Genomic DNA, 56,310 nt, shown 5'->3' on the forward strand with positions numbered 1-56,310 from the left:
GCTGCCTTTGAACGCGCTGTCGGTCCTGGCGCATTGAGCATGAGCAGTTCTCCCGACGCCATCGCCGTCGCGCCGGTGGTGGCGATGCGCCGCAGCACCTTCGACCGCGAGCGCTGGCTGACGGGCGCCGCCGTGCTGCTGGTCGTGCTGCTGCTGGTGGTGATCGTCGCGCTGCCCGTCGGCGCACTGGTCGGCCAGAGCTTCTTCGATCGAGAGGGCGCCTTCGTCGGCCTTGCCAACTTCGCGCGCTACCTCGAGAACCCGGCGCTGGTGCAGTCGGCATTCAACAGCGTGGGGCTCGCGGCGATCAGCGCGGTGATCTGCACCGCCATCGCCTACGTTTATGCCTACGGGCTTACGCTGTCCTGCATGCCGGCCAAGGGCGTGCTGCGCGCGGTGGCGCTGATGCCGCTGCTCGCGCCTTCGCTGCTTCCCGCGATCAGCCTCGTCTACCTGTTCGGCAACCAGGGCCTGTTCAAGGGGCTGCTGGGCGATGTGTCGATCTACGGCCCGCTGGGCATCGTGCTCGGCTCGGTGTTCTGGACGCTGCCGCATGCGCTGCTGATCCTCACCACCGCCATGGCCACTTCCGACGGCCGGCTCTACGAGGCCGCGCAGACGCTGGGCGCCTCGCGCTGGCGCATCTTCCGCACGGTGACGCTGCCTTCCTCACGTTACGGCCTCATCGTGGCCGCGATGGTGGTGTTCGTGCTGGTCGTCACCGACTTCGGCGTGCCGAAGGTGGTGGGCGGCCAGACCGGCGTGCTCGCCACCGACATCTACAAGCAGGTGGTCGGGCAGCAGAACTTCCAGATGGGCGCGGTGGTCGGTCTCGTGCTGCTGATTCCCGCCGTGCTGTCCTTCCTCGTCGAGCGCCATGTGCGCGGCAGGCAGGCAGCGGCGCTGTCGGCACGCGCCACGCCCTACCACCCCGAACCCGTGAAGACGCGCGACCGCGTGCTGCTGGCGTTCTGCGTGCTCACGGCCCTCGCCATCCTCGTGATGATCGGCATGGCGGTGTTCGCGTCGCTGGCCACCTACTGGCCCTACAACCTCGTGCCGTCGTTCAAGAACTACGACTTCAGCAACATGGACGGCGGCGGCTGGGGCAGCTACTTCAACTCGCTGCGCATGGCCGTGTGCGCGGCGGTGGCGGGCGCGCTCGTCACCTTCGTATCAGCCTACTTCGTCGAGAAGCCGCGCCACTTCGGGCTGCTGCGCGAGCTGCTCAACCTGCTGGCCAACCTGCCGCTGGCGGTGCCGGGGCTGGTGCTGGGCGTGGGCTACATCTTCTTCTTCATCTCGCCCTCGAACCCGCTGCGCGCCATCTACGGCAGCATGACCATCCTCGTCATCTGCACGGTGGCGCATTTCTTCTCGGTGGCGCATCTCACCTCGCTCACCGCGCTGCGCCAGCTCGACCGCGAGTACGAGCTGGTGTCGGAATCGATGGGCGTGCCGTTCTGGCACACGCTGTGGCGCGTGCACCTGCCGGTGGCGCTGCCCACCGTGCTCAATGTGGGCGGCTATTTCTTCGTGAACGCGATGACCACCGTGTCTGCCGTCGTGTTCCTCTACTCGCCGCAGACCACCCTCGCCGCCATCGCCGTGCTCAACATGGACGACGCCGGCGATGTGGCGCCCGCTGCCGCCATGGCTTCGCTGATCATGCTCACCGCCGCCATCGGCCGGGGCCTGTTCGCGCTGGCGGGGCATTGGGCACTCAAGCGCACACAGACCTGGAGACATCGTTGACAAGCGCAACCCCGCAAGCAAGCAATCCTGACAGTTTCGACCTCATCGTGGTCGGCGCCGGCATCGTCGGCCTGGCCCATGCTTACACCGCCGTGCAGCGCGGCCTCAAGGTCTGCGTGATCGAGCGCGACGCGGCCGCCATCGGCGCGTCGATCCGCAACTTCGGCTTCATCACCATCACCGGCCAGGCGCCGGGCGACATGTGGCGCCGCGCCATGCATGCACGCGGCGTGTGGAACGAGGTGGCACCGCAGGCCGGCATCGAGGTCGTGCACCGCAACCTGTGGCTCGCGGCTTATCGCCCGGAGGCGCACGACGTGCTCGAAGCCTTCATGCGCACGCCGATGGGCAAGGGCTGCGAACTGCTCGATGCCGCTGACGCGCAGGCCAGGGAGCCCGCGCTGAGCCTTGCAGATGCGCGCTCGGTGCTCTTCAGCCCGCATGAGCTGCGCGTCGAATCGCGCACCGCCATCGGCTTGCTCACGAAGTGGCTGGCCGAGGCGCACGGCGTGACCTTCCGCTTCGGCGAAACCGTGCACGAGGTGGAAACGCCGCGCGTGCGCACCTCGCGCGGCACGCTGCACGCGGAGCGCGTGGTGGTCTGCACCAACACCGACCTGCACGGCCTTTTTGCCGATCGCATCGCCGCGCACGACCTCACGCTGTGCCGCCTGCAGATGCTGCGCGTGAAGCCCGAGGCAGGGTTCCGCCTGCCGGGCTCGGTGATGATGGACCTGAGCCTCGCGCGCTACGAGGGCTACAGCACGCTGCCCGAAGCCGCCGCGCTGCGCGCGCGCCTGGAGCAGGAAGAGGCCGCGTCGCTCGCGCACGGCATCCACCTGATCGTGGTGCAGAGCGCCGACGGCTCGCTGGTGGTCGGAGATTCGCACCACTACGCCGACGCGCCCGAGCCCTTCGCGATGGAGGAGGTCGACCAGCTCATCCTGCGCCACCTGCGCAGCACGTTGAACCTCGAATCCGCGCAGATCGTCGAGCGCTGGACGGGCGTGTACCCTTCGTCGAAGACCACGCCCTGCGTGATCGACGCGCCCGACGACGCCACGCGGCTGGTGCTGGTCACCAGCGGCAGCGGCGCGAGCACCGGCTTCGGCATCGCGCACGACGTCTTCAATGCATGGTGACCTCCGGACCGCCGCAACCTTTTCAGCCAGCCACTCACACTCCGCCGCCATGAACGCCCACAACCACTCGCAACTCAAGGCCGTCGTCTTCGACTGGGCCGGCACCATCCTCGACTTCGGCTCCTGCGCGCCCATGGGCGCCTTCGTGAAGCTGTTCGAGCAGTTCGGCGTCGACATCACCATCGCCGAGGCGCGCGGCCCGATGGGCATGGCCAAGTGGGATCACATCAAGGCGCTGGGCACGCTGCCGCGCATCGCCGCGCAATGGGAAGCGAAGCACGGCCACGCCTTCAACGACGCCGACGTCGACAGGCTCTACGAGGTGTTCACGCCGATGAACGCGGCCAGCGTGCGCGACCATGCCGACTTCATTCCCGGCGCGCTCGCGGCGGTGAAGGCGGCGCGCGAGCGCGGCCTGAAGATCGGCTCCACCACCGGCTACAACCGCCCGATCATGGAAGTGGTCGTGCCCATCGCCGCGGCCGGCGGCTACTCGCCCGACAACCTCGTGTGCGCCGGCGACCTGGCCGAAGGCCGCCCGTCGCCGCTCATGATGTACCGCTGCTTCGCCGACCTCGGCGTGTGGCCGCCGCACACCGTGGTGAAGGTCGACGACACCGGCGTCGGCCTGCAGGAAGGCCTCAACGCCGGCACCTGGGCCGTGGGCCTCGCGGTCAGCGGCAACGCCAACGGCCTCACGCTGGCCGAGTGGCAGGCGCTCGACGAAGCGCAGCAGCAGGAGCGCCGCGCGCGCGCCACCGCCGACCTCGAAGCAGCCGGCGCGCACTACGTGATCGACAGCGTGGCTGATCTGCCGCAGGTGCTGGAAGACATCGAGCGCCGCCTGCAGGCTGGAGAGCGGCCCGCCGCTACTGCCGCCTGAGCGACGAAGAGAAAGCGGCAGCGTCCGACTTGACGCGCCGCCTCGCGGGCCTAGCATGGCTCGCATGCGAAGCACAGCCTTTGTCCTTCTCTTCTGCCTCGGCCTGCTGACGGCCGCGTGCGACGAAAAGCCGACGAAGCCCGGCGTGCCGGTGCCCAAGGCTTCGACGAGCATCGTCGCCGCGCCTGCGTTGGTCGCGCATCGTTGAGCGCAAGCCGCTCCTGACGGTGGTCCGGCACCACCGGGCTCCTCGCTTGTCTCGCGTTTCCGCGCCAGGGGGTATCCTCGCCGCGGAGAAAACAATGACGACAAACGAGACAACCACCCACCAGCACCAGCCCGATTCACGCTACGCTATGGTGCGCCTCGGCCTCACGCTGCTGATCATGACGGTCGGCAGCAGCGGCATGTACGTGGTGTCGGTGATGCTGCCGGCGGTGCAGGCAGAGTTCGGCGTGGCGCGCGCCGATGCCTCGCTGCCCTACACGCTGCTGATGCTGGGCTTCGGCTTCGGCGGCGTGCTGATGGGCAAGCTGGCGGACCGCATCGGCGTGATGAAGCCGCTGCTGATGGGGGCGGTCTTCCTGGGCGCGGGCTATGTCGCCACGGGCTTTTCCAGTGGCATCGTCAGCTTCACCATCGCGCAGGCATTGCTGGTCGGCCTGCTCGGCAGCTCGGTGGCCTTCGCGCCGCTGGTGGCCGACACCTCGCTTTGGTTCGTCAAGCGGCGCGGCATTGCGGTCGCAGTGTGCGCGAGCGGCAACTACCTGGCGGGCGCTGTATGGCCGCCGATCGCGCAGCACTTCGTCGAAACGGTGGGCTGGCGCCAGACCTACATCGGCATGGGCATCTTCTGCGGCGTGACGATGGCGCTGCTGGCCATGTTCTTTCGCGCACGGCCACCTGCGCTGGTCGTGGCGGCACCGGCCAACGCGGCAGCGGGCACCGTGGCTGCGCGCGACATGACGCGCCCCTTCGGCCTGAGCATGGGCACGGCGCAGGGCCTGCTGTGCGTGGCCGGCGTGGCCTGCTGCGTTGCCATGGCGATGCCGCAGGTGCACATCGTGGCCTACTGCGGCGACCTGGGCTACGGACCGGCGCAGGGCGCGATCATGCTGTCGCTGATGCTGGGCTTCGGCATCGTGAGCCGGCTGGTGTCGGGCGCCATCTGCGACCGCATCGGCGGGCTGCGCACGCTGTTGCTGGGCGGCGTGCTGCAGTGCGTGGCGCTGCTGCTGTTCCTGCCTTTCGACGGGCTGGTGCCGCTCTACGTGATCTCGGCGCTGTTCGGGCTGTTTCAGGGCGGCATCGTGCCGTCGTACGCGATCATCGTGCGCGAGCACTTCCCGCCGAAGGAAGCGGGCGGACGCGTGGGCACGGTGCTGATGTTCACGCTCTTCGGCATGGCGCTGGGCGGCTGGATGTCGGGCAAGGTGTTCGACCTCACGGGCAGCTACCACGCGGCCTTCATCAACGGCATCGGCTGGAACCTGGTGAACGTGAGCATCGCGTCCTTCCTGCTGTTCAGGACGCTTCGGCGATCAGGCGGCCGAGTGTTTGCATTGCCTGCTCGCTGACCGCGTCCCATGGGTGGCCGTAGTTCAGCCTGAGGCAGTTGGAGAAGGCGCGCGTGGCCGAGAAGATCGGACCCGGCGCGACGCTGATGCCGAGTTCCAGCGCCTTGCGGTGGATCTCCAGCGCGTTCGCCGGAGCCGGCAGCTCGACCCACAGGAAGTACCCGCCCAGCGGCCGCGTCGCGCGCGTGCCCGGCGGAAAGTAGTGCCCCACGGCCTGCGCGAAGCTGGCCTGCTGCACTGCCAACGTCTGGCGCAACTTGCGCAGGTGCTTGTCGAGCCCGCCCTTCTCGAGATAGCCCGCGAGCGCGAGCTGCGCCGGCGCCGAGGTGCTCAGCGTGCTCGACAGCTTCTGTCGCGCGACCTTGCGCGCGAAGCGGCCGGCCGAGGTCTAGCCGATGCGATAGCCCGGCGCCAGGCACTTCGAGAACGAGGAGCAGTGCAGCACCAGCCCCTGCGTGTCGAAGGCCTTGGCCGGCGGGGGGCGCCGCTCGCCGAAGTAGAGCTCGGCGTACACGTCGTCCTCGATCAGCGGCAACTGGTGCCGTGCCAGCAGCTCCACCAGCGCCTTCTTCTTCGCATCGGACATCAGGCTGCCGAGCGGGTTCTGGAAGGTGGTCATCAACCAGCATGCGGTGGGCTTGTGCGCCGCGATGGCCTGCTCCAATGCTTCGAGATCGATGCCTTCGCCCGGGTGCGTCGGCACCTCGACGGCGCGCAGGCCCATGCGCTCCAGTGCCTGCAGCGCCGCGTAGAAGGTGGGCGACTCGACGATCACCGCGTCGCCCGGCCGCGTGACTGCCGAGAGGCAGAGGTTGAGCGCTTCCAGCGCGCCGTTGGTGACGACGATCTCCTCCGCCGGCACCGTCATCCCGTCGGCCAGGTAGCGCAGCGCGATCTGCCGGCGCAGCGCCGCGCTGCCGGGCGTGAGGTCGTCCACCGTGCTCCACGGGTCGAGCGACCTGGCGCTTGCGGCCATGAACTGCCCGAGCCGTGCCAGCGGAAACAGCAGCGGGCTCGGAAAGGCCGAGCCGAAGGGCACGACCTTGCGCGACATGCTGGCTTCGAGGATGTCGAACACCTGGTCGCTCACGTCGAGCGATTTCGGGCTGTCGTCGGGGCGCGAAGTGAGCGTGGATTCGGGTGGCGCATCGCGCAGGCCGCCGCCCGTGACGTAGTAGCCCGAGCGGTCGCGGGCCCGCACCAGGCCGCGCGCTTCGAGCAGGTAGTAGGCCTCGAACACCGTCGACGCGCTGACCCCTCGGCTCTGGCCGGTGTGGCGCACCGAAGGCAGGCGGTCGCCGGTCTTGAGGGTGCCGTTGCGGATCGAGGCCTCGATGTCGGCGGCCAGGGCTTCGTATCGCTTCATCGCGGAGTGTTCTTCATTCGGGGGCACTTTATCTGCACCGGTCAATTGGAGCGAATCTGCATCTGTTTTTTCCGGCCGGCCTGGGCCACACTCGACCCATGTCGAATCTCTTGCGCGCGCTGCGCGCCGTTCTCTGGAGTTTCATCGGGCTGGGAGGCCGCCGGGCCGACGCCGAGAGGCGGACGGCGCAGGTCGGCATCCTGCCGCTGATCGGCGTGGCCCTCGTGATGGTGCTGCTGCTGATCGCGGGGCTGATCACGCTGGCGCACTACGTTGCCGGCACATGAAGAAGCGCGCGCTCAGGCTCCTCGCGCTCGGGCTGCTGCTTGCCGTGCAGGGCATGGCGAACGCGGCCACGCCCGCCACCGTACCCGACACCATCGAGCAGCGCGTGGCCGCCTGTATCGCCTGCCACGGCCGCGAGGGCGCGACCACCAACGCAGGCTACTTTCCGCGGCTGGCGGGCAAGCCGGCCGGCTACCTGTTCAACCAGCTGGTGAGCTTTCGCGACGGCCGTCGCTTCAACAGCGACATGGCGTACATGGTGCAGCACCTGTCGGACGCCTACCTGCGTGAGATGGCCGATTACTTCGCGGGGCTGCAGCTGCCGTATCCGCCCATTTCCCCCAACAGCGATGCCACGCCCGAGCAGCTCCAACGCGGCCGCCAGCTGGTGCGCGAAGGCGACGCCGCGCGCGGCATCCCCGCCTGCGTGCAGTGCCACGGCGCGGCGCTGACCGGCGTACAGCCGGCCATCCCGGGGCTGCTGGGCCTGCCGCGGCTGTACGTGTCGTCGCAGCTCGGCGCCTGGCTCACGAAGGAGCGGCACGCGCCGGCGCCCGATTGCATGGCCGACATCGGCCGGCGCATGACCACCGCCGACATCAACGCCGTCGCGAGCTGGCTCGCCGTGCAGCCGATGCCGGTCGACACGAAACCCGCGGCCTCGCTGCCCGCGCCGCTGCCCATGACCTGCGGCGGCATGCCGAAGTGACGGAGCCGCGCCCATCATGAAACTGCGACACCTCGCCTGGACGCTGCTCGCGCTCGTCGTGCTCGGCGCCGCTGCCGCCGGCGGCATCGTGGCGATGAACCTGCGCGGCGAAGACCCGTTGCCCGCGCAGGCCGAAGCCTTCCAGTCCACGCCGCAACTCGTCGAGCGCGGGCGCTACCTCGCGCTGGCCGGCAACTGCGCGGGCTGCCACACCACGCGCGGCGGCGAGCCCTACGCGGGCGGCATGCCGATCGACACGCCCTTCGGCACCGTCTATTCGAGCAATCTCACGCCCGACGACAAGGCCGGCATCGGCAGCTGGAGCAGCGCGCATTTCTGGCGCGCGATGCACAACGGCCGCAGCAAGGACGGGCGGCTGCTGTATCCGGCGTTCCCATACCCCAGCTTCACGCAGGTGACGCGCGAGGACTCCGACGCGATCTACGCCTACCTGCGCAGCGTGCCGCCGGCGCCGGAGCCCAACAGGGCGCACCGGCTGCGCTTTCCCTACGACACGCAGGCGGCGCTGGCCGTGTGGCGCGCGCTCTCTTTCAAGCCCGAGCCCTTCGTCGCCAATGCCGGCAAGCCCGCCGAATGGAACCGGGGCGCCTACCTGGTCAACGGCCTCGGCCATTGCATCGCCTGCCACGGCAGCCGCAACTCGCTGGGCGCGACCGAGACGAAGCTGGGGCTGTCGGGCGGCCTCATCGCCGTCGAGAACTGGTATGCGCCATCGCTCACCGATCCGCATGAAGCCGGCGTGGCCGACTGGCCCGCTGCCGATGTGGTGGCTCTGCTCAAGAACGGCACTGCGCCACGCGGATCGGTCATGGGGCCGATGGCCGACGTGGTGTTCCGCAGCACGCAGTACCTGAGCGAGGCCGACCTGACAGCGATGGCGAACTACCTCAAGGATCTGCCTGACGCGCCGAAGGCCGAAGCCCCGGCCGTCGCAGCAGCGAAGGCCCCGATCCGCCGCGACGCCGGCTCCATGGCGCGCGGCGCGAAGATCTACGACCAGCGCTGCGCCTACTGCCATGGCGACCAGGGGCAGGGCGCGGCGGGCGCCTATCCGCCGTTGGCGGGCAATCGCGCCGTGAACATGGCGCGGCCCACCAACCTGATCCAGGTGATCTCGCACGGCGGCTTCCTGCCTTCGACTTCGGGCAACCCACGCCCCTACGGCATGCCGCCCTTCGGCCAGACGCTGGACGCGGCCGAGGTAGCAGCCGTGCTCACCTACGTGCGCGGCTCCTGGGGCAACGACAGCGCGCCGGTCACGCAGCTCGACACGATGCGGCGCTGATCGACCGATCGATCAGATGTTCGTGCTGGAGGGAATCCGGCTCGGCAGCAGATGTTCGTAGGGCCGCGCACGCGTGGCGTTCCGCTGGCCGATGGTGGCCTCGATGCCGGCGAGCGCATTGCGGAAGCGCTCCAGCGGCCCGCCTTGCCCCGCGATGGCAGGGTCCAGCAGCACCGGCAGGTGCGGGAACACGTTGTCCTTGTATTCGCCCAGCGGCCGGTAGTACACGCCGCCGAGGATGTGGAACAGCAGGATCTGCTCCTGCGCCGCCAGCCGCGAGGGCAGCATCTGCGACCAGCTCGCCTCGTTCTGCCCGGTGCTGCTCGTCGGCGCCGGCGTGCCTTCGGTGCCCGCGCTGAAGGGCGCATAGGTCATCACCGAATACTGCGGGAAGTTCACCGCCGCGTGCTGCGCGCTGGCGTTGAAGATGATGGCAGTGAGCACGTCGATCAGCTGCGCGCGCGTGGTGATCGCGCGGAAGCCGTGCACCTTGCCGCTGGTGGCCAGCTCGGTGGCCCAGGCCTTGAGCTCGTAGTCGCCGGTCACGTCGGCGTCGCTCAGGTAGTAGGTGCCGACGTAGTCGCCCACCCACTGCGCGATCGCGTTCCACACCAGCAGTGCGTCGTCGCGGTACGGGTAGTCGGGCAGCGCGGTCGCATCGTCCACGCCGCGCGTGCGCAGGTCGTTGGGCAGCATCATGCGGTCGTAGAAGTCGTAGGCCAGCCGGTCGCGGCCGCACTGCTGCTGCAGCGTCTCGATGGGCGCGGCGAGGATCACGTCGCCCGTGGTCAGCGGCGCCATGATGATCAGCGTCGCGGCCTCGTTGATGAACATCGCGCCTTCCAGGTGCGGCGACAGCAGCCGGCTCAGCGGATGCGCGGTCGCAAGCTGGCGCTGCGTGGCCATCGCGAAGGCTTCCGACAACAGGTGCGTGCGACCCAGGTGCACGAACATCTCGTGGTAGTTGAAGTCGGCCACCTGCACCACGGTCTTGGCCGATTGCCAGGCCCAGTACGCCTCTGCGTTGGCCGTGTCGTCCACGCGCAGGAGGATCGCGTTCGCGGCCGGGTCCTGCCCGCATTGAATGGCGACCGGTACCAGCGAGCGGCCGGTCTTCGGCCGCGCGAACAGCGCGATGGGCGCGTGGATGTAGCCCGTGCCCGTGAGCGGCTTGATCTGCGGGCCGGCGGGCGCCATGTCGCCCAGGCCTTCGTAGTCGAGGATGTAGAGCCGGCCCGAGGCGGCAGCGTCGGCGAGGCTGTCGCCCGCGCCCATCACCTGCCGGTATTGCGCGTCGCCCAGCGGGAACTTCGCCGGCAGCGCGCTCGCGCGCTGGATCAGCATCGGGTTGGGCCCCGACACGCGCATGGCGGCGAACAGGTCGTTGTCGTGCAGCAGTTGCGCGATGGCGGGCTTCTCGATGGTGACGAAGAGGGCGTCGTATTGAGCCACCGTCTTCGGACCGTTCAGTGCGCCCAACGGGCCCTGCGACAGCAGGTCGTGGTGGATCTGCTTGAGCTGCGTGGCGATGTCGCCCGCCGTGCCGGTGAGCGTGCCCAGCAGCGCCAGCACCGCGGCCGGCAGCGTCGACAGCCCGCCGTTGGCGGCCAGCAGCTGGTCGAAGCTGGCCTGCAGGCTCGCGAGCCGCGTGCGCAGGTTGTCGAGCGACTGCAGGCTGCCCGAGGCCAGCGCGCTGGTGGCGAACGAAGCCGCGAAATTGGTGACGGCTTCCAGCGCCTTCGCGATCGTCTTGAGCTGGTGCTCCAGCGCCGGCAGCTCGGTCGCGGGCACCACAGCGCCCATCGGCACGCCGGCCAGGTTGATGTGCGATTCGGTCCAGAGATAGGTCGCCTGCCGCCCCACCAGCTCGAGCCGCCGCAGCGTGGCGCTGATCGGATCGATCTTCTGCGGCAGCGTGGGCTTGAGCACCGGCAGCGCGGCCGAGGCGGTGGAAGTCTTGCCGGCCAGCAGGCTCAGGCCGCCCGCCGAGGCGGACCATTTGAGGATGTCTCTGCGCTTCATCGGGGAGTTCCCTGTCGTTATGAATCTTGGGAAGGCCGACGGGGTGGTCGGCCACAAAATCGAACGCTCGTTCTATTTGTGGCCGGATTCTGCGGAGGGGCTCCGGCGTTGGCAATCAGGGTTGCTGCCTACCTCGAAGGTGCACAGCAACCGCGCCGGAAGCGGGTCAGGATGCAGTCAGGCGGCGGTATGCGGATGACGCGCGGCTTCGTACAGCGTGTGCGCCAGGTCACGGTGCCTTGCCAGCAGCGGCGACAGCTCGAGCCCGGTGAATTCGCCATTGCGGATGCGGACCGTGCCACCGATCACGCTCAGCGACACCGATGCCGGCGTGCAGAACACCAGCGCAGCCACCGGGTCGTGCCCCGCGCCCGCGTGCGCGACGCCGCGCATGTCGAAGGCCACGATGTCCGCCGACATGCCGGGCGCGATTGAGCCGATGTCGTCGCGGCCCAGCACTTGTGCACCGCCCAGCGTGGCGATTTCGAGTGCCTCGCGCGCAGTCATCGCGGCCGGGCCGTAGCCCACGCGCTGCAGCAGCATCGCCTGCCGCGCCTCTCCCAGCATGTGCGCGCCGTCGTTCGACGCGCTGCCGTCCACGCCCAGCCCCACGGGCACGCCCGCGCGGCGCATCGTACCGATGGGCGCGATGCCCGAGGCCAGCCGCATGTTGGAGCAGGGGCAGTGCGCAACGCCGGTGCCGGTGCGGCCGAAGAGCGCGATACCAGCTTCGTCGAGCTTCACGCAGTGCGCGTGCCACACGTCGCGGCCGACCCAGCCCAGGTCTTCGGCGTACTCGGCCGGCGTCATGCCGAACTTCTCGCGTGAATAGGCCACGTCGTTGTCGTTCTCGGCCAGGTGCGTGTGCAGCGACACGCCGCGCTCGCGCGCGAGTTCGGCCGACAGGCGCATCAGGTCGCGCGACACCGAGAACGGCGAGCAGGGCGCGAGCACGATGCGGCGCATCGAATGGCGCGAAGCGTCGTGCCAGCGGTCGATGAGCCGTTCGCTGTCGCGCAGGATCGCTTCCTCGGTCTCCACCACCTCGTCGGGCGGCAGGCCGCCGGCGCTGCGGCCCACGCTCATGCTGCCGCGCGCCGCGTGGAAGCGCATTCCCATTGCGTCGGCCGCCTCGATGGAGTCGTCGAGCCGCGAGCCGTTGGGAAACAGGTAGAGATGGTCGCTGGTGGTGGTGCAGCCAGAGAGCATCAGCTCGGCCATCGCGGTCTGCGTCGATACGCGGATCATCTCGGGCGTGAGGCGCGCCCACAGCAGGTACAGGTTGGTGAGCCAGCCGAAGAGCTCGGCGTCCTGCGCTTCGGGCACCGCGCGCGTGAGGCTCTGGTACATGTGGTGGTGCGTGTTGACCAGGCCGGGCATCACGACGTGGCCGTGCATGTCGATGGCCTCGGCGCGGCCTTCGCGCAGGGCGTCGAGATACACCGCCGGCAACTGCGCGGTCTCGCCGACCCAGGCGATGGCGGGCCCTTGCATCACCACCGCGCCGTCGCGGATCTCGCGTCGCGCCGCGTCCATGGTGACCAGCACGTCGGCGTGCCGGACGATGCGCAGCGGGGAGGGCGTGGTGGCGGTGGAAGTGTTCATGATGTCATTCGGTCCCATGCGAGGTGCGCGCCGCCAGTGTGAAGGATCGCTCCCTCGACAGCACGCCGTTGTAGAAAAGATTGAGCAGCACCGCGGCGCAGGTGCCGAGCACGATGCCGCTGTGCGTCAGCGGATGCGTCCAGGCCGGAAAGTGCTGGAAGAAGTTCGGCGACAGCGTGGGGATCAGCCCCAGGCCGATGGAGATCGCGATCACGTACAGCGCATGGCGGTTCTGCGAATGGTCGATCTCGCCGAGGATGCGCACGCCCGTGGCCGCCACCATGCCGAACATCACGATGCCCGCGCCGCCGAGCACGAACTGCGGCACCGAGGCCACGATATGCGCGATTTTCGGGAAGAGCGCGAGCGCGATGAGCAGCACGCCGCCGCCGGCCGCCACGTAGCGCGAGCGCACGCCGGTCACCGTCACCAGCCCCACGTTCTGCGAGAACGAGGTGTACGGGAATGTGTTGAACACGCCACCGATCACCGTGCCCAGGCCGTCGGCGCGCAGGCCGCGCGTCAGCGCATCGGTGCCCACCTTGCGGCCTGTGATCTCGCCGAGCGCGAGGAACATGCCGGTGGATTCGACCAGCGTGATCAGCATCACGATGCACATCGAGGCGATGGCCGTGAGCTCGAAGCGCGGCATGCCGAAGTGAAAGGGCGTGGTCACCGCGACCCAGCTTGCCTCGGCCAGCCCGTCGAAGTGCATGCGCCCGAGCGTCAGCGACAGGCCGACGCCGAAGACGATGCCCAGCAGCACCGCGATGTTGGCGACCAGGCCTTTGCCGAAGCGCGTGATCGCGATGATCACCAGCAGCACGGCCGCCGCGATCGCCAGGTTCACCGGCTCGCCGTAGGCGGGATTGGCCACCGCATGCGCCACGCCGTCGACCATGCGGGTCGCGGTGGGCTGCCCGCCCGCGGCCCAGTTGATGGCCACGCCCATGAGCGACACGCCGATCAGCGTGATGACCGTGCCCGTCACCAGCGGAGGAAACACGCCCAGCACCCGCCCCATCAATGGCGCAACCAGCATGCCGAACACCCCCGCCACGATGGTGGCGCCGTAGATCGCGGGCAGGCCCAGCGAGGGGTCGATGCCGATGGCGATCATCGGGCCGACCGCCGCGAAGGTCACGCCCATCATCACCGGCATGCGAATGCCGAAGCGCCAGAAGCCGATGGCCTGCACCAGCGTGGCGATGCCCGCGGCGAACAGGTCTGCGTTGATGAGGAAGGCGATGTCGGCCTTGGAGAGGCCGAGCGCGCCGCCCACGATGAGCGGCACCGCCACCGTGCCCGCGTACATCACGAGCACGTGCTGCAGGCTCAGCGCACCGCAGCGGCCGAGGGGAAGCTTCTGGTCGACCCCTTCGCCGTCTCCTGCGGGGGTCTTTTTATCGTTCGAAAGCATGTGGACCTTTCTTTCCTGCCGATGAACCGGCGCGGCAGTCTAGGAGCGATGCATTCGCACGCGCAAAGTCAATAAATGACCCGCCCTGTGCACAAAAAGTGGACGACCTCCGGCGACGAAATCAGGACGCCAGCAGCTCGTCGAGGCAGGCCACCAGGTGGTTCGCGAACAGCTCGGCCGCGGGGCTCGGAGGCTGCGAGGCGCGGGTCTCGAGCGTGAGTGTCTGGGCGCGCAGCGCGGCGTCGCGCAACGGAACGAAGACCAGCGAGCCCTCCTGCCGATCCTCGTCGACGTCGAGCCGGTTGAGCAGCGTGATGCCGCCGCCCTGGCGCACCAGCCGGCGCATGAGCGCGGTGGATGTGGTTTCGACGACCGGCGAGGCGCTGACCCCCGAGAGCCCGAAGGCCGCATCGAGGATGGGCCGGATCGACAGCGAAGGCGCCGGCAGGATCAGCGGATAGCCGACGCACTCGGCCAGCACCGTCGTCGCATGCGCGGTCAGCGGATGGCCGGGCGGCACCACCGCGCCGATCGGCCACTCGCTGGCGAACAGCGTGCGAAAGCCGGCGGTGCCGGGCACGTCGTAGGCCAGCGCCAGGTCGGCATCACCCTCGCTCACGCTGCGCAGCACCGCCGCGATCGGCAGGCCGAGCAGCTTGAGCTGGATGCCGGGGTGCGCCTCGCGAAAGCGCTGCACCACGGCGGGAAGGAAGGAGTCGGCCAGGCCCGCCGTGGTGGCTAGCGTGACCTCGCCCTGGCGCAGCCCGCGCACGGCCTCGATACGCTGGCGCACCAGGTCGAACTCGTGCAGCGTGCCGCGCGCGTGGGCCAGCACGATCTCGCCCACGGGCGTGAGCTTCAGCGTGTTGTGGATGCGCTCGAAGAGCGGGGCACCCAGCTCCTCCTCGAGATTCAGGATCTGCCGGTTGACCGCCGTGGGCACCACATGCAGCTGCTCGGCCGCCTTGCGGATCGAGCCCGCGCGAACCACCTCGACGAAATAGCGAATGACCTTGGCGTGCATGTTTCCCCCGCGCCGCTGGGGGCGCGGGGCGAATCATGCATGCGGGTTCAGAGGTCGGGCAAGCCCATGGCCGGGTCGCTCACCGTGTGCTTGCCGGTTTCGACGCGGCCGGCGAAGCGGCGGTAGTAGGCGGGGTCGGCGTCGCAGGTGACCGCGAAGTCGTACCACTGGCCGCTGGCTGCGAGATCCCAGGGCTGGTCTGCGTTGGCGCCGCCGTTCACGGTCGCGGTCCAGGGGCCGTCGCTGCGGTAGGCCTTGGCGGTGATCGTGAACCTGCACGCGGCCTTGCCGTCGTTGCGCATGTTCAGGTAGACGTTGCCGTTGGTGATGTCGTAGCACACGCGCACCTCGGGCTGCGCCGCACCACCCGCGCGCAGGGTGTTGAGGTTGCCCTTGAAATGGCGGTGGAAGCCGTTGGGGCCGAGCACCCACAGGTCGTAGGCACCGGCGTCGTCGGCCATCGCGGCCCAACTGTCGTCGAGTGCCTTGCCGGCCTCGAGCATGTAGCGGCGCGGCAGGCGGTCGAGATGCAGCCTGTCGTAGACGTGGAACACGGCGGCGGCCTTGCCGGTGTTGAGGAAGAGCAGCTTGAGCTTTCCTCCGACCGCATCGGCGAGGGCGCTGGTGTGCAGCTCGTAGGGCAGCGCGCGCGAGGGCCGCGTGCCGGTGGGCTGGCGCGGCAACTGCGGATCGGGCGGCAGCGGCACCTGCGTCAGCGCTTCCTGGTCGAGGCGCAGCTTGTCGGCCTCGGTCCTGTTCCTGCGGCCGGTGAGCGTGGGCAGAGTCTCGCTGTTGGGCGTGGCGAAGTTGAAGGCGCTCGTGAGGTCGCCGCACACCGCACGGCGGAATGGCGAGATGTTCGGTTCCTTCACGCCGAATCGCGCCTCGATGAAGCGCAGCACCGAGGTGTGGTCGAACACCTGCGAGTTGACCCAGCCACCGCGGCTCCACGGCGAAAGCACGTACAGCGGCACGCGCGGACCGGGGCCGAACACGCGACCGTCGGGCGCGGGCTGCGAGGTGCTGCCTTCCGGCGGCGGTTGCGTGAAGTACTCGTGCGCCATGTCGGCATCGACGAGCGTGGTCTTGCCGGCCTTCGACTTGTCGGGGTTGACCGAAGGCGCGGAAGGCGAGGGCACGTGGTCGAAGTAGCCGTCGTTCTCGTCGAAGTTGACCAGCAGCACGGTCTTGCTCCAGACCTCGGGCACGGCCGTGAGCGCGTCCAGGATTTCCTGCAGGAACCAGGCGCCCTGTACAGGGCTCGACGGGCCCGGGTGCTCGCAATAGACGGAGGGCGCGTTGATCCAGCTCACCTGCGGCAGGCGGCCGGCCTTGATGTCGCGCCTGAAGGCGTCGAGGTATTCCTCCGGCTTGCTGCCCGGCAGGGTGTTGGCGATGCCCTTGTAGAGCGGGTTGCCCGGGTTGTCGCTGGCGGCGTCGTAGGCGTGATAGGGCGCTGCCTGGCCGCTGTCGGAATAGGGCACGTTGGGCTCGCCGCCGCTGGAGACGGGAAAGGGCGAAGCCCGGTTGGCACGCCTGAACTGGCGGAAGGCGCCGAGCATGTTGTCGCCCCATTCGTCGGGCATGTTCTGGTAGCAGATCCAGCTCACGCCGGCGTCTTCGAGCCGCTCGGCGTAGGTCTTCCACGTGTAGCCGGTGTTCACCGCCGATGCGCGCCCGTCGAGCCAGTCCCATTCGTTGGTGACGTAGGCCACGCCCTGGGCGGTCGGCCCGTTGGTGCCGGTCAGGTGGAAGGAGCGATTGGCGTCGGTGCCGGTGTGCATCGCGCAGTGGTAGCTGTCGCACAGCGTGAAGGCGTTGGCCAGCGAGAACTGGAACGGCACCTCGGCTTCCTTGAAGTAGCCCATGGCCGCGCTCGTCTTGTGGCGCGCCCATTGGGAGATGCGGCCGTTATCCCAGGCGTCCTGGCTGTCGCCCCAGGAGTGCGGCGTGCCGCTCACACGCTGCGCGTTGCCCTTGGTCTGGTCGAGGTGGTAGGGCAGCACGATCTTGCCGTCGGCATCGCCCTGCTGCCACACGTTGCGCCCGCCCGGCAGCGGAACGGTGAAGCGGTCGCCGAAGCCGCGAACGCCCGGCAGCATGCCGAAGTAGTGGTCGAAGGAGCGGTTCTCCTGCATCAGGATGACGATGTGCTCGACGTCCTTGATCGTGCCGGTCTTGTTGTTGGCCGGAATGGCGAGCGCGCGGCGGATGCTCGGCGGAAACGCACTGAGTGCGAGGGCTGCGGCGCCGGTGGTGGCGGTGCCCGTGAGGAACTTGCGGCGTGAATTCATGGGGAAGGCTTCTTGTCGTGTTTCTTCGGGCGCTCAGGGTGCGCAGCGTTTCTCGGGCTTGACGCCGGTGTCCGGCGGGGGCGTCGTGGTGGGCGGAGTGACCGTGCCGGGCAGGCCGGCGAAACCGCCGCCACCACCGCTTCCGCCGCAGGCGGAAAGTACACAGGCAACGAAGAACAGCGCGCAGGCGTGACGCGCGCGCGAGGTGACGAGTCGCATGGGGAGATCCTCTCTCGGTGTTGTGCCGCAGAGGCTAGAAAGGCTCAATGACGTCGGGATGAATTCCGCGATGTCAGGGATGTAAGCGCGCGTTGCACGCGCTCGTGCGCCGGCTCAGGACTCGTTGCTGATCCCGCTGCTCACATGCCCCGCAGGCACATGCCGCGAGGCCGCATCCACATGCCCCGTCTGGTCGTCGAAGAAGAAATCAGGCTCGAACTCGCGCAGGAACTCGCCCTTGGGCAGGCCGCCGAGGAACATGGCCTCGTCGACGCGGATGTTCCACTTCATCAGCGTGCGGATGGCGCGCTCGTGCGCCGGCGCGCTGCGCGCGGTGACCAGCGCGGTGCGGATGCGCATCTGTGCGTTGCCGGCCATCTGCAGGCGGTGCAATGCCATCAGCAGCGGCTTGAACGGGCCTTCGGGCAGGGGCAGGTCGGCCTTGCTGGTTTCGTGCGCCTGGAAAGCGTCGAGGCCCTCGGCCTGGAACACACGCTCGGCCTCGTCGGAGAACAGCACCGCGTCGCCGTCGAAAGCGATGCGCACTTCGTTCGGCCATGCGTCGCTGGCCTTCACCGATTCGACCAGCACGCGAGCCGCCGGAAAGCCGGCGTTGAGCGCTTCGCGCACGTCCTGCGCGTTGACCGACAGGAACAGGTGCGCGCGCAGCGGGCGCAGGTAGCCGAAGGGCGGGCGGCCCTGGGTGAAAACGCCGCGCTGAAGCCGGATGTCGGCAGCCGCGCTCGACTTGAAGATGCGCATGCCCGAGACCGGGTCGTTGCGCGAGAGGATCACCACCTCCACGCGCTGCACGCCGTCGTCGTTGAAGCGCAGCAGCTTGCGGATCAGCGAATAGGCGATGCCGGGCGCGGCCGGCACGTCGATGCGGTCGAGCTGCAGCTTCATGTAGCCCTCGTTGTCGCCGGCCTCGAAGACCTTGTTTTCTTCTTCGAGGTTGAACAGGGCGCGCGAGGAGATCGCGACCACGAGCTTGTCTTCGAGGGTTACGGGCATGTTGCGTGCGTCCTGCTCTGCGGGCCGACCGTCGTCACTTGACGAACTGGTTCAGCTGGATGATAGGCAGCATCACGGCCAGCACGATCAGCATCACCACGCCGCCCATCGCCACGATCAGGAGCGGCTCGAGGATGGTGGCGAGGTGCATCGCGCGGCGCTGCACTTCGGCGCCGAGCTGGTTGGCGGCGCGCTGCAGCATCAGCGGCAGCGTGCCGGTCTGCTCGCCGAGCCGGGCGAACATCGACACCAGCCCGGGAAAGCGTTTCTTCTGCGCCAGCGCCGAAGCCAGCGGCGCACCCTCGCGCACCAGCACCAGCGCGTCGAGCGCGTCGGCGCGCATCGCGCGGTTGCCCAGCGTCTCGGAAGCAGCCTGCAGCGCGCGCAGGATCGGAACGCCGGCCGTGGCCAGCATGGCGAGCGTGCTCGCGAAGCGTGCCGCGTTGTAGCCGCGCGAGAGCTTGCCCACCAGCGGCAGCTTGAGCCAGGCCGCGTCGAACTTCAGGCGCAGCGCTTCCTGCGCCAGCGCGAGCCGCGTGCCGATGGCGGCGAGCACCACGCCGGCCAGCATCCACCAGCCGTAGTTGCGCACGCCGGCGCTCAGCGAAAGCATCACGGTGGTGAGGAAGGGCAGCGAGCGCTTGGTGCCCGCGAACACCTGCGCCACCTGCGGCACCACGTAGCTCACGAGGAAGATCACGATCACGATCGCAACCAGCGTGACGATGGCCGGGTACAGCGCCGCACCGATCAGCTTCTGCTGCAGCGCCTGCCGTTCCTCGAGGTCGTCGGCGAGGCGGTCGAGCACGAGGCCCAGGTTGCCGCTCTGCTCGCCGGCGCCGATCACGGCGGTGTAGATGGGCGAGAACTCGCGCGGATGCGCCGACAGCGCACGCGCGAACGGCGAGCCCGCGTTGACTTCGGCGCGCAGCGAGGCGACTAGGTTGCGCTGCTGCTCGGATTCGGCTTCGTCGGTGAGGGCGGTGAGCGCGCGTTCCAGCGGCAGGCCCGACGAGACGAGGCCCGCGAGCTGTCGCGTCCATACAGCTAGGCCGGTCGAATTGAAGACGCGCTTGCCGCCGCCGAGCCATCGTCCGAGGCCGCTGCGCTGGCCTGCACCGCCGGCGTGCTCGCTGCCCACCGGCTTGACTGACAGCGGAATGAGCGCCTGCGCCCGCAGCAGGCTGCGCGCACTGCGGGCGGTGTCGGCTTCCAGCACGCCTTCGCGCGACTGGCCGCTGGCGTCGATGGCTTCGAATGCGTAGGCGGGCATCTCTTTTTTTCTTGCTCGCTACTCGCGGGTGACGCGCAGCAGCTCGGCGCGCGAGGTGATGCCGGCCTGCACCAGTCGCTCGCCGTCCTCGCGCATGGAGCGCAGGCCGCCGCGTTCGCCGGCCTCGAAGAGCTGGCTTTCCGCAGCCTTGCCGTGGATGAGCGCCTGCACTTCGTCGTCCGCCACCAGCAGTTCGAAGATGCCAGTGCGGCCCTGGTAGCCGGTCTGGCCGCAGGCTTCGCAGCCCGCGCCGCCGCACGAGGTGCAGACCTTGCGCACGAGGCGCTGGGCGAGCACGCCCAGCAGCGACGAGCTCAGCAGGAAGGGCTCGACGCCCATGTCGGTCAGGCGCGTGACGGCGCTGACCGAATCGTTCGTGTGCAGCGTGGCCAGCACCAGGTGGCCGGTCAGCGAGGCCTGGATGGCGATCTGCGCGGTTTCGAAGTCGCGGATTTCGCCGATCATGATCACATCCGGGTCCTGCCGCAGGATGGCGCGCAGGGCCTTGGCGAAGGTGAGTTCGATCTTCGCGTTGATCTGCGTCTGGCCCACGCCTGGCAGCTCGTACTCGATGGGGTCTTCCACCGTCATGATGTTGCTGCGGCTTGCGTCGAGCCGGGCCAGCGCGGCGTACAGCGTGGTGGTCTTGCCCGAGCCGGTCGGGCCGGTCACGAGGATGATGCCGTGCGGCTGCGCGATGAGCTTCTCGAAGCGCTCCAGCGTGTCGCCCTGCATGCCCACCGATTCGAGCGTGAGCTTCGATTCGCTCTTGTCCAGCAGGCGCAGCACGGCGCGTTCGCCGTGCGCGCTCGGCAGCGTCGACACCCGCACGTCGACCGCGCGCGTGCCGATGCGCAGCGAGATGCGCCCGTCCTGCGGCAGCCGCTTCTCGGAGATGTCGAGGTCGGCCATGATCTTCAGGCGCGAGATCAGTGCCGCGTGCAGCGCGCGGTTGGGCTGCACCACCTCGCGCAGCGTGCCGTCGATGCGAAAGCGCACGGACGAAGTGCGCTCGTAGGGTTCGATGTGGATGTCGCTCGCGCCGTCGCGCGCGGCCTGCGTGAGCAGCGCGTTCAGCATGCGGATGATGGGCGCGTCGCCCGCGCTTTCCAGCAGGTCTTCGACCGCCGGCAGCTCCTGCATCATGCGCGAGAGGTCGGCGTCGCTCTGGACCTCGCTCACCACCGCCGCCGCGCTCGACTCGCCCTGCGCGTAGGCCGCGCTGATGCGCTGCGCCAGCGGGCCGTCGGCCAGCACCTCGAAGGCCTGCACGCCATATTTGCGCGAAACCTCGCCGACCGCGCTGCGCGCCGGGTTGGGCGACATCCACAGCGTGTAGCGGCCGTCGTCGGTCTCCTCGAGCAACAGCTGCTGGCTGCGTGCGAAGGCGTAGGGCAGGGGATAGCGCATGGACATCAGGTCAGTATCAAGGCATTTCCCGCGAGCTCACCGGGTCGGCGGTGGGGGGCAGGGCGCCGCGCAGCGGGCTCGGCGCCAGCTTGCGGGTGTCCGCCGCGGGCTGCGACGGCGGGATCAGCTGGGTGCCTTCGAGGCGCGAGCCGCCGCGCGAGACGGTCGCGGCCGACGAATTCGACGACGTGGGGGCCGTCGTGCGTGCCGGAGGCGCCAGCTCGGGCAGGATGTTCGAGCCGTCCACGCCGCGCAGCATCACGTTCGAGGTGTCGGGCTGCGAGCGCTGCTGCATGCCGCGGATCTCGTCGTAGCGGTCGTACGAGAAGGCCTCGGTGGCAGCGGCATCGCGCATCACCGCGGGGCGCAGGAACATCATGAGGTTGATCTTCTCGCGTGTGCGGGCCTGGCTCTTGAACAGGTTGCCGAGCACGGGAATGTCGCCCGCGAGCGGCACCTTCTCGATCGTGTTGCCGTAGGTGTCCGACAGCAGGCCGCCGAGCATGACGAGGCCGCCGTCTTCCACCAGCACGCTCGATTCGATCGAGCGCTTGTTGGTGGTGGGGCCGTTCTGGTTGTTGGCGGTGTTCTGGTCGACCGTGGACGTCTCCTGGAAGATCGTCAGCTTCACGGTGCCGTTCTCGTTGATGGTCGGGCGCACGCGCAGCGTGAGGCCGACGTCCTTGCGCTCGACGGTGGTGAACGGGTTGACGCCGACCGAGCCCGAGGTGCTGGCGTACTGGCCGGTGACGAAGGGCACGTTCTGGCCGATCACGATCTTGGCCTCTTCGTTGTCCAGCGTCAGCAGGTTGGGCTTGGACAGCACGTTGGCGTCCTTGTCGCTGTCGAAGAAGCTGGCGATCGCACCCAGGATGTACTGGCCGCCGACCTTGCCGGCGATGCCGAGGTTCATGCCGGGCGTGATCGCGCCGGCCAGGCCGGAGGCATTGCGCGTGGCCAGTGCCTGGGTCAGCGTCAGCAGGTTGGCGCCGGCCACCGATGAGTTGGTGCCGAGCACAGCGTTGTTGCCCAGCGCGCTCTGCCACTGCACGCCGAACTTCGCGGCGGCCGTGTCGCTCACCTCGACGATCAGCGCCTCGATCATGACCTGGGCGCGCCGGCCGTCGAGCCTGTCGATCACCGCGCGCATCTGGCGGTACTGCGGTTCGGGCGCGGTGATGATCAGCGAGTTGGTCGACGGGTCGGCCTGGATCTGGCCGCCCGTGGAAGGCTGGTTGGCGTTGTTGAGCGGAGCGCTGGCGGCGGCCGAGGCGCCGGACTGGCTGCCGCTGTTCAGGTTCACCTGCATGGCCTGCGGCGCGCTCTGCTGCGGCGCCGCGCTGCCGGTGGCGCCAGGCGTGCCCGGCGTGGTGCTCACCTGGTTCGCGGCCATCGCAGCGCGCAGCGTGGCCGCCAGGCGCACTGCGTCGGCGTTCTTCAGGTAGACCACGTAGATGTTGCCGGCCGCGCCGTTGCTGCTTTCGGCGGCGGGGCGGTCGAGCTTGTCGACCAGCGTGCGCACCAGCGCCACGCGCGCCGGGTTGGCCGCGCGCAGGATCAGCGAGTTGCTGCGCGGGTCGGCCATCAGGGTGGTGCGGAACGACGCATCGGCCGCGCCCGGGGCCGCCGCCGTGCCGGGAGCGCCGGAGCCGCCGCCGTCGACCAGCCGCTGCACCAGCGGCACCATGTCGGTGGCGACCGAGTGCTTGAGCTGGATGACCTCGATGTCGGAGGCGTTCGGCACGTCGAGCGACGCGATGATGCGCGCCAGCCGGCGCATGTTGTCCGCGTAGTCGGTGATCACGAGCGAGTTGTTGCCCGGGTTCACGTTGATGGTGTTGTTCGGCGGGATCAGCGGGCGCAGCACCGGCAGCAGGTTGTTCGGCGACTCGTAGTTGAGGCGGAAGATCTGCGTGACGATCTGGTTGCTGCCGCTGGACGCCGTGGCGCTGATGGAGGTGTTGACGGTGCTGCTCTGCAGCTTGGCGTCGGCCTCGGGCACCACCTTGTAGAGACCGTCGGCCTCCACCACCGCGAAGCCCTGCAGGCGCAGCGCCGAAGCGAACTGGTTGAAGGCGGCCGCCGGCTGGATGGCGCGGTCGGTCACCAGGTTCATCGTGCCCTTCACGCGCGGGTCGACCACCACGTCGCGGCCGGTGACCACAGCCATGGTGCGGGCCACGGCCTCGATGTCGGCGTTGGAGAAGTTCAGCGTGATCGGCTCGCCGCGGCGTGGCGCGTCGCCGGTCTGCGCGAACGCGAGCGGCGCGCCCTGCAGGAACGTGGCGGCGATCAGCACGCGCACGGCGAGTGCGACGGTGCCGGTCGAAAACAGTGGCTTCATCATGAGGATCAACCCAGGGTGATGATCGAACGCGCGTTGTCGCGCCGCCCGATGATGTTCAACAAATTGGAAAGAGCGTCTTCGCGGCCGGGCGCGGCACTGGCTTCGCCGTTGAAACGGAAGGAGGTGCCGTTCCAGCTGCCGCTGCCGTTCAGCTCGAGGCTGCCCTCGCGCGTGCTCAGCAGCAGCGTGGGGCGGCTTCCGCCTTCGAGCGTGAGCCGGTAGCTGCCCATCGGCCGCAGGGTCGACAGGCTGGAGGAAACATCGGTGGCGTCGAGCGTGGCCTGGCCGGCGATGCGCAGCGCCGGGCCGTCCCACTGCATCGAGAAGGCCTTGGTTGTGAGGTCGAGCGCGCCTTCGAGCTTGAGCGTGTTCCACGGCGCGCCCAGGCCCGTGAGCAGGGTGGCGGGCCAGCGCGAGCGGCTGTCCTGCCAGGCGAGTTGCATGCCGCCCGCGCGCGGGCTGGCCTTGAGTTCGAGCGGCTGCGCGGCGCAGCATTGCAGGTCGAGGCTGGCGGAGATGCCGCTGAAGCCGGGGCGCATGCGCCAGTGCACCAGGCCGGGCAGCGACACCGCCTGCGTACCGCCCGCGCCGCTGGCGAGGACCACCGCGGCCGTGCCGTTCCAGACGGTGCCGCGCGGGTTGGCCAGCACCAGGCGGCCCTGGCTCCAGCTCGACAGCGCCGCCGACAGCCAGCGCGCCGGCGCGAACAGCACCACCGCCAGCAGCAGGCCGATGGCGGCGCCGAGCAGCGCCCAGCGCCAGCCGCGGCGCGGTCGGGCTTCGGGGATGGGTGTGCGGCTCAGCATTCGGGGCGCTTGTTGCTGCTCATCGCGCCGCGGGCAGCGCCATGACGACGGTGCCGTCCCAGCGGACGGGCGGCGTCTTCGGTGCGTCCTTGGCTGCGGGCGACGATGGCGGCGGCGATGCCGAGGTCGAGGCCGGTGCGCGGGTCAGGTGGACTTCTCGCGGCACCGCGTGCGCATTGCCGCGTGCCTGGCCGAGCCATTGCGCGACGGTGGAGGCGGGTGCCCCGCGCAGCGAGACTGTGGCGGCGCCGTCGCCGCCGGATGCCATGAGTTGCGCATTGCTGGTGCCCAGGCCTTCGCGAACCGAGGTCTCGAGCGCGCGCAGCGCGTCGTCGCGGTTCAGGCGGGGCTGCGACTGCAGCGCCTTCGCGCGGGCCTGCAGGGTGGCCATCTGCTGCAGCTGCGCGTCGAGCCGCGCATGCTCGGCAGGCGCAGCCGACAGCGTGCGCAGCGCGGGAGCGAGCGCTATCCACCACAGCAGCGCCAGCGCCACGAGCGCGGCGGCGGCGTAGACCATGCGGCGCTCGCGCGCTTCCAGGGTGGCCCAGCGGGCCTTGAGCTGTTCGCTGAAGTTCATCGGTTGGCCTCGGCCTGTACCAGCAGGAGGTCGCCCTCGGTGCGCACGTTGTAGCCGCGCGGCGCCATCGCGCCGGTGATCTGCGAGACCTCCGACGGCTGCAGTCCGAGCCCGCGCAGGCGCAGCTGGCCTGCGTTGTAGTCGACGGCGCTCGGCACCTTGCCGGGAGGGAGGACTGCGGCGAGCGCGCCGACCATGGGTTCGAAGTCGCTGTTCGCCACGTCGCCCACGGCCTGCTGCAGCGAGGCGACCTCGCGCTGCATCTGCAGTGGCGCGTCGACCACGACCCTCACCGAGGGGAAGGTCGCCGTCAGCATCGCCTTGGCGGCCTGGCGCTTCGATTCGAGCGCGTTGCGTTCCTTCCAGGCCCAGGCGTTCAGGCCGATGAGCTGGGTGAGCAGCAGGGCGACCACGCCCCAGCGCGCTGCGCGCCACTCGGGCGCGTAGCGCAGCGTCTGCACCACCGATGCGAATTTCTTGCCGGCGCGCGCGCGGCCGGTCACCGCGAGATCGAACTGGGCGAGTTCCCAGGGCGTGCGCGCGGCCTGCAGCCAGCGCTGCGGCGACTGCACGATGGGCACGCGGCGCTGCAGCAGGTGCTCGGCGGCTTCGGCGACGGCGGGTTCGGTTGTGATCACCGCGGTGTCGAGCGGAAGGCCGTCCGACAGCGCCACGCCCGCGCCGGCCAGCGGCAGCGAGACCACGCCGTCGGCGTCGCACACCGTAAGCCGAGGTGCCTCGGGCTCGCCGGTGACCAGCAGCATCGGCGGACCGTCGGCCGGCTGCGGCGCGAATTCGGGGACGATGCGCACCACGCGACGGCCGGCGGCCTCGAGCCCCTGCACCAAGCTGCGCAGCCAGATGCGGTTGCAGGCCGCGACCCACACGGGTGCGCCGGCCTTGGCATCGGGCTCGAGCGCGAAGTGCAGGGCTTCGGGTTCGTCGAGCAGGTGTTCCTCCAGCAGGCCGTCGAGCACTGCACGCAGCTTCGACGCACTGCCCATGCTGCCCTTGGGCAGCGTCACTCGGTGCCACGAGAGAGCCGCGGAAGGAATGCCGAGCATGACCTCCGCGCTCGAGGGCAGCAGCGCCAGCAACGCACGGCCCTGGTTGCGCAATGCAATGCCGTCGTCGCCTGCCTGGGCCCAGTCGTACTCGCCCGCGGCATCGGCCGGAGGGAGGGGAGCAATGAGCAGCAGGGGAGTCATGTGGATCTTGGAAAAGCCGGTGATTGTAGGTGCGCGTCTGACATGGTGGCGCTCTGTTTTTCATAGCGTATCACGCTGATGTGACGCGCTCTAGAAGGCTTTTTGGCTACAAATAATGCATCGAAATCAGGGTTTGACCGGAGTGTTCGTTGCGCCGGCGCCGCGTGTGCGCCAGATCGTCGTCACCGTGACACCGCTTCGCTGTAGCAACGAGCGTTCCTCCACGTAGGTGCGATCGAGCCGCAGCTTGCCGTAGACCTCGAAGAACTGGGTGCCCACGCCGTGCTGGGCTGCGTTGAATGGGGCGGTGCCGCTGGGCAGCGCGGCATTGGCGGCGGCGATGTCCTTGAAGAAGGTGCGCGAGCGGCGGTCCACCAACTGGCGCGCGCTCGCGATGTTGAGCGACTCCATGCTCGCGCTGATGGCCTCGGCGCTCGCGGTGTTGAGGTTGAGCGTGGTCTTCACCGGCAGGATCGTCACGTACGGCTCGAGCGCCGAGGCGGTGGACGGTGAGAGGCCCAGCCACACCAGCTGCGAAACCTGCTGCGGCAGCAGCGGCGCGGCACCGGAGTCGCCCCCACCGTCACCACCACCGCTGCCGTCGGTCGAGGTGCCCGTGGCAAGGGCCGCCGCGAGGCGCGTGGTCATCAGGCTGAGTTCCGACGCGGGCAGGCCCAGCAGGTTGAACAGCCGGGTGAAGGTGGCAACGCCCGCGGGCGACGGCTTGCCGTTGTCGACCAGCGCGAGCACGTTGAGCTTGGATTGCGCATCGACGATGCGGCCCGAGAGGAAGGCGTCGGGCAGTCCTTCGAGGTTGTCGCTGGCCACGTTCTTCTCGGCCGAGAGAAAGCTGTTGAGCCGCGCTTCCTCCAGCGGAACGGCCCAGGGCTCGCCCAGGTGGTCGGGGCCGCCGGCGCGGCCGTCCTCCCCGAGGATGAGGCGCGACCAGTCGAGCGCGCCGATCAGCACCCAGGCGGCCTGCACGCGTGCGCGCTCGGCGCCTTCGACCTCGGCCGAGCGCCATTGCTGCCACAGCGCCGCGGCGGCGAAGGTGGCCACGAGCATCACGGTCAGCATCGCGGCGAGCAGGGCGGCGCCCGACTGGCGCCCTCCTTGCCGCTGCTTCTTGCTGTGCGCTGTCATGACGTCTTCGGCGCCCCCACGGTCGGCTTGACCCAGTCGCGCGTGAGCGTGCCCGAGAGGCCTTCGCCCGGCGGCAGCGTGATGACGAGGCGCACGCCGTCGGGCATGGCGACGATGGGGCCCGAGGGGTTGTTGGGGTTGGGCTGGGTCACGGGCAGCTGGCTGGCCGGCACCCAGCTGTTGTCGCGGAAGAAGAAGATCTGCCAGCTGTTGGCCGGCACCAGAGCCACGTCGCTGTAGCCGCCGTTCGAGCCCGCGCCGCCGTCCTGCGCCCAGGCGGCCGCGAGGTTCCAGGCCTGCTGCCATTCGCCGCGCGTGGTGAACGGCAGCGATTGCCAGCGCCGCCAGCGCACGCCGTCGGGGCCGGACTTCAGCGTCCATGCCACCACCTGCACCGACGGCGCCGTGTCGTCGCTGCCGCGGCGCGTGAGCCGCAGCACTCGGCCGTCCCAGTCGACGGGGCGGGTCTGCGCGAGCGTGGTCACTGCGTCGAGGTCGGCGCCCCATTGCGCGAGCGTGGCCTGCAGAGTGAGCACTGCATCGGCGCGCTGCTGGTTGTGCGTGGTGGCGCGCGACATGCTCTCGAGCCCCCGCCAGCTCACGAGCGAGAGCAGCGCCATCACCGCGATGGCGACGAGCAGCTCGATCAGCGTGAAGCCGCGATTGGCGCGGACGCCAGCGTGTTGCCGCATCGATCAGTACCTCCCCACCACGGTGGAGATGCGCAGGATCGGCCAGTCGGCCTCGTCGCGCACCTGCACGTCGACGCGCCGGAAGTTCGGGTTGAGCGTCGGGATGGTCGAGGTGGTCACGTTGAACGAGACGCCGGCCTGCAGGCAGATGGATCCGGAGTCGCCCACCGCCGGCATCTGCCTCGAGAGGCGGGCCTTGGCGAGTTCGTTCTCGGCGCACAGGTCGGCCAGCACGAGGTCGGACTGGCGCTGCGCGTTGCGCGTGAGCGACATGGTGGCCTGGGAGCCCGCGGCCAGCGCGATCGCGACGATGCCGAGCGCGATCAGCACTTCGATCAGCGTGAAGCCGCCGATGCGCGAGGGCGAAGCAGGAGGGCGTCGTCGTGCGCTCATGTCACTGGACCGCCGAAACGGTGAAGGGGCGCACCCCGTCGGTCGAGACGCGCAGCGCCCGCGCGGGCGGTCCGGCGGAATGGAGCATGACCTGCTGCGCCGCGATGATGGGGTCGGGCCCGAGCTGCAGCGCGGGAACCAGCGTGCCGTTGGCGAGCGAGGCCTGCGCGGTGATGCCCTCGGCGGCCCAGCCATCGGGCAGCGAGCCGGGCAGGAGGCCGTCGAACCTGAAGCTGCCCTCGACCGGCCGCCACCTCACCACGATGCCGCTGGCGCGCGACTGGGCGCGGGCCGATTCGAGCAGGGCCGCGAGGCGGTCGGCCTCGCGGTCGAGATTGGCGGCGCTGGTGTCGCGTATGGCGAAGCTCACGGCGGCGGTGGCGATCGCGATGATGGCGATCACCACGATCAGCTCCAGCAGCGTGAAGCCGCCGGCCCGGTGGTGGCTCTGGGAGCGTGGCTGCGGGTTGTCGGGCGGCGAGCCCTTGCCGCTATTGCCAGCTGCCGATGTCGGCATTCTTGCCCTCGCCGCCGCTCTGGCCGTCGGCGCCGAACGAGAACACGTCGATCTCGCCCTTGATGCCAGGGTTCATGTACTGGTACGGATGGCCCCAGGGGTCGTTGGGCAGCTTCTCGACGTAGGCCTTCCAGTTGGGCGCGGCCGGGCCGGCGGTGGGGCGCGTGAGCAGCGCCTGCAGGCCCTGCTCGGCGGTGGGATAGCGCTGGTTGTCCAGGCGGTAGAGCTTGAGCGCCTGCATCAGGTTGTTGATGTCGGTCCGGGCTGCCGTCACGCGGGCGTCGTCGGCGCGCTCGATCACGTTCGGCACGATGAGCGCCGCCAGCACGCCGATGATGACCAGCACCACCATCAGTTCGATCAGCGTGAAGCCGCGTTGGGCGGTACGGGTAGCGGCACGGAGGAATTTGTTCATAGCTTGTGCGGACATGATTCGGAAGGCGCGCTGCATGATAATCCGCGGCCATGACAAGTCCTTACTCCGCAGCCCGCTGGCATGCCCCACTTGCAACGACGGGGCTTTGGGCGCTGGCGGCCGGTGCCGCGGTGTTCTGGGCGCTTCGCCTGGCCTCGCCGACCGACGTGGTCGCGGCGGCTGCGACGATGCCCCGGCCTTCGGTGGCGGCGGACTCGGACTCGGTGGCGCGGCTGCTGGGCGTGCTGCCCGCCTCCCGCACGGCACCCGTCGCCCCGGAGGCGGCCAGCCGCTTCGCGCTGTCGGGCGTGGTGGCGGACCCTTCGAAGCAGGGTGCCGCACTGATTTCCATCGATGGCAAGCCGCCGCGGCCTTTCCGTGTCGGCTCGACGATCGGCGAGAGCTATGTGCTGCAGTCGGTGGGCCTGCGCTCGGCGACGATCGGCATGCAGGCCGACGGACCGGCGGCGTTCACGCTGCAGCTGCCGGTGCGCGCGCCGATCAGCGTGTCGAGCCCGGCGATGCCGATGGCCGTTCCGGCCGGGCCCTTGCCAGCGACGATGCCGGCCGTGGCTGCTCCGCCGCAAATGCCTCCGCAGCAGATGCAGCCACCGCAGTCCGGTAGCCTGTTGCAGCAATCGACGACGACGGAGCCTCCGCCGCAACAAGCTGCCGCCCAGTAGGCAGCAGTCTCCCGATGAAGGATGGAAGCCGGCCTTGCGCCGGCTTCTGCTTTTTCAGGCCTGCAGGAAGAGCCGGTACGCCGGGTTGGCGGTCTCCTCCACGTAGGGATAGCCCAGCGTCTTGAGGAAGGCGTCGAACTCGGCGGATTCGGCGGCCGGTACCTGCAGGCCGACGAGGATGCGGCCGTAGTCGGCGCCCTGGTTGCGGTAGTGGAACAGGCTGATGTTCCAGCTCGGCTGCATCAGGCTCAGGAACTTGAGCAGCGCGCCCGGCCGCTCGGGGAACACGAAGCGCAGCAGGCGTTCGTCGTGCGCGAGGCCGGTGCGGCCGCCCACGAGGTGGCGCAGATGCTCCTTCGCGAGTTCATCGTGCGTGAGGTCGAGCGCATCGAACCCGTGCTCGTTGAAAGTCCGCGCTATGACGGCCGATTCGCCGCGCGTCGAGGTCGTGAGGCCGACGAACACGTGGGCCTTCGCCGCATCGCTGATGCGGTAGTTGAACTCGGTCACGTTGCGCAGTGCGCCGCCGCCGGTGCCTGGAGCTTCAGAGTCGCTCGCGGGCATCTCTCCGATCAGTTCGCAGAAGCGGCGGAAGCTGCCGCGCTCTTCAGGGATGGTGACGGCGAACAGCGCCTCGCGCTCCTCGCCGACCTCGGCGCGTTCGGCGACGAAACGCAGCCGGTCGAAGTTCATGTTCGCGCCGCACAGGATCGCCGCGTAGGTCTCGCCATGACGACCGTGTTGGGCGACGTATTCCTTGATGGCAGCAACCGCCAGCGCACCGGCGGGTTCGACGATGCTGCGCGTGTCCACGAAGATGTCCTTGATGGCGGCGCAAACGGCGTCGGTGTCGACGGCGATGTAGTCGTCGACCAGGTCGCTCGCGATGCGGAAGGTTTCCTCGCCGACGAGCTTGACTGCAGTGCCGTCCGAGAACAGGCCGACGTCGGGGAGGTTCACGCGCTGATGCGCCGCGACCGATTGCATCATCGCGTCGGAGTCGTTCATCTGCACGCCGATCACCTTGACCTCGGGGCGCACGGCCTTGATGTAGTTGGCGACGCCGGAGATCAGGCCGCCTCCGCCGATCGCGACGAACACCGCGTCGAGCGGGCCTTGATGCTGTCGCAGGATTTCCATGGCGATGGTTCCCTGGCCTGCGATGACATCGGGATCGTCGAAAGGATGAACGAAGGTCAGGTTCTGCTTCGTCTGCAATTCGAGTGCGTGCAGATAGGCGTCCGAATAGCTGTCGCCATGCAGCACGATTTCTCCGCCGAAACCACGCACCGCATCGATTTTCAGTTTGGGTGTTGTCACCGGCATCACGATCACGGCGCGAGTGCCCAGCTTGCGCGCGCCCAATGCAACGCCTTGCGCGTGATTGCCTGCAGACGCGCAAATCACGCCGCTCGCCAATTGCGCGGGACTCAAATGCGCCATCTTGTTATAGGCACCGCGAAGCTTGAAGCTGAAGACCGGTTGCTGGTCTTCGCGCTTCAATAGAACGGTGCTGCCGAGCCGTTCGCTAAGGGCGCGTGCCTTCTCGAGTGCGGACTCGACAGCAACGTCGTAGACCCGGGCGTTAAGTATTTTTCTGAGATAGTCGGCGGGCGTCAGCGCTGTTTTAAGAGGTGCGTTTTGCACGATTTTTTCCAAGGGAGTTTTCATTTGCTAACTGCCGATGATAAGAGGCATCGAGATTGCATGCGAGATATGACATGGACACAAATGTCATAAACCTCTTCAACAAAGCCCCAGCTGCAAATGATTCGGGATTTTTTGGACGCACCTATCCCGCGATTCATCCGACCGCCGATCAAATTACAAATGAGCAGAATCTGTTATCAATTTCTGTCAGGGACCTTTCGAAGAGGCTGATGCAAGCGGAGGCCGCGCGCGTTCAGCGAAAGGAAATTGGGCGTGCCACATGGCAGGTGATGGGCAACAGATTGCGTGCGCACATCGTTCCGTTGCTGGGCGATGTGCCGGCGCAGTCGTTTGCAACGGCCGACGCGCAACGCTTGATTGATCACCTCGGGGAGCAGGGCTTCACGAGTACGACGATTGCCCAGTACCTGGTGCTGTTGCGCAAGGTCGTGATGCATGGCGTGCACATCGGTGTGCTCCGCGATGCGCCTGCGTTTCCGAAGGTCAAGGTACGCAGCCAGCCGCGCGGCAGCTTCAGCGTTGCGGAGTACCGCGCGATCATCAGGACCGCGCGCAGCTTGCGCGGACACTCGCATCCGGTGCTCGATCAACTCGGAGCTGGCGAGCGTTTCTGGATTGCGCGCGAGCTGCTCGTGATGCCAGACGAACTGCCCTGGCTTGTCCGATGGATGGTCAACACTTTCGTGCGTCCGAGCGACATCAAGTTCATGAAGCACAAGCACATCGAGGTCGTGCGCGGCAAGCACGTCTATCTGCGGATGAACCTGCCGGAGACCAAGCGGCACAGTCAGCCCATCGTGAGCCTGTGCCCGGCTGTGCGGGTCTATGAATGTCTGCTCGCCTATCGAGAAGAGCACGGATACGGTGGAGCGGAAGACTACGTCTTCATGCCGCAGCTGAAGAACCGCGAACACGCGCTCGCGGTGCTCAACTTCTTCTTTCACTGGGTGCTCGAGAAGGCAGGGCTCGAAAAAGGACCACTGGGTCAATCGAGGACGCTGTATTGCTTGCGCCATACCGCGATCACGCTGCGGCTTCTGTACGGGCAAGGGATAGACATGCTGACCTTGGCGCGCAATGCACGTACGAGCGTCAACATGGTCGAGCGTTTCTACGCATCGGTGTTGAGCGGAGAAATGAATGTGGGGTTGCTGCAGAGCCGGCGTAGCCGGGCGAGCTGAAGGGCGGAAAGAGAAAAAAGCCGCCCGGCATTGGCCGGGCGACTTGAGGCTTTGTTGCCGCGTCGAACTGGCGAGAGCCAGCATCGGGGTCAAACAGAAAGCGTGAAAGGCACGACGATCAGAAGGCGTGGCGAATGCCGAAGTCGTAGCCCGTCGAGGTCTTCGGCGTGAACACGCCTTCCGAGGCCTTGTAGAAACCCGGGCCGCCTACCGTCAGTGCTGCGCCGTTCTTGTTGCTGACGCGAGCGATCGTTGCGTAGAGGGCCGTGCGCTTGGACAGGTTGTGCACGTAGCCCAGGGCCAGCTTGTTGGCTCTCGGATCCGCTGCTCGCGGCGTGAAGAGGACGGCGGGTCGGTTGTAGTCGTACTTGACGGCCGAGTAGGAAGCACGAATGAGCCCTGCGCCGACGGGTACGGTTACGCCGAGCAGGTAGCCGTTCAGATCCACGTCGGGGCGAGCTCCGGTGACGGGCGTGACCTCGTAGTCGCGCGAGTTCTTGGCGCGCGACAGTTCGCCGAACAGCTTCACAGGACCGAAGTCGTACGAAGCGCCCAGGTTGAAGGTCTTCACCGAGTCGGTGGTGCCTGCGTAGTACTGATCGGCAACCGTGCTGTTGCCGTAAGACACCGCCACGTCCAGAGGGCCGTTCGCATAGCCGAAGCGCCCACCGATGTAGCGGCCCGCGCGGCTCTTCGAAGTTGCGCTGTCCTTGGGAGTGAAGCCGCCATTGCTGTACTTGTCGTTCTCGTGGAACGCGTACATCACCTGGCCATAGAAGCCGCCGAGGTTCGATGGCAGGAAATAGCCGATCGAGTTGCTGGCGCGGGCATAGTTCTGGTTCCCGCCGAAGCCGCCGGTGTCCTTGGCTCCGTAGGTGTCTGCGTTGAAGCCGTTGGCCGTATTGATCAGGTTGGCGCCGACGCCGTTGGTGCCGAACGGGTCGAACACGGTGTCGTTCCAGAACGTCGGCGTGTAGTCGCGACCCAGTCGGATTTCGCCGAAGCCACCCGAGAGGCTCACGGTTGAGCGACGTACGAAGCTTGCAACGCCGGTGGCGCCGTCGTCGTTGGTGATGGGGGCTTCGAGCCAGAAGCTGGCTGCGAGGCCGCCACCCAGGTCTTCCGTGCCGCGGAAGCCCAGGCGGCTGGAGTTGTAGCCGGAGTTGACCAGCGCGGTGCGGCGAACCTTCACGCTGCCCTGGTTCGTATAGGTGGGAGCGCCGAAGCTGTTGCGCAGGACGGTAGGCTTCAGGTCGCGCGAGCTGGACGAGTAACCGCTGATCGACGCGTCGACCACACCAAACAGCGTGACGGACGACTGAGCCGAGGCAACGCCGGCAACAGCCAGGGCAGCCAGAGCAACTGCCCTTCCGGTGCGGAAACTAGAGTGGTTTCCGGGCCGGCCGGGGTGGGTTGGGCAGAAAAAAGCCCCGAGCTTTGCAGCTCGGGGCTAAATCCACCAATTGGAAGGGTGGAGGAGACAACTGGGTGCGCATACGTTTGCGCAATGAAATAAAGTATATCGGCTGTTTGTTGCGTTGCAACAAGCGAGTGATGCTTTTCCCACACATAAATGGATGCTGGCGTGCATTTTGCCCTGCATCCAACACCTGGAAGCCCGAAAAACCATGGAATGCACAGTAAGTTGGACCGGAGACGCAGGCACGCGATCGGCCATGGGCTTTGTTGCCGAGACCGGCAGCGGCCACGTCCTGATGATGGATGGCGCCCCTGACGCCGCAAAGCCCGAGAACGGCGGCCAGAATCTTGCGGCAAGGCCGATGGAGACAGTTCTGGCTGGTACCGGGGGGTGCACCGCCTATGACGTCGTGCTCATCCTGAAGCGCGGGCGGCATCGCGTCGAGCGTTGCAGCGTCAAGCTGACCAGCGAGCGCGCCGAAAAAGACCCCAAGGTCTTCACGAAAATCCACATGCATTTCACCGTGGCGGGCAAGGGGATTCCGGCGTCGGCCGTGGAACGCGCGATTGCCCTGAGCCACGAAACCTACTGCTCCGCCAGCATCATGCTGGCAAAGACGGCAGAGATCACCACCAGTTTCGACCTGGTCGAAACCTGAGTCGGGTGGTCTAGATGCGGTGCGCCAGCGTGGTCATCACGCGGGACGCCACCCGCATCAGCGCCTTGGCCGGCGCCGGGAGTTCCGCCGCGCCGGCGTCGACGGCCTGGGATGCGTGGCGGGCTTCGTCGAGCTTCATCTGCTCCACAACTGCCCTGGATGAACTGTCCCCAGGGGGGAGGCGGTCGAGGTGGCTGTCCAGATGGGCCTCCACCTGGCGCTCGGTTTCCGCGACGAACCCCAGGCTCAACGGATCCCCGAGGCGACCCGCGACCAGGCCGAGGCCGAAAGCGCCTGCATACCAGAGTGGATTCAGGATCGACGGGCGGGCGCCCAACTCATCCAGTCGCTGCCGGGTCCATGCGAGGTGATCTGTTTCTTCGTGTGCCGCCTCCATGAAGTGAGCGCGCAGTGCCGGATCGCGTGCCACGGCCGCCTGGGCCGTGTACAGCGCCTGGGCGCAGACCTCGCCGACATGGTTCACTCGCATCAGCGCCCCGGCTTCCCGGCGATCTGCTTCGCTCAACTCGCCCGTTGCCTGAGGGGAGGCAGGAGTCGCCCGGGTTGCATGGGGACGGGCAAAAAGCGTGCGCAACGCCGAGTCCGCCGCGGTCAGAACTGAGTCGATCATGAGCGTCATGGGGCTATTTGAACGCACATGCGAGATGCCTCGCCGCGGCCCATGATTTTTCACATTGTGGTGCTTTGCGGGGCATAAGTCCTTTGTTGCAGGCGTGCAACGAAACGCGAGGGCCATCCAAGATTTCGGGCGATTTGTTTTGCCCTGCCGCAGCGGCTCTGGTGCAATAGCATCAACTTCCCAAAAGGAGGTTGGCCCGGGGTCCGGTGGGAGCACAAAAGTGCCAGTCACGGTGAGCCCTTCGCACCGGAGCCCTATGTTTAACCTTGGAGAAACTTGCAATGAAAAAATCTCTAGTTGCTCTGGCTGCCCTGGCTGTTGCCGGTGTTGCCTCGGCTCAGTCGTCCGTCACGCTGTTTGGTGTGGTCGACGCGTCGATCAGCGGCTACTCGAACACCGCGCGCGACAACCGCGCGACCGTTTTCCCCAACGCTTTCGGCATCCCCGTCTACCTGAACCAAGGTTCGGTCAAGACCAGCCGTCGTGAACTGGCTAACTCGGCTTACAACTCCAGCCGTCTGGGCTTCCGTGGTACGGAAGACCTGGGTGGTGGCCTGGCAGCCAGCTTCTGGCTCGAAGCCCCGATCAAGAACGACGACGGCTCTGAAGGCGTTGCAACGTTCGCTCGTCGCTCGACCGTGAGCCTGTCGGGTGGTTTCGGTGAAATCCGTCTGGGCCGTGACTACACCCCGACGTTCTGGAACGACACCGTGTTCGACCCGTTCGGCACCAACGGCGTTGGTACCAACCTGATCTCGACGGCCAACGGCACGTTCGGCGCTTTCGGCACCCCCGCTACCAGCGTCGGTTCGATCACCAACGTCGGTTCGAGCAACTACGTTCGCGCAAGCAACACGGTTGGCTACTTCCTGCCGCCGAACCTGGGCGGCTTCTATGGCCAAGTCCAGTACGGCTTTGCCGAGAAGACCAAGTACAGCTCGGGCATCTACACGCCTGACGTTGCTAACAGCCAGCGCCAAGGCCGTTACATCGGTGGCCGCTTCGGCTACGCAAACGGTCCTCTGGACGTTGCACTGGCTTACGGCAGCAGCACGGTTGGCGACAACTACTACGCTGGCACGACCACCAAGGTCAACACCCTGAACCTGGGCGCTTCGTATGACTTCGGTCCCGTGAAGCTGTTCGGTGAACTGTCGAAGGCCAAGAACAAGATCGACTACGAAGTGACCCCGCTGGCTGGCGGCCGTCCCGACGTCGATCTGACCGGCTACCTGCTCGGCGTGACCGTGCCGGTCGGCGCTGGCCTGATCCGCGCTTCGTGGTCGCACGTCAAGTACGACTACAACCTGCCGTTCAACCCGTTCGCCGTGAACAACGCCGATCCGAAGGCTAACAAGATCGCTCTGGGCTACGTGCACAACCTGTCGAAGCGTACGGCTCTGTACGCAACGATCGCTCGCGTCAGCAACAAGAACGGTGCTGGCCTGACCGTTGGTGGCCCGTCGTTCTACAACAACACCGCTGGCGCCTTCACCCCGAAGAGCTCCACCGGCTACGACTTCGGTATCCGTCACGCTTTCTAATCTGACGCTGGCGCAAGCCAGCTTCTGATGAAAAGCTCGAAAGCCACTCGACGAAAGTCGAGTGGCTTTTTTTCGTCCTGCCCCGAGCCGTATCCCCCGGGAAAGCACGATGCGCACCCCCGGGGAACCACCGTGCGGGCACGCACCTTGCACTGCTAGCATGCCCGTTCACTTTGCTTGCTGAATGATTGCCTTTGTACTGCGCCGCCTGATCCAGGCCGTGATCGTGATGATCGCGGTCGCGTTCATCGCCTTCCTCCTTTTCCAATACGTCGGCGATCCCGTCGTGTTCCTTCTTGGCCAGGATGCCAAGCCCGAGCAGATCCGCGAGCTGCGCGCCGCATTGGGGCTCGACCAACCCTTCTTCGTGCAGTTCTGGCACTTTCTCGTGAACGCGGCGCAGGGCGAGTTCGGCCTGAGCCTGCGACAGGGCGCGAAGGTGTCGCGACTGATCGGCGAGCGCTTCCCAGCCACGCTCGAGCTCGCGCTGGTTGCCGCAGTGCTGGCGCTCTTCATCGGCATCCCGATGGGCGTCTACACCGCGCTGCGCCGCGGCACCTTCATGAGCCAGGTGTTCATGACCGTGTCGCTGCTCGGCGTGTCGCTGCCGACCTTCCTGATCGGCATCCTGCTGATCCTCGTCTTCGCCGTCACGCTGGGCTGGTTCCCGAGCTTCGGCCGGGGCGACACGGTGAAGATCGGCTGGTGGACCAGCGGCCTCTTCAGCGCCGACGGCTGGCAGCACATCGTGCTGCCGGCGGTGACGCTGGCGATCTTCCAGCTCACGCTGATCATGCGGCTGGTGCGCGCTGAGATGCTCGAGGTGCTGCGCACCGACTACATCAAGTTCGCGCGCGCCCGCGGTCTCTCGAACCGTGCCATCCACTTCGGCCACGCGCTCAAGAACACGCTGGTACCCGTGATGACCATCACCGGCCTGCAGCTCGGCGGCCTGATTGCCTTCGCCATCATCACCGAGTCGGTGTTCCAGTGGCCCGGCATGGGCCTGCTCTTCATCCAGGCCGTGACCTTCGCCGACATCCCGGTGATGGCCGCCTACCTCTGCCTCATCGCCCTGATCTTCGTGGTGATCAACCTCGTGGTCGACCTGCTGTACTTCGTGGTCGATCCGCGCCTGCGCGTCGGCAAGGCGGGAGGGCACTGACATGGCGGCAGCCACGCCCATGGTCCCGCGCCTGAAGGCCTCCGGCCGCGCGTTCGCGCACATCGCGAACTTCTATCCCGAGATCACAGCCTTCCGCCGCGACCTGCACGCCCACCCCGAGCTCGGCTTCGAGGAGGTCTACACCTCCGGCCGCGTGCGCGAAGCGCTGCGTGCCTGCGGCGTGGACGAGATCCATGAAGGCATCGGCAAGACCGGCGTGGTCGGCGTCATCCGCGGCCGTTCGACGGCCAGCGGCCGCATGATCGGCCTGCGCGCCGACATGGACGCGCTGCCCATGCGCGAGGACAACGACTTCGGCTGGCGCTCCGCCTGCGACGGCCTCATGCACGGCTGCGGCCACGACGGCCATACGGCGATGCTGGTCGGCGCCGCGCGCTACCTGGCCGAGACGCGCGATTTCGACGGCACGGCAGTGCTCATCTTCCAGCCCGGCGAGGAAGGCTTCGCCGGCGCGCGCGTGATGATCGAGGACGGCCTGTTCGACCGCTTCCCGGTCGACGCCGTCTACGCGATGCACAACTGGCCCGCCATGCCGGCCGGCACCGTCGGCATCAACCGCGGCGCGATGATGGCCGCGGCCGACCGCATCACCATCGAGATCAAGGGCAAGGGCGGCCACGGCGCGCATGCCTACCAGACCGTCGACCCGGTGATCGTCGCGGCGCACATCATCACCGCGGCCCAGACCATCGTCTCGCGCAACGTGCGCCCGATCGACGCGGCCGTCATCAGCATCTGCGCGATGCAGGCGGGCGACCTCGGCGCGATGAGCGTGGTGCCCGGAGAGGCAACACTGGTCGGCACCGTGCGCACCTTCAGCTCGCGCGTGCAGGCGCAGGTCGAGCAGCGGCTCAACGAGCTGTGCACCGCCATAGCCTCGGGCTTTGGCGCCACGGCCAGCATCAAGTACGAACGCATCTATCCGGCCACCATCAACACCGCGCCCGAGGCCATGTTCGCGGCCGACGTGGCCGAGTCGCTGGTCGGTGCGCGCAACGTCGAGCGCAGCATGGAGCCCAGCATGGGCGCCGAAGACTTCTCTTTCATGCTGCAGAAGAAGGCCGGCGCCTACCTGCGCATCGGCCAGGACGTGCGCGAGGGCGCGTACCTGCACAACAGCCGCTACGACTTCAATGACGAGATCCTGCCGCTGGGCGCCGCGCTGCACGCCGGCCTGATCGAGCAGGGCATGCCGCTTGCCGCTACCCGCGGTGCGCAGCCAGGGAAAGCCGCCGCCACCGCGGTGACGTGATTTGTTTGATTCCAACCCGAGGAGTGTTCCCATGAGTTTCAAGAAGAATGTGGCCGCGGCCGCCGTTTTGTGCGCCTTGAGCGCCGTCAGCATGGTCGCCGGCGCGCAGACCATCCGCATCGCGAACCAGGGGGACGCGCTATCGCTGGACCCGCACTCGCTCAACGAGTCGCTGCAGCTGAGCGTCACGGCCAACGTCTATGAAACCCTCGTGGGACGCAACAAGGACCTGAGCCTTGCCCCCCTGCTGGCCACCAGCTGGAAGCAGACCTCGCCGAACGTCTGGCGCTTCGAACTGCGCAAGGGCGTGGTCTTCCACGACGGCACGCCGTTCACCGCCGACGACGTGGTGTTCAGCTTCGCCCGCGCCCAGGGCGACGGCTCCGACTTGCGCGCCACGCTCAGCGACATCAAGGCCGTGCGCAAGGTCGGCGATCTCGCCGTCGAGATCGAGACCAACGGTCCGTTCCCCATCCTGCCCGACGTGATCTCGCTCACCATGATCATGAGCAAGAAGTGGTGCGAGGAGAACCAGGCCACCAAGCCCGTCGACCGCCGCAAGGGCATCGAGAACACGGCCTCGTTCAAGGCCAACGGCACCGGTCCGTTCCGCGTGCGCGAGCGCCAGCCGAACGTGCGCACCGTGTTCACGCGCAACGGCACCTACTGGGGCAAGATCGAAGGCAACGCGCAGGAGATCGTCTTCACGCCCATCGCCAACCCCGCCACCCGCGTGGCCGCGCTGGTCTCCGGCGAAGTCGACGTGATGGAACCGGTGCCGGTGCAGGACATCGCCCGCATCAACGCCGCGCCCAACGCCCGCGTCATCACCGGCCCCGAGTTGCGCACCATCTTCCTGGGCATGGACCAGAAGCGCGACGAGCTGCAGTACTCGAACATCAAGGGCAAGAACCCGTTCAAGGACAAGCGTGTTCGCCAGGCCTTCTATCAGGCCATCGACATCGCCGGCATCCAGCGCACCGTGATGCGTGGCGCCTCGCGTCCCACCGGCCTGCTGGTCGGCCCCGGCATCAACGGCTGGAGCGCCGAGCAGGACAAGCGCCTGCCCTTCGACGTCGATGCCGCCAAGAAGCTGCTGACCGAAGCCGGCTACCCCAACGGCTTCGAGGTGTCGCTCAACTGCCCGAACGACCGCTACGTGAACGACGGCCAGATCTGCCAGAGCGTGGCCTCCAACCTCGCGAAGATCGGCGTGAAGATCAACCTCGTGGCCGAGACCAAGGGCACCTACTTCCCGAAGGTGCTGCGCCGCGACACCAGCTTCTACATGCTGGGCTGGACCCCGACCACCTACGACGCGCACAACGCGCTGAGCTCGCTCACTTCCTGCCCCGACGACAAGGGCACCGGCCAGTTCAACCTGGGCGCCTACTGCAACCCCAAGCTCGACGAGCTGACCAAGAAGATCCAGTCGGAAACCGACAAGACCAAGCGCAACGAGATGATCAAGGAGGCTTTCAAGCTCCACTCCGACGACATCGGCCACCTGCCGCTGCACCAGCAGTCGCTGGCCTGGGGCGTGAGCAAGAAGGTCGAGCTGGTGCAACTGGCCGACAACTTCATGTACTTCAAGTGGATGAGCATCAAGCCCTGATGCCGCCGGCCGCTTGCTGGTTGAACAGGGCGGCCTGATCATGGGCCCGCTTCTTGCGGGCCCATTCCTTTTTGCCTCATGATGAAAAAAACACTCGCCCGCTGGCTCGACAGCGATGTCGGCTACAGCTTTCGCACATCGCCCGTGGCCATGGTCGCGGCGGTGATCGCGCTGGTCTGCGTGTTCTGCGCGGTGTTCGCAGGATGGGTCTCTCCGCACAACCCCTTCGACCTCGCCACCCTCGAACTCGGCGACGCGCGGCTACCGCCCGCATGGAGCGCCGAAGGCTCCTCCAAGTACCTGCTCGGCACGGACGACCAGGGCCGCGACATCCTCTCTGCCGTCATCTACGGCGCGCGCATTTCGCTGATCGTCGGCCTGGTGTCGGTGGTCTTGTCGGTGGTGGTCGGCGTGGTGCTGGGGCTGCTGGCCGGCTTCTTCGGCGGCTGGCTCGATTCCTTCCTCATGCGCGTGTGCGACGTGATGCTGTCGTTCCCGCCCATCCTGGTGGCGCTGCTCATCGCTGGCGTCGGCCGAGCGCTCTTTCCCGGCGCGCACGAATCGCTGGCCTTCGGCGTGCTGATCATCTCCATCTCGCTGACCGGCTGGGTGCAGTACGCGCGCACGGTGCGCGGCTCCACGCTGGTGGAGCGCAACAAGGAATACGTGCAGGCTGCGCGCGTCACCGGCGTGGCGCCGCTGCGCATCATGCTGCGCCACGTGCTGCCCAACGTGCTGGGGCCGGTGACCGTGCTCGCCACGATCCAGGTGGCCACGGCCATCATCACCGAGGCCACGCTGTCCTTCCTCGGCGTCGGCGTGCCGCCCACTTCGCCTTCGCTGGGCACGCTCATCAGCATCGGCAACCAGTACCTGTTCTCGGGCGAATGGTGGATCACGGTGTTCCCGGGCCTGATGCTGGTGCTCATCGCGCTCAGCGTGAACCTGCTCGGCGACTGGCTGCGCGACGCGCTCAACCCGCGCCTGCGCTGAAGAGACAGAAGAAAGATAAGGAGAACGCCACCATGACGCTGCTCCAGGTCAAAGACCTCGTCGTCGAATTCCCGAACCGCCGGGGCACGCTGCGCGCGCTCGACCGCATTTCCTTCGACATCGCGCCGGGCGAGATCCTCGGCGTGGTGGGCGAATCGGGCGCCGGCAAGTCGCTCACGGGCGCGGCCATCATCGGCCTGCTCGAGCCGCCGGGCCGCGTGGCCGGCGGAGAGATCCTGCTGGAGGGCCAGCGCATCGACAACCTCGGCTTCGAGGCGATGCGGCCCATCCGCGGGCGCAAGATCGGCGCGATCTTTCAAGACCCGCTGACTTCGCTGAACCCGCTCTACACCGTGGGCCGGCAACTGGTGGAAACCATCCGCTCGCACCTGCCGGTGAACGAGGCCGAGGCGCGCAAGCGGGCCATCGGCCTGCTGCAGGACACCGGCATTCCCGCGGCCGAGCAGCGTATCGACCACTTTCCGCACCAGTTCTCCGGCGGCATGCGGCAGCGCGTGGTGATCGCGCTGGCGCTCGCGGCCGAGCCAAAGCTCATCGTGGCCGACGAGCCGACCACCGCGCTCGACGTGTCGATCCAGGCGCAGATCATCCAGCTGCTCAAGCAGGTCTGCAAGGAACGCGGCGCGGCGGTGATGCTGATCACGCACGACATGGGCGTGATCGCCGAAACCTGCGACCGCGTGGCCGTGATGTATGCCGGCCGCATCGCGGAGATCGGCCCGGTGCACGAGGTCATCCACCAGCCCGCGCACCCCTACACCTCGGGCCTGATGGGCTCGATTCCCGACATGACCAGCGACCGCGAGCGGCTCAACCAGATCGATGGTGCGATGCCGCGGCTCAACGCCATTCCGACGGGCTGCGCCTACAACCCGCGCTGCCCGCGCACCTTCGCGCGCTGCCTCGTCGAGCGGCCCGAACTCATGCACGCCGGCGCCACGCGCGCCGCCTGCTGGCTGCACGACGCGGCCGACCCGCACGCGGGCCAGGCCGAGATCGCCGCAAAGCACCACGACGCGCTGGCGGCCGGCGAGCGCGCCACGCCCGAGGCGGCCGAGCCCATCGTGGAGGTGACGCGATGAACGCCGTGGCAAGCGAACCGCTCGTCGTCGCTCAGGACCTCGCGCGCACCTTCGACGTTTCCCCGCCCTGGCTCAACCGCGTGCTCGAGCGCAAGCCGCGCGTGCTGCTGCACGCGGTGGACGGCGTGAGCTTCTCAATCGAGCGCGGCAAGACGCTGGCGCTGGTGGGCGAATCGGGCTGCGGCAAGAGCACGGTGGCGCGGCTGCTGGTGGGCCTGTATGCGCCCACGCGCGGCGGCCTGACCTTCGACGGGCAGGACGCGCACGCTGCGTTCAAGACCCCCGAGGGCCGCAAGCTGCGCCGCCGCATCCAGATGATCTTCCAGGACCCCTACGCGAGCCTCAACCCGCGCTGGATCGTCGAAGACATCATCGGCGAGCCGCTGCGCGAGCACGACATCCTGAGCGACAAGGCCGCGCTGCGCGAGCGCGTGGGCGAGCTGCTCAAGTCGGTGGGTCTCTCGCCGCTGGACATGAGCAAGTACCCGCACCAGTTCTCGGGCGGCCAGCGCCAGCGCATCTCCATCGCGCGCGCGCTCGCCACGCAGCCCGAGTTCCTGGTGTGCGACGAGCCCACCTCGGCGCTCGACGTGAGCGTGCAGGCGCAGGTGCTCAACATCATGAAGGACCTGCAGCGCGAGCGGGGCCTGACCTACCTTTTCATCTCGCACAACCTCGCGGTGGTGCGCCACGTGGCCGACCAGGTCGGCGTGATGTACCTGGGCCGGCTGGTCGAGGTGGCCGACAAGCAGAAGCTGTTCGCGGAACCGCAGCATCCGTACACCCGCATGCTGCTCGACGCCATTCCGCAGATGAAGCACACGGGCCGTTCGCGCACGCCCGTGCAGGGCGAGGTGCCCAATCCGCTGAATCCGCCCACGGGCTGCGCCTTTCACCCGCGCTGCCCGCACGCGAATGCGCGCTGCTCTTCCGAGCGGCCGAAGCTGCTGAGCCTCAAGGGCGTGCAGGTGGCCTGCCACGCGGTCGAGGAGGGGCGCATCTAGCGCGCGCTGATCCGAGCCGTTGCCCGATCTCCGGAAAAGTGTGCGTAAAGGCACTGCCTTGCGCCGGAGGCCGTTGCAGAGTCCCGCCATGCCATTGACGACGACTCTCGCAACGACCGAACTGGGCCGCCGCGGCTTCCTGATGGGAACAGCCGTGGGCGCGACCGCGGTGCTTGCCTCCCTGGCTTGCAGCGTGCAGGCCGCCGGTGCTGCCACTCGCCGCATGCCGGTGATCTTCATCGGCCATGGCTCGCCGATGAACGCCATCACCGACAACGCCTTCACGCGCCGGCTGGCGGCATGGGGCAAGGAGCTGCCACGGCCGTCGGCGATCCTCAGCGTGTCGGCGCACTGGCTCAGCCGGGGCGCCACCGGCGTCGGCATCCAGGAGCGCCCGAAGACGATCCACGACTTCGGCGGCTTTCCTCAGGCGCTGTTCGACATCGAATACCCGGCGCCCGGCCACCCGACGCTGGCCCGCGAGACCGTCGGCGTGGTGAAGCAGGCGCCGGTGATCGCCACCGATCAATGGGGCCTGGACCACGGAACGTGGACGGTGCTGAAGCACCTCTACCCCAAGGCCGACATCCCGGTGTTCCAGCTCAGCATCGACTACGACAAGCCGGCCGCCTTCCACTATGCGGTGGGCCGGGACCTGGCCGCACTGCGCGACAGGGGCGTGCTGGTGATGGGCAGCGGCAACGTGGTGCACAACCTGCGCGCCACCGACCGTGGAACGCCGGACGGCCCGAGCGCCAGCCGGCCGTGGGCGCAATCCTTCGACGATGCCGTGAAGTCGGCTCTTGCGGGCCGCGACGACCGCGCACTGGTCGACTACGCGAAGCTGGAAGGCGCGTCGATCGCGGTGGCGACGCCCGACCACTACTTCCCTTTCCTCTACGCCCTCGGCGCCGCCGGCAGCAGCGAGCGCGCGAAGACGGTCTACGAGGGATTCCAGTCGGGCACGCTCAGCATGCGTTGCCTGCAGTTCGGCTGAGCAGCGCGCCGAAGGCGGGAGCGGGCGTTACTGCTCCTCGCCCCAGGAGAAGCCGTCGCGCGCGATCATCGCGCTCGAGGCGCTCGGTCCCCAGGTGCCGGCCGCATAGGGGCGCGGGCCGCCGTCCGATTCCCAGTTGTCGATCAGCGGCTCGACCCAGCGCCATGCTTCTTCCTGCTCGTCGCTGCGCACGAACAGGTTGAGGCGGCCGTCGATCACGTCGAGCAGCAGGCGCTCGTAGGCGCCCACGCGCTCGGAGCCGAAGCGCTTGTCGAAGTCGAGGTCGAGCTGAACCGGCGCCAGCTGCGCGGCCGAGCTCTGGTGGCCGTTGCGCTGGCGGTTGTCCTGGGCCTGCGCGAGCATGTGCAGCTCCAGTCCGTCCTTGGGCTGCAGGTTGATCACCAGCTTGTTGACGTTGCCGGCCGGCGCGCGGTAGATGGCGTGCGGCGTGGGGCGGAAGTTGACCTCGATGCGCGCGTCGCGCGAGGCCAGCCGCTTGCCGGTGCGGATGTAGAAGGGCACGCCGGCCCAGCGCCAGTTGGCGATCTCGGTGCGCAGCGCCACGAAGGTCTCGGTGCGGCTGTCGGGGTTCACGCCCGCCTCGTCGCGGTAGCCCGGCACCCGTTCGCCGTAGGCCGTGCCGGCCGTGTACTGGCCGCGCACCGCGTGCAGGCCCAGGCTCTCCGGCGTCCAGGGCTTCAGCGCCCGCAGCACCTTGAGCTTCTCGTCGCGGATGGCGTCGGCGTGCGCGTTGATGGGCGGCTCCATGGCCACGGCGCACAGCAGCTGCAGCGCGTGGTTCTGCACCATGTCGCGCAGCGCGCCGGTCTGGTCGTAGAAGGCGCCGCGCTTTTCCACGCCCAGGTCTTCGGCGATGGTGATCTGGATGTTGGAGATGTGCTCGCGGCGCCAGATGGGCTCGAACAGCGCATTGCCGAAGCGCATGGCGAACAGGTTCTGCACCGAGGGCTTGCCGAGGTAGTGGTCGATGCGGAAGACCTGCTTCTCCTCGAGCACCTTGCCCACGGCGGAGTTGATGGCGCGGTTGGAGGCCAGGTCGTGGCCCAGCGGCTTCTCGAGCACGATGCGGGTGCGCGGGCCGTTGAGGCCGGCCGCGGCGATCTGCTCGACCACCTGGGTGAAGAGCGCGGGGGCGGTGGCCACGTACATCACGACCGTCTTGGCGTCGCGCTGGTTGAGCAGGCCGGCCAGGCGGGCGTAGTCGTCGGGCTTGGAGAGGTCCATGCGCAGGTAGTGCAGCATGGAGGCGAACTTCTTGAACTCCTCCGGCGAGGGGCGCTTGGCGCCTTCGACCGCGCTGAAGCGCGACTGGATCAGCTCCCGGTACTGGTCGTCCGACAGGTCGTCCCGCGCCACGCCGACGATGCGGCCGTCGGGGGGAAGGCTGCCGTGCCGGAATGCCTGGAACAACGCGGGCATCAGCTTGCGCCACGCGAGATCGCCAGTACCGCCGAACAGAACGAGATCGAAGCTCATGAGAAAACTTTCCTTCCTTGTCTGAATGCCGAGCCGGGCCGCCTTGGTCGCGGATGCGACATGCCCCAGGCACGATGGTACTTGTACGGATTCGCCGGGCCTGTACTAAAGCTACGCTGGCCGATGGCCGCGAGGCCTTTTTTTATTGCCGAGAGCAGTACAGAGGAAGAGAGACCAGATGAAAAAAAGCAAGATTCTTACCGCAGCGGCACTGCTGGGCCTGTCGGCCGCGGCCTCGGCCCAGACCGTCAACGTGATCTGCTCGGTCCAGGCCGAATGGTGCAACGTGATCGCGACCGTCTACGCCCGCACCACCGGCGTGCGCATCAACATGGCGCTCAAGGGCTCGGGCGAGGCGCTGGCCCAGCTGATCGCGGAGAAGGACAACCCCAAGACCGACGTCTGGTTCGGCGGCACCGGCGACCCACACCTGCAGGCGGCCGAGCAGGGCCTCACGCTCGAATACAAGTCGCCCACGCTGTCGCAGCTGCATCCCTGGGCGCAGCAGCAGGCCAAGCAGTCGGGCTACAAGACGGTGGGCATCTACTCGGGCCCGTTGGGCTTCGGCTACAACCCCGAGCTGCTGGCCAAGAAGAAGCTGCCCGTGCCCAAGACCTGGGCCGACCTGCTCAAGCCCGAGTACAAGGGCGACATCCAGGTGGCCAACCCGGCCTCCAGCGGCACGGCCTACACCATGATCGCCACGCTGGTGCAGCTCATGGGCGAGGACAAGGCCTTCGACTACCTCAAGGCGCTGCACAAGAACGTGGGCCAGTACACCCGCTCGGGCACCGGCCCGATCAAGGCGGTGGCGCGCGGCGAGACGGCCGTGTCGATCAGCTTCGTGCACGACGGCCCCGGCGAGAAGATGCAGGGCTTCCCGGTCGAGACCATCACCCCCAGTGACGGCACCGGCGCCGAGATCGGCTCCATGAGCATCGTCAAGGGCGCGCGCAACCTCGACGCCGCCAAGAAGTTCTACGAGTGGGCCCTGACGCCCGGGGCGCAGGAGCTGGGCGCCGCCAACAAGCAGTTCCAGCTGCCGAGCAACGTCAACGCCAAGCTCGACCCGCGGATTCCCGACTTCAAGAAGATCAAGTTCATCAACTACGACTACGCCAAGTACGGCGCCAGCGCCGAGCGCCGCCGCCTGATCGCGCGCTGGGAAAAAGACGTCAATTCGCTGCCCCGATAAGTGGAAGCGCGTTCCATCGAAGGCGCGCCGGTCAACCCGGCGTCGCTGGCGGCGGCCCGGCGTTCGCAGCGCTGGGTCTGGGCGTGGGTCGCGCTGGGCCTGGCAGCCTACCTGCTGCTGCCCTGGTATGCGATCCAGGACTCGACCTGGTACGAGGCCGTTCCGCAGGTGTTCGGCCAGGCGGAGGGCGCCAACGGCCTGATGCAGGCAGCTACTCAGGGCCGCAGCTGGCTCTTCGTGGGGCTCGCCGGGCTGCTGCTGTGCGCCGTGGGGGCGTGGCTTCCGGCCGGCAGGGCGCAGGGGCGCTGGCTGCTCGCCGGCGGCCTGATCGGCGCCCTCGGGCTCGCCGCCACCGGCTTCACCATCGGCGCGCGCGGCTGGAGCGTGGCCGCGCTCAACACGCAGTTCGGCGAGCTGGCCATCAACCAGTTCGGCATCGGCGCGGGCGGCTTCGTGGCGCTCACGGCGCTGGTGCTGCTGGCGGCCTTCGGCATCGCGCGGCTGGGGCTCTTCAAGGGCGACCTGTTCGTTGCGGCGGCCGTCGTCGGCTGCGGCGTGCTGATGGCGCTGTTCATCGCCTACCCGGTGAGCAAGGCGCTGTCGGGCGCGTTCTTCAATGAAGACGGCCAATGGTCGATCGGCGCCTTCGTCGCCCGCGTGTTCACCGAGCGCATCTGGGGCCTGGGCTGCCTGTCCGGCGGCGTGCGCTGCGGCGTGGCGTGGAACACGCTGGTGCTGGCGCTGCTCACGGCCGCCGGAACCACCTTCCTCGGTACGCTGATGGCGCTGATGGCCGAGCGCGGCAGCAAGCGCGGGCAGGGCGCGCTGCGGGTGCTGGCGCTGCTGCCGATCATCACGCCGCCCTTCGTGGTGGGGCTGGGGCTGATCCTGCTGTTCGGCCGCGCCGGCATCGTCAACCAAGTGCTGGAGAGCGTCTTCGGCATCGAGCCCACGCGCTGGTTCTACGGCATGCCGGGCGTGCTGGTGGCGCAGCTCTTCGCCTTCACGCCCATTGCCTTCATGATCATGCGCGGCGTGGTGCAGGGCATTGCGCCCAGCCTGGAGGAGGCCGCGCAGATGCTGCGCGCCGACCGCCGCCGGGCCTTCTTCACCATCACGCTGCCGCTCTTGAAGCCCGGGCTGGCCAACGCCTTCCTGGTGGGCTTCATCGAAAGCATCGCCGACTTCGGCAATCCGGTGGTGGTGGGCGGGCAGTTCTCGGTGCTGTCGACCGACATCTTCTTCGCCATCGTCGGCGCGCAGTACGACCGGGGCCGCGCGGCCTCGCTGGCCTGGGTGCTCACGCTCTTCGCGCTCGGCGTGTTCGCGCTGCAGCGCGGGCTGCTCGGCAAGCAGAACTACACGACCGTCAGCGGCAAGGGCGACGCCGGCATCCCCATGGCGCTGCCCGACGGGGTGCGTCGCACCATTTACTGCATCGCGATGCCGTGGATCGCGTTCACCGCCGTGGTCTACCTGTTCGCCTTCGCGGGCGGCTTCGTGCAGACCTGGGGCCGCGACTACACCTTCACGCTGAACCACTTCAAGACCGCGTTCTCGCTGGAGTGGGGCCAGTTCGGGCTGGTGTGGGCCGGCACGGCGTGGAACTCGCTGATCACCACGCTCAAGCTGGCGGGCATCTCGGCGCCCATCACCGCGGCGCTGGGCCTGCTCATCGCCTGGCTGCTGGCGCGCAACGAGTTCAGGGGGCAGGGCCTCTTCGAGTTCGGCGCGCTGCTGGCCTTCGCCATTCCGGGCACCGTGCTGGGCGTGAGCTACATCCTGGCCTTCAACGTGCCACCCCTCGAGCTCACGGGCACGGGGCTCATCATCGTGCTGTGCTTCATGTTCCGGAACCTGCCGGTGGGCGTGCGAGCCGGCACCGCGGCCTTCAAGCAGCTCGACCGCTCGCTCGACGAGGCCTCGCTGATGCTGCGCGCATCGACCTCGCAGACGCTCTTCAAGGTGGTGCTGCCGCTCTTGAAGCCGGCGCTGGTGGCCGCGCTGGTCTACAGCTTCGTGCGCGCCATGACGACGGTGAGCGCGGTGATCTTCCTGGTCACGGCCGAGAACGAGCTCGCCACCACCTACATCATCGGCCGCGTGGGCAACGGCGACTACGGCATCGCGCTGGCCTACTGCACGGTGCTCATGATCCTGATGTCGCTGGCCATCGCGCTGGTGCAGTGGGTGGTGGGGGAGCGCAAGCTGGGGCGGCGAGGGTCCGCACAACAACACCAGGGACATCACAAGATGGAGGGGCTGACATGAACGGCATCGAATTCCGCAATGTCACCAAGCGCTACGGCGCGGACAAGAACGCGCCGCTGGCCGTCAAGGGCATCAGCTTCGAGGTGCCGGTGGGCACGCTCACCACCATCCTCGGGCCCTCGGGCTGCGGCAAGACGACCACGCTGCGCATGATCGCGGGGCTGGAGTCGCCGACCTCGGGCTCGATCTTCATGGGCGGGCGCGACGTCACCACGCTGGGGCCGGCCGAGCGCAACGTGAGCATGATGTTCCAGAGCTACGCGCTGTTCCCGCACATGAACGTGATCGAGAACGTGGCCTACGGCCTGCGCATGAGCGGCGTGAAGAAGGACGAGGCCGCGGCGCGGGCGCGCGAGGCGCTGCGAGGCGTGGGCCTGGTCGGCTTCGACGAGCGGCTGCCCAGCGAGCTCTCGGGCGGCCAGCAGCAACGGGTGGCGCTGGCGCGCGCGCTGGTGCTGGAGCCGGCGGTGCTGCTCTTCGACGAGCCGCTGTCGAACCTTGACGCCCGGCTGCGCCGCGAGATGCGCGAGGAGATCCGCGCGCTGCAGCAGCGGCTGAAGCTCACGGTGGCCTATGTCACGCACGACCAGAGCGAGGCGCTGGCGGTGAGCGACCAGATCATCGTGATGGACCACGGCGTGATCGCCCAGCGCGGCACGCCCGAGCAGCTCTACGGCCGGCCCGAGAGCGAGTTCGTGGCCGGCTTCATGGGCGAGGCGATGGTGTTCCCGGCGGTGGCCGAGGCCGACGGCAGCGTGGCGCTAGGCCCGCTGCGCCTGCAGCCGCGCTACGCGGTGGCGCCCGGCACGGTGAAGGTGGCGGTGCGGCCCGAAGCCTGGCAGATCGGTGCCGGCGGGGCAGTCGGCGCCTCGGGCGGCCTGCCGGCCACGCTGCGCAAGGCGGCCTACCTCGGCAGCTTCTACGAATACGGCTTCGACACCACCCTGGGGCCGGTCTTCGTGGTGTCGACCGACCTGTCCAGCCCGCTGGCGGCCGGCGCGCAGGCCACCCTGTCCCTGGGAGCCCATGGCGTGAGCGTGGTGCCCGGCGCATGAAACAATGGGGCCATGAACGTGGTTTTCGATCTGGGCGCCGTGCTGTTCGCATGGGAGCCCACGCGGCTGGTACAGGCCCATCTCGCCCAACACGCCCCCACTGAGGCCGCCGCGGCCGCCATGGGCCGCGCGCTTTTCCATCACGACGACTGGACCAGCTTCGACTGCGGCACCCGCACGCTGGCCGACTCCATCGCCCGCATGTCGGCCCGGCTGGCGCTGCCGCCCGAGCCGCTGTACGCCATGCTCGACGGACTCGGCGAGCGGCTGGAGCCCATCGGCGTCACGGTTGAGATGCTCGGCGAACTCATGGCCCACCGGGATGCCGGCCAGCCGCTGCGCCTGTACTACCTTTCGAACATGCCTTCGCCGTACGCGCGGGCCATCGAACGGCGGCACGACTTCATGCGGCGTTTCGACGGCGGCGTGTTCTCGGGGGACGTGAAGTTCCTCAAGCCCGAGCGGGAGATCTACGAGCTGCTGGCCATGCGCCACGGCCTCGACCCGGCGCAGACCGTGTTCATCGACGATTCCGCCGCCAATGTGGAAGCGGCGCGCGCCTTCGGCTGGCAGGCCATCCACTGCACCGCGCCGGCCATGCTGCCGTCGCAGCTGCAGCGCTACCTGCCGGTCAGCGTCACCTTGCCGGTGTCGAACCCCAGGCTGCGGGCGTAGTCCAGCTCGGCCTGCAGCAGCGCGTCTTCCAGGCGCGGGGCGCGCGACAGCACCCAGAGGTACTCGCGGTCGGGCGTGCCGACCAGCGACACCTGGTATTCGCGGTCGAGCTTCAGGATCCAGTAGTCGCCCCAGACCATGGGCAGCCAGCCGAGCCATGCCGGCGCGAATCGCACCTCCAGCCGGCCCGCGCCGGGCTGGCCCGCCACGGGCACCACGCGTGCGGTGCCGACGGCTTCGTCGAAATTCCCGTCTTCCCTGACGCAGCGGTTGCGCACCTGCACGGTGCCGTCCGGCTGCAGCGTGTATTCGGCGGTCACAGGGCCGGCGCACTGCTTCTGGAAACGGTTCGGCAGGCGGGCCTGCTCGTGCCAGAGACCCGCATACCGCTCCAGGTCGACCGGCGCCACCACCTGCAGCGACGCGCGCATCAGCGGTGCGCCGTCGGCCGGGCCGGCCGGTCTGCTCAGGCGAGCGCGGGCGGCACTTCGGGCCGCGCCCATCGTGAACCACGCAGCCACGCCCCCGACGACGAAGGCCGTGGCCATCGCGCCTATCGCGTTGCTGGTACGGCGGTCATCGAAGGGCTGGACGGCGGTGGCGCCGGGGCGCGGGCGTTGGGTCATGGAGGCACTCCTGAGGCTGAAGACATTCGGCGTAAGCCTCAGGCTAGCCAGCGCAGGTGCGCGCGACCGTAAGCCACGGACCACAGGCGCTGTAGGGCACGGGGGCGGGAAGATGGGCCGGGAAGACGGGCCGGGAAGATCCGACAACCCCACCGGCCGCAGGCTGATGGAGCCGCGTGGAAACCCGTGCTACGGTGCGCATGAAAACATCGGCCGGCGCGCAACTGCGTGCAGGTCTTGTCACAACCGGCACAGGATAATGATTTCATGAACCAACTCGATGCCCTCCGCCAGTGGACCACCGTCGTCGCAGACACCGGTGACTTCAAACAGCTCAGCATTTCCAAGCCGCAGGACGCGACCACCAATCCGTCGCTGATCCTCAAGGCCGTGCAGAAGCCCGAATACCGGCCGCTGCTCGACGAGGCCGTGAAGAAGCACGCAGGCAAGCCGCTCGACGAGGTCATCGACCGCCTGCTGGTGCGCTTCGGCACCGAAATCCTCTCCATCATTCCGGGCCGCGTCTCCACCGAGGTCGACGCCCGCCTGTCCTTCGACACCGCGGCGACCATCGCGCGCGGCGAGCGCATCGTGGCGCTCTACAAGGCCGAAGGCATCGACACCGAGAAGCGCCTGCTCATCAAGGTGGCCTCCACCTGGGAAGGCATCGAGGCCGCGCGCCAGCTCGAGCGCAAGGGCATCCGTACCAACCTGACGCTGCTGTTCTCGTTCGCGCAGGCCGTGGCCTGCGGCGCGGCGGGCGTGCAGCTCATCTCGCCTTTCGTCGGCCGCATCTACGACTGGTACAAGAAGTCGGCCGGCGCCAATTGGGACGAGGCCGCGAATGCCGGCGCCAACGACCCGGGCGTGAAGTCGGTGCGCCAGATCTTCGCGTACTACAAGCAGCACGGCATCAAGACCGAAGTCATGGGCGCGAGCTTCCGCAACGTGGGCCAGATCAAGGCCCTGGCCGGCTGCGACCTGCTGACCATCAGCCCCGAGCTGCTGGCCGAGCTGGCCGCGAGCAACGAGCCGCTGCAGCACGCGCTCGACGCCAAGGCCGCCGGCGCCGACATCGCCAAGGTGATCTACGACGAGGCGGGCTTCCGCTTCGCGCTCAACGAGGACGCCATGGCCACCGAGAAGCTGGCCGAAGGTATCCGCGCCTTCGCGGCCGACGCCGTGAAGCTCGAGAAGCTCATGCAGGAAAGCGGCAAGTAAAGATGGCCATGACCCTTCGCTGCGACCGCGCGCCGGCCTGGGCGCAACTGCAGTCCGCCTTCGAGACCGCCGGCCGCCAGTTCGACCTGCGCCATGCCTTCGTCGACGACGCGGGCCGCTTCGAGCGCTTCAGCCAGGAGGCGCCCTTCGTGTTCGCCGACCTGTCGAAGGGCCTGATCGACGCGCGCACCGAGGAGCTGCTCCTCAAGCTGGCCCGCGAATGCGGCCTCGAGGCGCACCGCGACGCCATGTTCGCCGGCGAGCACATCAACAACACCGAAGACCGCGCCGTGCTGCATACGCTGCTGCGCGCCCCGGCCGATGCGCCCACGGGCCCGAAGACGGCCAGCGAGCTGCGCGAGGTGCACGCCACGCTCGACGCGATGCTGGCCTATGCCGAGAAGGTGCGCGCCGACCACACGATCACCGACGTGGTCAACATCGGCATCGGCGGCTCCGACCTCGGCCCGCAGATGGCGGTGCTGGCGCTGGCCGAGTTCGCCGCGCCGGGCAAGCGCTTCCACTTCGTCTCGAACGTCGACGGCCACGAGCTGGCCGGCGTGCTGCAGGGCCTGGCGCCGGAGCACACGCTGTTCCTCATCGCCTCCAAGACCTTCACCACGGCCGAGACGATGACCAACGCGCAGTCGGCCAAGCGCTGGTACGAGCAGTCGGGCGGCACCGACATCGCGGGCCACTTCGCGGCGCTCACCACCAATGTGGAAGCCGCGAAGAAGTTCGGCATCGACACCACCTTCGGCTTCTGGGACTGGGTGGGCGGCCGCTATTCGCTGTGGTCGGCCATCGGCCTGCCGATCGCGCTGGCCATCGGCGCCGACGGCTTCCGCCGGCTGCTCGCGGGCGCGCATGCGATGGACGAGCACTTCCGCACCGCGCCGCTGGAGCGCAACCTGCCGGCGCGCCTGGGCCTGCTCGACGTCTGGTATCGCAACTTCCACAGGTTCACGAGCCGCAGCATCGCGCCGTACCACAGCGCGCTGAAGCGCGTGCCGGCCTACCTGCAGCAGCTCGAGATGGAAAGCAACGGCAAGCAGGTCGATGCGAGCGGCAAGCCGCTGGCCTTCGGCACCTCGCCGGTGCTGTGGGGCGAGCCGGGCACCAACGGCCAGCACGCCTACTTCCAAATGCTGCACCAGGGCACCGACGTGACGCCGCTCGAGTTCGTGGCGGTGCGCGATGCCTCGCACGACCTCGAGGGCCACCACCCCAAGCTGCTGGCCAATGCGCTCGCACAGGCGCAGGCGCTGATGGTGGGCAAGCTCGACGAGGGCGGCCACAAGAACTTCCCGGGCAACAGGCCGAGCACCTTCTTCGTGTTCGAGAAGCTCACGCCCGAGGCGCTGGGCGCCTTCCTCGCGATGTACGAGCACCGCGTGTTCACCAGCGGCGCGCTGTGGGGCATCAACAGCTTCGACCAGTGGGGCGTGGAGCTCGGCAAGGTGCTCGCCAAGGACATCGAACCGCGCCTCGCATCGGGCGACATCACGGGGCTCGATGCCTCGACCGCGGGCCTGCTGAAGCGGCTCTCGCGCTGATCCGGGGACGGCCGCAAGGCCGTTTCGGAGCCTTTTGTTTTAAGCCTGGCTATGGCTTCCGGCCGTATTTGCCGTTGAAAGACGCGTCGATATGATGGCCCGGGGAAATTTCCCTGGGACCAATCACAAAAGAGGAGTCGATCAATGGATTTTCAAACAGCGGTCAAGACCTGCCTGAGCAAGTACACGGACTTCACCGGGCGCGCATCGCGCTCGGAGTTCTGGTGGTTCGTGCTTGCGCAGCTGGTCATTCTCATCGTGGCAAGCCTGATCCATCGCTTTGTGTACGGCATCGCGGCCCTTGGCCTGCTGCTGCCCGCGCTGGCCGTGGGAGCGCGCCGCCTGCACGACATCGGCAAGAGCGGCTGGTTCCTGCTGCTGGCGCTCATCCCGCTCGTCAACCTCGTGCTGATCTACTTCTACGTGCAGCCGACGCAGCCCGAGTCGAACAGCTACGGCGAGCCGCCGACCGCCTGAGTTTCAAAAGAAGAAGAAAAGAAGAAGGGGCCGCGCAAGCGGCCCTTTTTCTTTGCGTCCGACGCACCTGCCGATGCGGTTCAGGCCGCGGCTTCCGCTGTCGCCTGCGCCGCGACGCGCACCGGCGCGCCGCCCGCCATGCGCACGCACAGGTCGAAGGCCTGCTGCAGCCCTTCGATCTTCGCGATGCCCTTGCCCGCGATGTCGAAGGCACTGCCGCTGGCCGAGGTGGCCACCGGCACCGGCAGGCCGCCGTGCAGCGTCACGCCCTGCTCGAAGCCCATGAGCTTCATCGCGATCTGGCCCTGGTCGTGGTACATCGAGACCACCGCGTCTACGTCGCCACGCCGCGCGCCGATGAACACCGTGTCGGGCGAGAAGGGCCCGC

Annotated in this window: 51 protein-coding genes and 1 pseudogene (2 of these 52 only partly in view); 27 read left to right on the forward strand and 25 right to left on the reverse strand. The window is 68.1% G+C overall.

The window, feature by feature from the left end:
* From EJP69_RS10035 to EJP69_RS10055, 6 genes are all read left to right on the forward strand, one after another.
* On the forward strand, positions 1-37 hold the 3' portion of the coding sequence (locus EJP69_RS10035) for an ABC transporter ATP-binding protein (RefSeq protein WP_093196686.1). It extends 1,043 nt beyond the left edge of the window; the window shows 37 of its 1,080 coding nt (coding positions 1,044-1,080); its start codon lies beyond the left edge, outside the window; the stop codon is at positions 35-37.
* Positions 38-39: 2 nt separating this feature from the next.
* Positions 40-1,755, forward strand: coding sequence for a putative 2-aminoethylphosphonate ABC transporter permease subunit (locus EJP69_RS10040; RefSeq protein ID WP_126469802.1), 1,716 nt, complete (start codon positions 40-42; stop codon positions 1,753-1,755).
* Positions 1,752-2,897: a TIGR03364 family FAD-dependent oxidoreductase gene (locus EJP69_RS10045; protein WP_126469804.1), complete on the forward strand. Its 1,146-nt coding sequence runs from the start codon at positions 1,752-1,754 to the stop codon at positions 2,895-2,897. The genes EJP69_RS10040 and EJP69_RS10045 overlap by 4 nt, the downstream gene beginning before the upstream one ends.
* A 49-nt stretch (positions 2,898-2,946) precedes the next feature.
* Positions 2,947-3,780: a phosphonoacetaldehyde hydrolase gene (phnX, locus tag EJP69_RS10050; RefSeq protein WP_126469806.1), complete on the forward strand. Its 834-nt coding sequence runs from the start codon at positions 2,947-2,949 to the stop codon at positions 3,778-3,780.
* Between the two features lie 64 nt (positions 3,781-3,844).
* Positions 3,845-3,988, forward strand: coding sequence for a hypothetical protein (locus tag EJP69_RS29445; protein WP_170217084.1), 144 nt, complete (start codon positions 3,845-3,847; stop codon positions 3,986-3,988).
* A gap of 94 nt (positions 3,989-4,082) precedes the next feature.
* On the forward strand, positions 4,083-5,357 hold the full coding sequence (locus EJP69_RS10055; protein WP_126469808.1) for an MFS transporter: 1,275 nt from the start codon (positions 4,083-4,085) through the stop codon (positions 5,355-5,357).
* On the opposite strand, the pseudogene EJP69_RS10060 reads toward EJP69_RS10055, so the two are convergent.
* Positions 5,305-6,723, reverse strand: a pseudogene (locus tag EJP69_RS10060) (aminotransferase-like domain-containing protein). The gene EJP69_RS10055 and the pseudogene EJP69_RS10060 sit on opposite strands and share 53 nt — an antisense overlap.
* A gap of 98 nt (positions 6,724-6,821) precedes the next feature.
* Between EJP69_RS10060 and EJP69_RS10065 the strand changes: the two are divergent.
* From EJP69_RS10065 to EJP69_RS10075, 3 genes are read left to right on the forward strand one after another with little or no spacing between them, the layout of a single operon-like run.
* A complete protein-coding gene (locus EJP69_RS10065) occupies positions 6,822-7,010 on the forward strand; it encodes a DUF2970 domain-containing protein (RefSeq protein ID WP_093196674.1) in 189 nt (62 codons plus the stop codon).
* Complete coding sequence (locus EJP69_RS10070; protein WP_126469810.1) at positions 7,007-7,717, forward strand: c-type cytochrome; 711 nt, start codon at positions 7,007-7,009, stop codon at positions 7,715-7,717. Before EJP69_RS10065 ends, EJP69_RS10070 begins: the two co-directional genes overlap by 4 nt.
* Before the next feature lie 16 nt (positions 7,718-7,733).
* Positions 7,734-9,023 (forward strand): c-type cytochrome, encoded by a 1,290-nt coding sequence (locus EJP69_RS10075; RefSeq protein ID WP_126469812.1) that lies wholly within the window; start codon positions 7,734-7,736, stop codon positions 9,021-9,023.
* Positions 9,024-9,035: 12 nt separating this feature from the next.
* Here the strand turns inward: EJP69_RS10075 and EJP69_RS10080 are convergent, their stop codons facing one another.
* From EJP69_RS10080 to gspG, 18 genes are all read right to left on the reverse strand, one after another.
* Positions 9,036-11,045, reverse strand: coding sequence for a lipoxygenase family protein (locus tag EJP69_RS10080; protein ID WP_126469814.1), 2,010 nt, complete (start codon positions 11,043-11,045; stop codon positions 9,036-9,038).
* A 177-nt stretch (positions 11,046-11,222) separates the two neighbouring features.
* Positions 11,223-12,650, reverse strand: a complete 1,428-nt coding sequence (locus EJP69_RS10085) for an 8-oxoguanine deaminase (RefSeq protein WP_126469816.1) — start codon at positions 12,648-12,650, stop codon at positions 11,223-11,225.
* A gap of 4 nt (positions 12,651-12,654) precedes the next feature.
* Positions 12,655-14,070 (reverse strand): nucleobase:cation symporter-2 family protein, encoded by a 1,416-nt coding sequence (locus EJP69_RS10090; protein WP_126469817.1) that lies wholly within the window; start codon positions 14,068-14,070, stop codon positions 12,655-12,657.
* A 121-nt stretch (positions 14,071-14,191) separates the two neighbouring features.
* Entirely contained in the window at positions 14,192-15,094 is a 903-nt protein-coding gene (locus EJP69_RS10095) for a LysR substrate-binding domain-containing protein (RefSeq protein WP_126469819.1), read from the reverse strand.
* A 47-nt stretch (positions 15,095-15,141) separates the two neighbouring features.
* Positions 15,142-17,388 (reverse strand): phosphocholine-specific phospholipase C, encoded by a 2,247-nt coding sequence (locus tag EJP69_RS10100; RefSeq protein WP_126469821.1) that lies wholly within the window; start codon positions 17,386-17,388, stop codon positions 15,142-15,144.
* A 33-nt stretch (positions 17,389-17,421) separates the two neighbouring features.
* The gene (locus EJP69_RS10105; protein WP_126469823.1) at positions 17,422-17,607 is read right to left on the reverse strand and encodes a hypothetical protein; all 186 of its coding nucleotides are present in this window, start codon (positions 17,605-17,607) and stop codon (positions 17,422-17,424) included.
* Between the two features lie 114 nt (positions 17,608-17,721).
* Complete coding sequence (locus EJP69_RS10110; RefSeq protein WP_126469825.1) at positions 17,722-18,621, reverse strand: 5'-nucleotidase; 900 nt, start codon at positions 18,619-18,621, stop codon at positions 17,722-17,724.
* A gap of 34 nt (positions 18,622-18,655) precedes the next feature.
* Positions 18,656-19,894 carry a type II secretion system inner membrane protein GspF gene (gene gspF / locus EJP69_RS10115; protein WP_093196654.1) on the reverse strand — a complete coding sequence of 413 codons (1,239 nt, stop codon included), beginning with the start codon at positions 19,892-19,894 and terminating at the stop codon, positions 18,656-18,658.
* An 18-nt stretch (positions 19,895-19,912) separates the two neighbouring features.
* Positions 19,913-21,304 carry a GspE/PulE family protein gene (locus EJP69_RS10120; RefSeq protein WP_093197221.1) on the reverse strand — a complete coding sequence of 464 codons (1,392 nt, stop codon included), beginning with the start codon at positions 21,302-21,304 and terminating at the stop codon, positions 19,913-19,915.
* A gap of 16 nt (positions 21,305-21,320) precedes the next feature.
* Positions 21,321-23,651 (reverse strand): type II secretion system secretin GspD, encoded by a 2,331-nt coding sequence (gspD, locus tag EJP69_RS10125; RefSeq protein ID WP_126469827.1) that lies wholly within the window; start codon positions 23,649-23,651, stop codon positions 21,321-21,323.
* A 5-nt stretch (positions 23,652-23,656) separates the two neighbouring features.
* A complete protein-coding gene (gene gspN / locus EJP69_RS10130; protein ID WP_126469829.1) occupies positions 23,657-24,457 on the reverse strand; it encodes a type II secretion system protein N in 801 nt (266 codons plus the stop codon).
* A 19-nt stretch (positions 24,458-24,476) separates the two neighbouring features.
* Positions 24,477-25,034 (reverse strand): type II secretion system protein GspM, encoded by a 558-nt coding sequence (gene gspM, locus EJP69_RS10135; RefSeq protein WP_126469831.1) that lies wholly within the window; start codon positions 25,032-25,034, stop codon positions 24,477-24,479.
* Positions 25,031-26,242, reverse strand: a complete 1,212-nt coding sequence (gene gspL, locus EJP69_RS10140; RefSeq protein WP_093196646.1) for a type II secretion system protein GspL — start codon at positions 26,240-26,242, stop codon at positions 25,031-25,033. Before gspL ends, gspM begins: the two co-directional genes overlap by 4 nt.
* A gap of 126 nt (positions 26,243-26,368) precedes the next feature.
* Positions 26,369-27,385 carry a type II secretion system minor pseudopilin GspK gene (gene gspK, locus EJP69_RS10145; RefSeq protein ID WP_126469833.1) on the reverse strand — a complete coding sequence of 339 codons (1,017 nt, stop codon included), beginning with the start codon at positions 27,383-27,385 and terminating at the stop codon, positions 26,369-26,371.
* On the reverse strand, positions 27,382-28,077 hold the full coding sequence (locus EJP69_RS10150; RefSeq protein WP_126469835.1) for a PulJ/GspJ family protein: 696 nt from the start codon (positions 28,075-28,077) through the stop codon (positions 27,382-27,384). The genes gspK and EJP69_RS10150 overlap by 4 nt, the downstream gene beginning before the upstream one ends.
* Before the next feature lie 3 nt (positions 28,078-28,080).
* The gene (gspI, locus tag EJP69_RS10155) at positions 28,081-28,470 is read right to left on the reverse strand and encodes a type II secretion system minor pseudopilin GspI (RefSeq protein ID WP_093196640.1); all 390 of its coding nucleotides are present in this window, start codon (positions 28,468-28,470) and stop codon (positions 28,081-28,083) included.
* A 1-nt stretch (position 28,471) separates the two neighbouring features.
* The gene (locus EJP69_RS10160; protein ID WP_126469838.1) at positions 28,472-28,987 is read right to left on the reverse strand and encodes a prepilin-type N-terminal cleavage/methylation domain-containing protein; all 516 of its coding nucleotides are present in this window, start codon (positions 28,985-28,987) and stop codon (positions 28,472-28,474) included.
* Positions 28,962-29,402 carry a type II secretion system major pseudopilin GspG gene (gene gspG, locus EJP69_RS10165; RefSeq protein ID WP_093196636.1) on the reverse strand — a complete coding sequence of 147 codons (441 nt, stop codon included), beginning with the start codon at positions 29,400-29,402 and terminating at the stop codon, positions 28,962-28,964. Before gspG ends, EJP69_RS10160 begins: the two co-directional genes overlap by 26 nt.
* 50 nt (positions 29,403-29,452) lie before the next feature.
* On the opposite strand from gspG, the gene EJP69_RS10170 reads away from it, so the two are divergent.
* On the forward strand, positions 29,453-30,085 hold the full coding sequence (locus EJP69_RS10170; RefSeq protein ID WP_126469840.1) for a hypothetical protein: 633 nt from the start codon (positions 29,453-29,455) through the stop codon (positions 30,083-30,085).
* 54 nt (positions 30,086-30,139) lie between these two features.
* Here the strand turns inward: EJP69_RS10170 and ilvA are convergent, their stop codons facing one another.
* On the reverse strand, positions 30,140-31,756 hold the full coding sequence (gene ilvA, locus EJP69_RS10175; protein WP_093196632.1) for a threonine ammonia-lyase, biosynthetic: 1,617 nt from the start codon (positions 31,754-31,756) through the stop codon (positions 30,140-30,142).
* A gap of 50 nt (positions 31,757-31,806) precedes the next feature.
* Here ilvA and EJP69_RS10180 point away from each other — a divergent pair, with 50 nt between their 5' ends.
* Positions 31,807-32,937: a hypothetical protein gene (locus EJP69_RS10180; protein WP_126469842.1), complete on the forward strand. Its 1,131-nt coding sequence runs from the start codon at positions 31,807-31,809 to the stop codon at positions 32,935-32,937.
* A gap of 118 nt (positions 32,938-33,055) precedes the next feature.
* Here the strand turns inward: EJP69_RS10180 and EJP69_RS10185 are convergent, their stop codons facing one another.
* Positions 33,056-34,294: a porin gene (locus EJP69_RS10185; RefSeq protein ID WP_126469844.1), complete on the reverse strand. Its 1,239-nt coding sequence runs from the start codon at positions 34,292-34,294 to the stop codon at positions 33,056-33,058.
* Positions 34,295-34,565: 271 nt separating this feature from the next.
* Between EJP69_RS10185 and EJP69_RS10190 the strand changes: the two genes are divergently transcribed.
* Complete coding sequence (locus EJP69_RS10190; RefSeq protein ID WP_126469846.1) at positions 34,566-35,015, forward strand: OsmC family protein; 450 nt, start codon at positions 34,566-34,568, stop codon at positions 35,013-35,015.
* Between the two features lie 10 nt (positions 35,016-35,025).
* On the opposite strand, the gene coq7 is transcribed toward EJP69_RS10190, so the two are convergent.
* Positions 35,026-35,655 (reverse strand): 2-polyprenyl-3-methyl-6-methoxy-1,4-benzoquinone monooxygenase, encoded by a 630-nt coding sequence (gene coq7 / locus EJP69_RS10195; RefSeq protein WP_126469848.1) that lies wholly within the window; start codon positions 35,653-35,655, stop codon positions 35,026-35,028.
* Positions 35,656-35,936: 281 nt separating this feature from the next.
* On the opposite strand from coq7, the gene EJP69_RS10200 reads away from it, so the two are divergent.
* The 8 genes from EJP69_RS10200 to ygiD all read left to right on the forward strand — a co-directional run bounded on the left by EJP69_RS10200 (position 35,937) and on the right by ygiD (position 45,349).
* Positions 35,937-37,199, forward strand: a complete 1,263-nt coding sequence (locus EJP69_RS10200; protein ID WP_126469850.1) for a porin — start codon at positions 35,937-35,939, stop codon at positions 37,197-37,199.
* Positions 37,200-37,383: 184 nt separating this feature from the next.
* Positions 37,384-38,364: an ABC transporter permease gene (locus tag EJP69_RS10205; RefSeq protein ID WP_093196620.1), complete on the forward strand. Its 981-nt coding sequence runs from the start codon at positions 37,384-37,386 to the stop codon at positions 38,362-38,364.
* 1 nt (position 38,365) lies between these two features.
* Positions 38,366-39,637 carry a M20 aminoacylase family protein gene (locus EJP69_RS10210; protein ID WP_126469852.1) on the forward strand — a complete coding sequence of 424 codons (1,272 nt, stop codon included), beginning with the start codon at positions 38,366-38,368 and terminating at the stop codon, positions 39,635-39,637.
* Between the two features lie 31 nt (positions 39,638-39,668).
* Positions 39,669-41,252 (forward strand): ABC transporter substrate-binding protein, encoded by a 1,584-nt coding sequence (locus tag EJP69_RS10215; RefSeq protein WP_093196616.1) that lies wholly within the window; start codon positions 39,669-39,671, stop codon positions 41,250-41,252.
* An 81-nt stretch (positions 41,253-41,333) separates the two neighbouring features.
* Positions 41,334-42,245, forward strand: coding sequence for an ABC transporter permease (locus EJP69_RS10220; RefSeq protein ID WP_126471057.1), 912 nt, complete (start codon positions 41,334-41,336; stop codon positions 42,243-42,245).
* A 32-nt stretch (positions 42,246-42,277) separates the two neighbouring features.
* Entirely contained in the window at positions 42,278-43,348 is a 1,071-nt protein-coding gene (locus tag EJP69_RS10225) for an ABC transporter ATP-binding protein (protein ID WP_126469854.1), read from the forward strand.
* Positions 43,345-44,352, forward strand: a complete 1,008-nt coding sequence (locus EJP69_RS10230; protein WP_093299785.1) for an ABC transporter ATP-binding protein — start codon at positions 43,345-43,347, stop codon at positions 44,350-44,352. The genes EJP69_RS10225 and EJP69_RS10230 overlap by 4 nt, the downstream gene beginning before the upstream one ends.
* 88 nt (positions 44,353-44,440) lie before the next feature.
* Entirely contained in the window at positions 44,441-45,349 is a 909-nt protein-coding gene (gene ygiD / locus EJP69_RS10235; RefSeq protein WP_126469856.1) for a 4,5-DOPA-extradiol-dioxygenase, read from the forward strand.
* Positions 45,350-45,376: 27 nt separating this feature from the next.
* Here ygiD and zwf read toward each other — a convergent pair whose 3' ends face one another.
* Positions 45,377-46,846 carry a glucose-6-phosphate dehydrogenase gene (zwf, locus tag EJP69_RS10240; RefSeq protein WP_126469858.1) on the reverse strand — a complete coding sequence of 490 codons (1,470 nt, stop codon included), beginning with the start codon at positions 46,844-46,846 and terminating at the stop codon, positions 45,377-45,379.
* A gap of 178 nt (positions 46,847-47,024) precedes the next feature.
* Here zwf and EJP69_RS10245 point away from each other — a divergent pair, with 178 nt between their 5' ends.
* From EJP69_RS10245 to EJP69_RS10260, 4 genes are read left to right on the forward strand one after another with little or no spacing between them, the layout of a single operon-like run.
* On the forward strand, positions 47,025-48,041 hold the full coding sequence (locus EJP69_RS10245; protein ID WP_125948566.1) for an ABC transporter substrate-binding protein: 1,017 nt from the start codon (positions 47,025-47,027) through the stop codon (positions 48,039-48,041).
* Positions 48,042-50,312 (forward strand): ABC transporter permease, encoded by a 2,271-nt coding sequence (locus EJP69_RS10250; RefSeq protein WP_126469860.1) that lies wholly within the window; start codon positions 48,042-48,044, stop codon positions 50,310-50,312.
* Positions 50,309-51,367, forward strand: coding sequence for an ABC transporter ATP-binding protein (locus EJP69_RS10255; protein ID WP_126469862.1), 1,059 nt, complete (start codon positions 50,309-50,311; stop codon positions 51,365-51,367). Before EJP69_RS10250 ends, EJP69_RS10255 begins: the two co-directional genes overlap by 4 nt.
* A gap of 12 nt (positions 51,368-51,379) precedes the next feature.
* A complete protein-coding gene (locus EJP69_RS10260; RefSeq protein WP_126469864.1) occupies positions 51,380-52,042 on the forward strand; it encodes an HAD family hydrolase in 663 nt (220 codons plus the stop codon).
* Here the strand turns inward: EJP69_RS10260 and EJP69_RS10265 are convergent.
* The gene (locus EJP69_RS10265; RefSeq protein ID WP_126469866.1) at positions 51,988-52,668 is read right to left on the reverse strand and encodes a lipocalin family protein; all 681 of its coding nucleotides are present in this window, start codon (positions 52,666-52,668) and stop codon (positions 51,988-51,990) included. The two genes, EJP69_RS10260 and EJP69_RS10265, sit on opposite strands and share 55 nt — an antisense overlap.
* Positions 52,669-52,935: 267 nt before the next feature.
* Here EJP69_RS10265 and tal point away from each other — a divergent pair, with 267 nt between their 5' ends.
* The 3 genes from tal (at position 52,936) to EJP69_RS10280 (ending at position 55,922) form a co-directional block, all read left to right on the forward strand.
* Positions 52,936-53,889, forward strand: coding sequence for a transaldolase (tal, locus tag EJP69_RS10270; protein ID WP_126469868.1), 954 nt, complete (start codon positions 52,936-52,938; stop codon positions 53,887-53,889).
* A 2-nt stretch (positions 53,890-53,891) separates the two neighbouring features.
* On the forward strand, positions 53,892-55,445 hold the full coding sequence (gene pgi, locus EJP69_RS10275) for a glucose-6-phosphate isomerase (RefSeq protein WP_126469869.1): 1,554 nt from the start codon (positions 53,892-53,894) through the stop codon (positions 55,443-55,445).
* A 144-nt stretch (positions 55,446-55,589) separates the two neighbouring features.
* Positions 55,590-55,922 (forward strand): DUF805 domain-containing protein, encoded by a 333-nt coding sequence (locus EJP69_RS10280; RefSeq protein WP_093196574.1) that lies wholly within the window; start codon positions 55,590-55,592, stop codon positions 55,920-55,922.
* Between the two features lie 80 nt (positions 55,923-56,002).
* Here the strand turns inward: EJP69_RS10280 and EJP69_RS10285 are convergent, their stop codons facing one another.
* Positions 56,003-56,310, reverse strand: partial view of a 4-hydroxythreonine-4-phosphate dehydrogenase PdxA gene (locus EJP69_RS10285; protein WP_126469871.1) — the 3' portion only. 766 nt of this gene lie beyond the right edge of the window; 308 of the gene's 1,074 nt are visible here — the last part of the coding sequence; its start codon lies beyond the right edge, outside the window; its stop codon occupies positions 56,003-56,005.

The organism is Variovorax gossypii (genome assembly GCF_003965815.1).
In the GTDB taxonomy this organism is placed as follows: domain Bacteria; phylum Pseudomonadota; class Gammaproteobacteria; order Burkholderiales; family Burkholderiaceae_C; genus Variovorax; species Variovorax gossypii.

Bases quoted from the DNA above. Each gene is read 5' to 3' on its own strand.
- EJP69_RS10040 (WP_126469802.1), top strand. From the start codon at position 40: ATGAGCAGTTCTCCCGACGCCATCGCCGTCGCGCCGGTGGTGGCGATG.
- phnX (WP_126469806.1), top strand. From the start codon at position 2,947: ATGAACGCCCACAACCACTCGCAACTCAAGGCCGTCGTCTTCGACTGG.
- EJP69_RS29445 (WP_170217084.1), top strand. From the start codon at position 3,845: ATGCGAAGCACAGCCTTTGTCCTTCTCTTCTGCCTCGGCCTGCTGACG.
- EJP69_RS10055 (WP_126469808.1), top strand. From the start codon at position 4,083: ATGACGACAAACGAGACAACCACCCACCAGCACCAGCCCGATTCACGC.
- EJP69_RS10065 (WP_093196674.1), top strand. From the start codon at position 6,822: ATGTCGAATCTCTTGCGCGCGCTGCGCGCCGTTCTCTGGAGTTTCATC.
- EJP69_RS10070 (WP_126469810.1), top strand. From the start codon at position 7,007: ATGAAGAAGCGCGCGCTCAGGCTCCTCGCGCTCGGGCTGCTGCTTGCC.
- EJP69_RS10075 (WP_126469812.1), top strand. From the start codon at position 7,734: ATGAAACTGCGACACCTCGCCTGGACGCTGCTCGCGCTCGTCGTGCTC.
- EJP69_RS10080 (WP_126469814.1), bottom strand. From the start codon at position 11,045: ATGAAGCGCAGAGACATCCTCAAATGGTCCGCCTCGGCGGGCGGCCTG.
- EJP69_RS10085 (WP_126469816.1), bottom strand. From the start codon at position 12,650: ATGAACACTTCCACCGCCACCACGCCCTCCCCGCTGCGCATCGTCCGG.
- EJP69_RS10090 (WP_126469817.1), bottom strand. From the start codon at position 14,070: ATGCTTTCGAACGATAAAAAGACCCCCGCAGGAGACGGCGAAGGGGTC.
- EJP69_RS10095 (WP_126469819.1), bottom strand. From the start codon at position 15,094: ATGCACGCCAAGGTCATTCGCTATTTCGTCGAGGTGGTTCGCGCGGGC.
- EJP69_RS10100 (WP_126469821.1), bottom strand. From the start codon at position 17,388: ATGAATTCACGCCGCAAGTTCCTCACGGGCACCGCCACCACCGGCGCC.
- EJP69_RS10105 (WP_126469823.1), bottom strand. From the start codon at position 17,607: ATGCGACTCGTCACCTCGCGCGCGCGTCACGCCTGCGCGCTGTTCTTC.
- EJP69_RS10110 (WP_126469825.1), bottom strand. From the start codon at position 18,621: ATGCCCGTAACCCTCGAAGACAAGCTCGTGGTCGCGATCTCCTCGCGC.
- gspF (WP_093196654.1), bottom strand. From the start codon at position 19,894: ATGCCCGCCTACGCATTCGAAGCCATCGACGCCAGCGGCCAGTCGCGC.
- EJP69_RS10120 (WP_093197221.1), bottom strand. From the start codon at position 21,304: ATGCGCTATCCCCTGCCCTACGCCTTCGCACGCAGCCAGCAGCTGTTG.
- gspD (WP_126469827.1), bottom strand. From the start codon at position 23,651: ATGATGAAGCCACTGTTTTCGACCGGCACCGTCGCACTCGCCGTGCGC.
- gspN (WP_126469829.1), bottom strand. From the start codon at position 24,457: ATGCTGAGCCGCACACCCATCCCCGAAGCCCGACCGCGCCGCGGCTGG.
- gspM (WP_126469831.1), bottom strand. From the start codon at position 25,034: ATGAACTTCAGCGAACAGCTCAAGGCCCGCTGGGCCACCCTGGAAGCG.
- gspL (WP_093196646.1), bottom strand. From the start codon at position 26,242: ATGACTCCCCTGCTGCTCATTGCTCCCCTCCCTCCGGCCGATGCCGCG.
- gspK (WP_126469833.1), bottom strand. From the start codon at position 27,385: ATGACAGCGCACAGCAAGAAGCAGCGGCAAGGAGGGCGCCAGTCGGGC.
- EJP69_RS10150 (WP_126469835.1), bottom strand. From the start codon at position 28,077: ATGCGGCAACACGCTGGCGTCCGCGCCAATCGCGGCTTCACGCTGATC.
- gspI (WP_093196640.1), bottom strand. From the start codon at position 28,470: ATGAGCGCACGACGACGCCCTCCTGCTTCGCCCTCGCGCATCGGCGGC.
- EJP69_RS10160 (WP_126469838.1), bottom strand. From the start codon at position 28,987: ATGCCGACATCGGCAGCTGGCAATAGCGGCAAGGGCTCGCCGCCCGAC.
- gspG (WP_093196636.1), bottom strand. From the start codon at position 29,402: ATGAACAAATTCCTCCGTGCCGCTACCCGTACCGCCCAACGCGGCTTC.
- EJP69_RS10170 (WP_126469840.1), top strand. From the start codon at position 29,453: ATGACAAGTCCTTACTCCGCAGCCCGCTGGCATGCCCCACTTGCAACG.
- ilvA (WP_093196632.1), bottom strand. From the start codon at position 31,756: ATGAAAACTCCCTTGGAAAAAATCGTGCAAAACGCACCTCTTAAAACA.
- EJP69_RS10180 (WP_126469842.1), top strand. From the start codon at position 31,807: ATGGACACAAATGTCATAAACCTCTTCAACAAAGCCCCAGCTGCAAAT.
- EJP69_RS10190 (WP_126469846.1), top strand. From the start codon at position 34,566: ATGGAATGCACAGTAAGTTGGACCGGAGACGCAGGCACGCGATCGGCC.
- coq7 (WP_126469848.1), bottom strand. From the start codon at position 35,655: ATGACGCTCATGATCGACTCAGTTCTGACCGCGGCGGACTCGGCGTTG.
- EJP69_RS10200 (WP_126469850.1), top strand. From the start codon at position 35,937: ATGAAAAAATCTCTAGTTGCTCTGGCTGCCCTGGCTGTTGCCGGTGTT.
- EJP69_RS10205 (WP_093196620.1), top strand. From the start codon at position 37,384: ATGATTGCCTTTGTACTGCGCCGCCTGATCCAGGCCGTGATCGTGATG.
- EJP69_RS10210 (WP_126469852.1), top strand. From the start codon at position 38,366: ATGGCGGCAGCCACGCCCATGGTCCCGCGCCTGAAGGCCTCCGGCCGC.
- EJP69_RS10215 (WP_093196616.1), top strand. From the start codon at position 39,669: ATGAGTTTCAAGAAGAATGTGGCCGCGGCCGCCGTTTTGTGCGCCTTG.
- EJP69_RS10220 (WP_126471057.1), top strand. From the start codon at position 41,334: ATGAAAAAAACACTCGCCCGCTGGCTCGACAGCGATGTCGGCTACAGC.
- EJP69_RS10225 (WP_126469854.1), top strand. From the start codon at position 42,278: ATGACGCTGCTCCAGGTCAAAGACCTCGTCGTCGAATTCCCGAACCGC.
- EJP69_RS10230 (WP_093299785.1), top strand. From the start codon at position 43,345: ATGAACGCCGTGGCAAGCGAACCGCTCGTCGTCGCTCAGGACCTCGCG.
- ygiD (WP_126469856.1), top strand. From the start codon at position 44,441: ATGCCATTGACGACGACTCTCGCAACGACCGAACTGGGCCGCCGCGGC.
- zwf (WP_126469858.1), bottom strand. From the start codon at position 46,846: ATGAGCTTCGATCTCGTTCTGTTCGGCGGTACTGGCGATCTCGCGTGG.
- EJP69_RS10245 (WP_125948566.1), top strand. From the start codon at position 47,025: ATGAAAAAAAGCAAGATTCTTACCGCAGCGGCACTGCTGGGCCTGTCG.
- EJP69_RS10255 (WP_126469862.1), top strand. From the start codon at position 50,309: ATGAACGGCATCGAATTCCGCAATGTCACCAAGCGCTACGGCGCGGAC.
- EJP69_RS10260 (WP_126469864.1), top strand. From the start codon at position 51,380: ATGAACGTGGTTTTCGATCTGGGCGCCGTGCTGTTCGCATGGGAGCCC.
- EJP69_RS10265 (WP_126469866.1), bottom strand. From the start codon at position 52,668: ATGACCCAACGCCCGCGCCCCGGCGCCACCGCCGTCCAGCCCTTCGAT.
- tal (WP_126469868.1), top strand. From the start codon at position 52,936: ATGAACCAACTCGATGCCCTCCGCCAGTGGACCACCGTCGTCGCAGAC.
- pgi (WP_126469869.1), top strand. From the start codon at position 53,892: ATGGCCATGACCCTTCGCTGCGACCGCGCGCCGGCCTGGGCGCAACTG.
- EJP69_RS10280 (WP_093196574.1), top strand. From the start codon at position 55,590: ATGGATTTTCAAACAGCGGTCAAGACCTGCCTGAGCAAGTACACGGAC.